Raw genomic sequence first — 57,671 nt, 5'->3', positions numbered from 1 at the left:
GAGTTTCCTACAATGGTTACAGGTCCTGAAATATGACTTTCTATAAACTTGATAATATATTTTGCGATAGTAGTGAGATTCGTATTGAGTACCGGAAGATCATAGATGGGTAATTGAGGCACATATACTTTGAACCCCCTTTCCGAAAAAAAACTTACCATTTTATCGAAATTACTCAAACCACCCATTAACCCGTGCAACAGCACCAATGGATGTCCTTCTCCTGCTTCTACATAGGAATATTTCTTTTCTTTTTTTGTACTAAATATCATAAAACGCCTTAATAAAGCCTTGCAAAAATACAAATTAAACCTCAAAAAAATTTTGATTATCCTAATTTAAGATAAAAATAATATAATATTCCCCTTTTTAACTTTTTTTTTCAAAACCGCTTTATTATGGCTAAAATAACACTTCCAGCAAGTCTCTTCATATCAGTATTTTACATTATTGGAATTCAATCTTTAATAAAACTTATTAACATTGAGTCAAAAAGTGGGAAAAAGTGGGAAATTTTGGAAATTATTATATAAATTTGTCCCAAATGAAAAATTTCATTGGAACATACGAGTGTAAAATTGACGACAAAGGCCGCTTAAAAGTTCCTTCATCTTTAATCAAACAGATGGAAGACTTCGAAGACAACGCATTTGTAGTCAAAAGATCTGTGTTCCAACCTTGTCTGGAGGTATATCCTATGAATGCATGGGACAAACTGATGGGCAAAATTAATAAACTGAACAGGTTCATAAAAAAGAATGCTGATTTCATACGAATGTTTACGGCAGGAGTAAAGACAGTAGAATTGGATAATGCAGGAAGGTTACAGATCTCCAAAGACCTGACGAATTTCGCAAATCTTCAGAAAGATATTGTGATTACCAGCGCGGGAGAGCTCTTCGAAATTTGGGATAAAGATGCCTATGAAAAGGTAATTTCCACCAATGAAACTGATTTTGCAAGCCTTGCAGAAGATGTGATGGGTTCTTTTGATGAAGAATAACTTGAGTAGGTTATTAATTGATTATTATTAAATAAAAAACACAATTAAGCATGTATCATAACCCCGTTTTGTTGAAGCAGAGTGTTGATGATTTGGTGACGAATCCTGACGGAATATATGTGGACTGCACCTTTGGAGGAGGAGGCCATTCAAGAGAGATCTTGAGCAGACTTTCCGATAAAGGGAGATTGTTCAGTTTTGATCAGGACCTGGATGCACTTAAAAATACAATTGATGATCCACGGTTTACATTGGTCAATCAGAATTTCAGATTTCTGGAAAACTCTTTACTGATGTACGGAATTTCTCAGGTAGATGGTGTTTTGGCAGACTTAGGTGTTTCATCTCACCAGTTTGATGAAGCAGACAGAGGATTTTCCACAAGAAGCAATGCTCCTTTGGATATGAGAATGAATGTAATGCAGAATCTTGATGCCAAAAGAGTAATCAATGAATATGAAGAAAGTGAGCTTGCAGATCTTTTCTATCATTATGGAGAGCTAAGAGAAGCAAGAAAGCTGGCAAGAGAAATTGTTCATCATAGAAAGATAAAAACGATAAATACGACAGAGGATCTGAAAAAGCTTTTCAGCTATATTCCGCCTCATAAAGTAAATAAGTTCTATGCTCAGCTTTTCCAGGCGATAAGAATTGAGGTGAACCAGGAACTGGAAGTATTGAAAGAAATGTTGGTTCAGGCTTTCAATGTATTGAAACAGGAAGGAAGATTAGTCGTTATTTCTTACCACTCTCTGGAAGACCGTTTGGTAAAAAGATTCCTGAAAAACGGAATGTTCGAGGGAGAACCGGAAAGAGATATCTACGGAAATTATAAAAAGGCATTCGAATTGATAAAGAGTAAAGCAATCATTCCTGACAATCAGGAGATCGAAGAAAACTCAAGAGCAAGAAGTGCCAAAATGAGAACAGGAATAAAGGTATAAATGATAAATCATAAGTGATAAGCGATATCAATTATCTTTTATCATTAATCAATTATAAAAAAGTTTTGGCAAAAAGAACAACAAATCGCCCCCAGAAAAGACTCACTTTTATAGATATTATAAAAGGAAACTTTCTGAATCGTGATGAGATCAAAATACATTACAGGTATTTTCTCTTGTTGTTTATACTGATGATGTCCATGATTTATACGAATCATCTCGTCAATAAGAAAATTAAAATTGTAAACGCCTTAAAGGAAGAAACAGAAGAATATAAATCGAGAAACGCTTACGCCCAGAGTAAGCTGATCAAAGTGAAAATGGAATCAGAGCTGGGGAAAGAAGTCGCCCGGGATTCATTGATGACCCTGGAAAACCACCCTCACAAATTGCTAATAAAACTGGATAGTACAGATGCAAAAGCAAAATGAATATGACAATAAGCGTAAGAAAACGTTACGATGGGGCTACCTCTTTGCAGTGGTAGCTTTGTGCGTGTTTGTAATGTTCTTGGCAAGGATTGTTATCCTTCAGAATACTAATGTCCAGGAAATTAAAGATGATTACATTAATAAAAATTATCGTGAAGCCACTTTAAAGGCTGCCCGCGGTAATCTTTTTGCTTCCGACGGTTCTATTCTCGCGACAACGGTGATGCGGTATGACATCTATCTTGACTTCAAAACGATGAAAGATACGGTGTACACCAACAACATTGGTGCTCTGACTGATTCTCTGAGCAAAATGTTCGGAAAATCCAGAGGAGAATTCAGACAGAAATTTGACGAGCAGAAGAAAAAGAAAAACCAATACTACACTTTGGTAAAAGGTCTTGATTTTGACCAATACGACAGAATCAGAAAATTCCCAATCTTCAAAAGAGGTAAAAATAAAGGAGGATTTATCGTTGACAGAAACTATAAAAGAGAATTGGCCACGTCAGAAATCGGAGCCGGAACCATTGGTATGGATAACGGAGAACTTAGATCCGGATTGGAAGGAGCTTTCTCAAAATATCTGACAGGAACGGACGGCAAAAGACTGGAGCAGAGAATCAACTCTTCACAATGGAAACCCATCGACTTCTGGAAAGTTCAGGAACCTGTAGATGGAGAAGACGTCTACACGACCTTAGACCTTAGAATTCAAGATATTGCACACTCCGCTCTGGAGAAGCAGTTGATCCATTTTGAAGCAAAACATGGTACCGTAATTGTGATGGAGGTTGAAACCGGAAAAGTACGTGCCCTTGTCAATTTAAGAAGAACAGAATCAGGAGATTATGAAGACTCTTATAACTACGCACTGAAAGATAATATTGAACCCGGATCCACTTTTAAAACCATTTCGCTTTTAGCAGCAATGGATGACGGATTTATTGATGAAAATACAACAGTAAACGTAGGAAACGGAGTCTGGGTATATGCAAAACAGAGAATCTCTGATGGCCACGGAGGAGGAACTTACGATATCAGTGATGTATTGGCGAAGTCCAGCAATGTAGGAACTTCAAAGCTGATCACAAAGTATTACGCAGAAAAGCCACAGATTTTCCTTGACCACCTGAAACGTTGGAAGTTATTCGACAAAATGGATATTGAACTTCCAGGAATTACAAAACCAAAGATCGTTACGCCACAAAACAAGAGATGGAATGCTGCAACACTAGCCTCTATTTCTTACGGATACTCTTCTAATATCAACCTGCTGCAATTAACAACATTCTACAATGGTGTTGCTAATGGAGGGAAAATGCTTAAGCCTTTATTCATCGATAAAATCATGAAAGACGGTAAGGTGATGTACAATGCCAAGCCTGAAGTAATGGTCAACAAAATGGCTTCTGAAAAAGCGATTAAAATGATGACCAACGCCTTAACCAAAGCAGTAGAAAAAGGAACGGGACGAAGCATCTTTACCCCGAATCTTAAAATGGCAGGAAAAACCGGAACCGCCCGATTTGAATATTGGCTTCCCGGTCCTATGAAATACAGAGCATCATTTGCAGGATTTTATCCGGCAGACGCACCCAAATACACCTGTTATGTAATGATAAGCGAGCCCAATACCTCTATAGGATTTTATGGTGGACCCGTTTCAGCACCGGTGTTTAAGGAAATTGCAGGAAAAACATTCCTGAAGACCCCTCAGAATATTGAAAAAGAAATGCTCGTAGACAAAAAGGTAAACCTGAGCAAAATGGTTGAGCCTAATGTAAAAGTAGCAGTGAATGATAAACAAATGCCCAATGTAGTAGGATTAATCGGTAAAAATGTAATCCCGCAATTGGAAAACTTAGGATACCGTGTCGACTATAAAGGGGTGGGAAGAATCAAAGAACAATTCCCGCTGGAAGGCACAACGATCAGTAAGAATCAGAGAATTTATTTGTCTCTGCAAAATTAAAGAAACAGAACTCCAAAAGAGTGATATAAACCAAAATAGAGTAAAGCTCTATTGATAAAGATGATTATAACAGAATTAGTAAACAGAATCCCAGTATTGGAAATCCACGGTGATAACAACCGTGAGGTGACTGAGTTGGTGATTGACAGCAGAAAGGTTACAGAAAATGCTCTGTATGTTGCCATGAGAGGAACAGTGGTGGATGGTCACTCATTTATCGTATCTGCTATTGAAAAAGGAGCTGCAGCAATCGTTTGCGAAGAATTTCCTGAAACATTGGCAGAAAATGTTACTTATGTCAAAGTAAAAGATTCTTCTAAAGCTTTGGGGCATCTTGCTTCCAACTTCTATGGAAACCCTTCTCAGAAACTAAAACTTATTGGCGTTACAGGAACCAATGGGAAAACATCTGTTTCTACCCTACTTTTTGATGTATTCAAAAACTTAGGATATGATTCTGCTTTACTTTCCACTGTTGAAATCAGAATTGGTGAAGAAATTATCCCGGCTACACACACCACCCCTGATGTAATTACAATCAACAGGATTTTAGCTGAAGCGGTAGAAAAAGGATGTGAATTTGCCTTCATGGAAGTAAGCTCACACGGAATTGCTCAGAATAGAATTGAAGGATTACACTTCAAAATAGCAGGTTTCACCAATCTTACTCATGATCATTTAGATTATCATAAAACGTTTGAAGAATATTTAAAAACAAAGAAAAGATTCTTCGATCAATTAGAAGATACAGCCATTGCCATCACTAATTTGGATGACAAGAATGGAAATGTCATGCTTCAGAACACTAAGGCCAAAAAGAAGTCTTATGCTTTGAAAACCATGGCAGATTATCACGGAAAATTATTGGAAGTAGATTTCAACGGAATGCTGTTGAACTTCAACGGAAAAGAATTCTGGACGACACTTACCGGGAAATTCAATGTATACAATTTGCTGCTTGTATTCGGAATTGCTGAAGAACTTGGTTTTGAGCAGGATGAAATTCTTCAGGCGATCAGCAAATTAAAAAGAGTTTCCGGAAGATTTGAAACCTTCAAATCCGATGGTGGAATTTTCTTTATCGTAGATTATGCGCATACTCCGGATGCATTGGAAAACATTCTGGACAGCATCAACGATATCAGAACCAAAAACGAAAGATTAATCACCGTGTTTGGCTGCGGAGGAGACAGAGACCATTCCAAAAGACCTGAAATGGGGAATATTGCCTCTAAAAAATCAACATTGGCAATCATCACTTCAGACAACCCGAGAACAGAAGATCCGGCACAGATTATTAAAGAAATTGAAGCAGGCGTTGAACCCCAAAACTTCAGCAAATACACTTCAATTCCGGACAGAAGAGAAGCCATAAAAATGGCCATAAAGTTTTCAGAACCTAAAGATATCGTTTTGGTTGCCGGAAAAGGCCACGAAACCTATCAGGAGATCAATGGTGTAAAACATCATTTTGATGACAAAGAAGTAATTAATGAGCTTTGGAAATTAATGTCCAAATAAATTGAAAGATTAAACTCATTTAATGATTTAAAAATTTGATAATGACGAAGAATTTTGAAAATTTCCCGGTATATATCAAAAGTTTAGATCTTATTCAGAAAATGTATGAGTTTCTTCAAAATCAAAGCTTTGAAAAAGAATTTGAATTTAACAACCAAATAAAAAGAGCGAGCTTTTCAATTAGCAACAATATTGCGGAAGGCTGAGAACATAATAATAACAGACAATTTATTAGATATTTAAAAATTGCAAAAGGCAGCTGTGCAGAAGTAAGAAGTATGCTGATTGTAAGTAAAAGATTAAAATTAGGTGACGAAAATAAAGCTGGAGAAATCATCACCCTTTCAAGAGAGGTTTCTTCAAACATATCAAACTTTATTAAATATTTAAGTGAAAATATTGATAAACCCAATCTTTAAATCTTTAAATAAATTAAATTTTTAAATAATAAAAAAACAGAAACATGCTATACTATCTATACGAATATCTAACCAACCATGGAATTCACGTTCCCGGATTAGGACTGTTGAAATACATCTCCTTCCGTGCCGGAATGTCTGTCTTATTCTCACTTATTATTGCTCTTGTCTACGGAAAAAGAGTAATCAATTATCTGAGAACAAAACAAATGGGAGAATTGGTACGTGATCTTGGTTTGGATGGTCAAAAACAGAAAGAAGGAACTCCTACCATGGGAGGACTTATCATTATTTTGGCAACCATCATTCCCGTATTGTTGTTTACAAGAATTACCAATGTATATATTGTTCTGTTGCTGGTTTCAATGTTCTGGATGGGTGCCATTGGTTTCCTTGATGATTACTTAAAGAAAATCAAAAAAAATAAAGACGGTCTAAGTGGTAAATTCAAAATTGTAGGACAGGTCGGATTAGGGCTAATTGTCGGAATTACAATGTATTTCCACCCGGACATCACCGTTAAAAGAAAATATGCAGATGCTAAAGTGGTCAACAGAAACAACGTAGAGCAGAACTTTATGCCTACAGAGAAAATTACTGTTTCTACTGTTCCTTTTGCAAAGAATAATGAATTCGATTATAGTGGTATATTGTTTTGGATGAATGATAAAGATGCTCATGAATGGGCATGGATTGTCTTTATTCCTATTGTGATCTTCATTGTAACAGCGGTTTCAAACGGAGCCAATATTACAGACGGAATCGATGGTCTCGCAGCAGGAACCAGTGCCATCATACTGCTCTCGCTGGCTCTCTTCGCTTACCTTTCCGGGAACATCATCTTTGCAGATTATCTGAATATCATGTTCCTTCCGAATATGGGAGAAACCACCATTTTTGCGGTGGCAATGGTAGGTGCCGTGATCGGATTTTTCTGGTACAACACGTATCCTGCCCAGGTTTTTATGGGAGATACCGGAAGTTTAATGCTGGGAGGAGTGATTGCTGTACTAGCCATTATTTTAAGAAAAGAATTGTTGATTCCTGTATTATGCGGAATCTTCCTGATTGAAAATGTGTCTGTCATGTTACAGGTCATTGTTTTCAAATACAGAAAAAGAAAATATGGGTTGGAATATGCCCAAAACAATAGACTATTCAAAATGTCACCATTACACCATCACTATCAGAAAGAAGGATTTCACGAAAGTAAAATCGTGAACAGAATGATCATCATTGGAGTAATACTGGCTATTGTATGTCTGATCACATTAAAAATGAGATAAAAAACCAATTTAAAAATTAAAAGATTGAAACATTGAAGAATTTTTTTAATCATTAAATCTTTTAATCATTAAATCAAAATAATATGAAAATAGTTGTTTTAGGAGGTGGAGAAAGCGGATGCGGCGCTGCTTATTTGGCTAAAAAGAAAGGTCTGGAAGTATTTCTTTCAGATAAAGGAGCCATTAAGGATAACTATAAGCAGTTTCTTACCGATAATGAAATTGAATTTGAAGAAGGAAACCACGATGAAGAAAGGATTTTAAATGCTGACTGGATCGTAAAAAGCCCTGGAATTCCGAAAAAAGCGGAGATCATTTATAAAATTCATGAAAAAGGAATCAGACTTTCCTCTGAAATTGAATTTGCTTCTGAATTTACAGACGCAAAGATCATCGCCATTACCGGAAGCAACGGAAAAACAACAACCACTTCCCTGATCTATTATATCCTGAAAAATGACGGATTGAATGTAGGTTTGGGTGGAAATATCGGATATAGCTTTGCCAAGCAGGTTGCAGATGAAAACCATGAATATTATGTCCTGGAAGTAAGCTCTTTCCAGTTGGATGATATTCAGAATTTCAGACCGTATATCTCTTTATTGTTGAATCTGTCTCAGGATCACCTGGATCAGTACAACTACAACTATGAAGAATATGCCTTGGCAAAATTCAGAATCACTGAAAATCAGGAAAATGATAATTTCTTCATCTACAACAAAGATGATGAAATGAGCAAAAATCTTCTTGAAAAGCTTGAAATAAAGGCTAAAATGATTCCTTTCTCAATAAAAGAGAAGTTACCGGAAGGAGGTTTCATTAATGAAGATGAAATTGTGGTAAAAATGAAAGACGAATTCGCAATGAAGGTTGACGAGTTGTCTTTATTGGGAAATCACAATGTAGCCAACAGCTTGGCAGCATCCATTGCCGGTAAAATATTAAAAATCAACAATGAAAGCATCAGACATTCATTGATGACATTCCAGGCAGTGGAGCACAGATTAGAGTTTGTAACTGAAATTGATCAGGTAAAATACATCAATGACAGCAAAGCAACCAATGTGAATGCTACTTACTATGCTCTGGAAAGTATGAAAACACCAACCGTATGGATTGTTGGTGGATTAGATAAAGGAAATGACTACACTGAAATTGAAGATTTAGTCAAAAGAAAAGTAAAGGCAATTGTTTGCCTGGGAGTTGATAATAAAAAGATCATTGAGTTCTTTAAAGACAAAAAAGAATTCATTTATGATACTTCAAGCATGGAAGAAGCCGTGAAAATTTCAAAATCACTGGCCAAAAAAGGCGATACTGTTTTATTATCTCCGTGCTGTGCAAGCTTTGACTTGTTCAAAAGCTATGAAGACAGAGGACGCCAGTTTAAAGAACAGGTATTAAAGTAAAAATGTAAAATGTCAGATGTAGAAAGTACATTTTACTTTGTACATCATACATCAATACAAAATTATGGACGAACAGAACACAGAAAGCAGATTTGAATTTCTAAAGGGCGATAAAGTACTTTGGATGGTCATCCTTGTGATCTCCATTTTCTCTATTTTCCCTGTATACTCTGCAAGTTCAAATCTCGAATACATTGTCAATAACGGGACCACAACAGGTCACGTTATCAAACATATGTTCTTTGTAGTCTTAGGATTAGGAATTATGAGACTGGCAGGAACCGTAAAATATGAATACATCGGAAAGCTGAGCAGCATCTTGCTCGGTCTGATGGTTGTTTTACTGATCGTTACCATGTTTACCGGGCAGACCATTGATGGGGCCAGTGCTTCCAGATGGCTGAAAATTCCGGGAACCCCGATTTCATTCCAGCCTTCATCGTTTGCCTTTTTAATGTTAATTATTTATCTGTGCAGATATTTAACCAAAAAGATAACAAGAGAAAGACTTCCGATAGAGAATATCATGTATATTTTCGGGCCTATCCTCCTTGTTTTCGTATTGGTAGCAAAAGATAACGGTTCTACAGCATTAATGATTTTAATGGTTTCTGTGATCGTTCTGATCATAGGGCAGCTTCACTGGAAATACATTGCAGGATTTATTTCTGCCTCATTTATAGCCATTGTATTATTTTTATTAATAGCCCTGAATACAAACATGATCGGCGGAAACCGTGTTCACACATGGATGAGCCGTGTAGAAACATTTACCTCAAGCAAAGCAAAATCAGCTGATGTAGATGATGAAAGTATAAAAGCAAAAAACTATCAGGTAATGCAGGCTAAGGCAGCCATTGTACATGGAGGGATCACCGGAATGGGACCCGGAAAAAGTGCATTGAAGCAAATGCTTCCACAGTCTGCTTCCGACTTTATCTTCGCTGTGATTGTAGAAGAATATGGCGTGATAGGCGCTGCCTTTCTGATCTGTTTATACCTGATTATGATGATACGGATCGTAATGATCGCCAGTAAAATGCCTGCGTTTTTTGGATCCTTACTCGTGCTCAGTCTCGGGGTAATGATCTTTATTCAGCTTTCAGTAAACATAGCTGTTGCAGTGAACCTGATCCCGGTAACAGGACAGCCGCTGCCTTTGATAAGTTATGGAGGAACCTCAATGCTGGTAACCTATTTACAATTAGGTATTATTTTAAATATAAGCTCAAGAATACAGATTTATGATGAAGAAGGAATGGGCAAAAAACAAAGTGTAGCAGAAATAAACGATATCGCTTAACATGAACAAAAAATTGAAAATATTATTATCAGGTGGAGGAACAGGAGGACATATCTTCCCTGCCATCGCCATTGCTGATGAAATCAAAAAAAGATTTCCTGATGCAGAATTTTTGTTCATTGGTGCCAACGGAAAAATGGAAATGGAAAAAGTTCCTCAGGCAGGCTATACAATAGAGGGAATTGATATCGCCGGAATCGACAGAGGAAACCTTTTGTCCAATTTGGGACTGCCTTTCAAAATTTTGAAGAGTTTATCAAAATCTAAAAGGGTTATCAAAAACTTCGCACCGGATTTTGCAGTAGGAACAGGAGGATTTGCCAGCGGACCGGCTCTTTATGAAGCAAGCAAAATGGGAATCCCAATTTTCATACAGGAACAGAATGCTCATGCGGGAGTAACCAATAAAATTTTAAGCAAGAAAGCAAAAGCTGTTTTCACCGCCTATCCAAAAGTAGAAGGCTTTCCGGCAGAAAAAATAAAATTCCTGGGAAATCCGATTCGTTCAACCATTATTTCAGGAATGCAGGACACCGCTCAGGCAAAGGAGAAAATGGGGCTGAATAAAGATAAACTTACGATATTGTCTGTTGGAGGTTCTTTAGGATCCAGAACATTGAACAATGCCTGGAAATCTCATTTAAAAGAAATAGTAGACAAAGACTATCAGCTGATCTGGCAGACAGGAAAGCTTGATTATAAAGATATTTTAGACGAAACAAAAGATATAGATACCAGAAATATTCAGATCTTAGAATTTATCAAAGACATGGAGCTGGCATATTCTGCAGCGGATATCATCGTTTCAAGAGCCGGAGCCATTGCCATTTCAGAGCTGGCTGTAGCACAAAAACCGGTCCTTTTGGTTCCTTTCCCTTTTGCAGCGGAAGACCACCAAACCAAAAATGCCATGAATCTGGTTGAAAAAAATGCAGCGAAAATGGTAAAAGACTCTGAAATGCAGGAAAAGTTCTGGAATACATTATCAGAGATCTGCGAAAATGAAAGGGTAAGAAAAGAAATGTCCGACAATCTGAAATATTTTGCCAAGCCTAATGCCGCAAAAGAGATTGTAGACGAGATTTTTAAAGTGATACAATAATTAGGTCAGGCTTCGACAAGCTCAGCCTGACACGGTTAAAGTTTAATTCATTAACGAGTAATGAATATTAGTTGATGAAGGCTTTATAATATAAAATATTGGTAATACAACTCTGAATTTGTTCAAGAGTCATTAAAGATTAAAATATAAATGAATAATTTACAAACATATCAGACTTTTTACTTCGTTGGAATCGGAGGTATCGGAATGAGTGCATTGGCACGCTATTTCAATGCATCCGGGAAAAAAGTATTGGGGTACGACAAAACCAATACAAAATTGACTCAGAATCTGATGAACGAAGGGATTGATATTGTTTTTGAAGATCATATTGACGAAAGGATCACTTCCCTTCAGAAAGAAGATACATTGGTGATCTATACTCCAGCCATCAAAACCCTTGGAATTTTAGATTATTTCAACCAAAATCAGTTTGAAGTGTTGAAACGAGCTAAGGTTTTAGGATTAATTACAGAAAATACAGACTGCATCGCCATTGCAGGAACCCATGGAAAGACAACAACGTCTACCCTTGTGGCTCATTTATGCAAAGAAGCAGATCTTCCCTTCTCATGCTTTTTGGGAGGTATTTCTGAAAACTTTAAATCCAACTTCCTGTACAACGGTTCTACTTATTCTGTAGTGGAAGCTGATGAATATGACAGAAGCTTCCTAAGCCTATCCCCGGATTGGGCTGTAGTAACTTCTACGGATGCTGACCATCTGGATATTTATGGAGATAAGAGCCATATTGAAGAAGGATTCAGACAGTTTGCTGCTTTGGTCCCTCAAGACAAGCAGCTCTTTGTAAGAAAAGGAGTAGAAATTGGCAGAGGACATCAAACCTATGCGGTGAATGAGCCTGCAGACTATTATTCAGACAATCTGCGAATGGATCATGATAAAATCTATTTTGATTTCCATACGCCAACGGAAACGATAAAGGATTTTGTATGGGAAATTCCGGGAATCCATAATGTGGAAAATGCTACTGTAGCCCTGGCTATTCTGCATAATTTAGGCGCAGATTTTGATACGCTGAAAAAAGCAATTGCCAACTTTAAAGGAATTAAAAGAAGATATACCAAACATATTTATCCGAACGGTAAAATTTATATTGATGACTATGCCCATCATCCTACAGAAACCAATGCTGTAATAGGCTCCATCAGAACGTTTTACCCTGATAAAAAACTACTGGTAGTCTTCCAGCCCCACCTTTTCAGCAGAACAAGAGATTTCGCAGACGGGTTTGCAGAGAGTTTAAGCAAAGCTGATGAACTTATTCTGCTTGATATTTACCCTGCAAGAGAACTTCAGGAGAACTTTGAAGGGATTACCTCAAGCTGGCTGCTGGACAAAGTAACATTAGATAAAAAAGAAGTATCGACATTATCCGATGCTTTTGAAAAAATAAAAGAAAAAGATTTTGATATCCTCCTTACAGTAGGCGCAGGAAATATTGATACTCTGTACGACCCTATTTGTGAATGGATAGAAAATTAATAAATAATGTCTGAAAATTACTTGCAAAAAGCATGGGGAGATAGTATCGATAATGTAAAGATAAATGATATTAAAACTGCCATTCATGAAACTCTCAAAATGGATGATGAACATGGAGCATTTTGGGTAAGCATTATTGTAAATGACGAAAATGTTTTGGAGATGAATAAAAATCTTGAAATTATAGGCATTTTTGAAGATGAAAGCGAGTTTCATTATAAAAGAAAATTTAAAAATATAGAGGAAATAATATCTCTTTATGAAGATTTTTTAGCTGAAGATTTTGTTAGTGTAAAATCAAGTCTAAAAAACATTTAGTTTAAAGAAAAATATGAAAAATAAATACAGAATATTAAAAATTGCTGTCACTGTAATCATCCTTGGATTGTTACTGAGTTTCTCGTTGAAGAGATTCAGCCACCAACAGATTACGGACAATAAGATTTCTGTAAAAATGAGTGAGAAAACTCCGGTTTATTTTGTTGATGAAAAGGATATCAGGGAGATTGTAAAAAAAGAAAACCCATCAGGAAACGTTGGAGATCTTAATATCCCTTCTTTAGAAAAAAAGATTAATTCTCTTCCAGCCGTTGACAGTGCCAATGTCTACCTGAATCTGAACGGGAAGCTGAATCTGGATATCAAACAGAGAGTCCCGGTTTTCAGACTTAACAAAGATGGGAAAGACTTTTATGTGGATGAAAAAGGAATTGAATTCCCAATTTCAAGGACCTATTCGCATCCTTGTATGCTGGTAACCGGCAATGTACAGCCGGATGAATATGAAAAACTGGCAGAACTGGTTGAAAAGATAGACAAAGATGATTTTAGCAAGAAATACTTCATTGGGATTTCAAAATATAAAGACAGCTATAATCTTCTGACAAGTGAAGGAAATTACAGAGTAGAGATCGGAGATCTGGATAATATTGATTTTAAAGTAAAAGGATTTAAAACTTTCGTAGAAAAATATCTGGTATACCAGGATTCTCAGAAGTACAGCATGGTTTCTGTAAAATATCAGAACCAGATTGTCACTACTTTAAACCCCTATTTTAAGGAAAACGACAGTATTTTGAAGGCTGGAAAAATGGAACTGGCAAAAGTACCTTCTTCTACAACTTCTGGCAAGAAAACAGAGATCAAGCCAAAAGCAGCAGAAACAAAAAAAACAAGCTCTACACCGGCAAAACCGAAAGAGAATACAAAAACACATACAAAAGAGACGAAAAAAACAGAGAAAAAATCAACCGCTAAGGCCCTGTCCAAACCAAAGCCAAAGGCAAAAATAAAAATAGAATAAGTCATTCAGCACATTTAATACACAAATAGGAGATTCTCCTTAAAGGAAAAAAGTAGAAAAAATCAAATCGATATAAAAATGGAAAATCAAGAGTATTCAGTAGGTCTGGACATCGGGACAACAAAGATAGTCGCGATTGTCGGAAGAAGGAATGCACACGGGAAAATAGAAGTTCTCGGTGTAGGAAAAGCTAAAAGTCTTGGTGTTCATAAAGGTATTGTGAATAATATTTCACAAACCATTAATTCAATCAAGGCTGCAGTATCCGAAGCACAATCCAGTGCTGGAGTTCCTATCCGCAAAGTTACGGTAGGTATTGCAGGAAAACACATTCGTTCTCTGCAGCACTCCGATTATATTATGCGTGAACATCCTGATAAATTTATTACAGACGATGACATCGAAGCATTAAAAGATCAGGTAAAAAAGCTGGTCATGCTTCCTGGAGAAGAAATTATCCATGTACTTCCTCAAGAATATAAAGTGGATTCCGAGGGTGAAATTCAGGAACCCGTTGGGATGCACGGAAAACGTTTAGAAGCAAACTTCCATGTCGTAGTAGGCCAAATGGGCAGCATCAGAAACATTGCAAGATGCGTTCGTGAAGCAGGACTAGAAATGGAAGCCCTTACGTTGGAACCGCTAGCCTCTTCAGAAGCTGTTCTTACAAAGGAAGAAAAAGAAGCCGGTGTAGCCATTGTGGACATTGGTGGTGGTACAACAGATATTGCCATATTTAAAGATAATATCATCCGTCATACCTGTGTTATTCCCTACGGAGGCGGAATTATTACCGAAGATATCAAAGAAGGCTGTTCCATTATAGAGAAACATGCAGAACAGCTGAAAGTAAAGTTTGGTTCGGCTGTTCCCGAATTAGAAAAAGACAGTACTTTTGTAACCATTCCGGGGCTTCATGGAAGACCGGATAAAGAAATTTCTTTAAAAACTCTGGCACAGATTATCAATGCGAGAGTAGAAGAAGTTTTGGAAATGGTCAATACAGAGCTGAAAGCGTACGGAGCTTTTGAACAAAAGAAAAAACTGATTGCCGGAATTGTTCTTACTGGTGGGGGTTCAAACTTGAAACACCTTCGTCAGCTGGCCAATTATACTACAGGTTTTGACAGCAGAATCGGTTTTGCGAATGAATATATCGCCAACGATAAAAATCAATATCTGAAAGGTCCTGAATTTGCTACGTCTATCGGATTACTGATGGAGAGTTTAAAGATCAGAGACAAAAGACAGAATATTGATGAGGAGGTAGAAATTGTCACTGAACAACCAAAGCCGGAAGTCACTGTGGCACAGACAGAAACTGTTCAACCAGCTCAGCAGGCAACACCTGTTCAGGAGCAACAGTCTTTTGAGAGAGAAAAGCAAGAAAACAGAAAAGCGAAACTGACCTTCGGACAGTCGCTTATGGAAAAAGTAAAAAAATTCTTTGAAGAAGTAGAATAAACATAAATGATAAAAGATTTTGATGAATTATACGTAAAATAAATTAATATTTATTAACTTAAAACGAATATCATTCATCAATTATCATTTATCAGTTATCAATTATTAAAAGTATAGTTATGGAAAATATAGGTACACAAGGATTTTCATTTGATTTGCCAAAAGGAAATTCATCCATCATAAAAGTAATCGGTGTAGGGGGCGGTGGAAACAACGCTCTGAAGCACATGTACGAAAAAGGAATCCACGGAGTAGATTTCGTGATCTGTAATACGGATGCTCAAACTTTAGATAATAACCCCGTTGCTAATAAAGTTCAGTTAGGAACAACCATCACAGAAGGTCTTGGTGCTGGTGCTGACCCTGAAGTGGGAGAAAAATCAGCGATCGAAAGTATTGAAGATATCAAAGCTGCTATGGGCCAAAACACCAAAATGGTGTTTATCACTGCCGGAATGGGTGGTGGTACCGGTACCGGAGCAGCCCCTGTCATTGCGAAAGTAGCAAAAGACATGGGTATCTTAACAGTGGGTATTGTCACTGTTCCTTTCAGTTTTGAAGGGAAAAGAAGACTGGACCAGGCTGAAAATGGTCTTGAAAAATTAAAAAATAATGTTGATTCATTAATTGTTATCAACAATGATAAATTAAGACAACAGTTTGGAAATCTTGGATTCAAACAGGGATTCTCCAAAGCTGATGAAGTCTTAGCCAACGCTGCCAAAGGAATGGCAGAGGTGATTACGGGTTATTTTGATGTAAACATTGACTTTAGAGATGCTAAATCTGTACTTCAGAACTCCGGAACGGCTCTTATGTCTACAGGAACAGCTTCAGGAGAGAATAAAGCTGAAGAAGCAGTAAGAAAAGCTCTTGACTCCCCATTATTGAATGACAATAAGATTACAGGAGCTAAGAATGTTCTATTGTTGATCAGAAGTGGTGCAGAAGAAGTAACCATGGATGAGATCGGTATCATTATGGATCATATTCAGAAAGAAGCAGGAAATACCGCAGATATCATCTTCGGGGTGGGTGCTGATGAAGAATTGGGAGATGCGGTAAGCGTTCTTGTTATTGCAACAGGATTCTCTAATGAGAACAAAAAATTTGCAGGCCCTACTGAGAAAATCAGAATCAGTCTTAACGACAGTTTCGAGGCTCCAAAAAATTCTCCTTTCAAAACAAGGGAGGAAAGAGAATCTGCTCCTGAGACAGCATATGACACCAACAGAAGCAATCATTTCAGATTAGATGATGAAGACCACAATACTCCACAGTTCAAGGTGACATCTATTGAAAAAAAAATGATTATTGAGGAGGAAGAAATCAAAACTGATGTAAGATTCTTTGATAAAGAGGAAAACACAGTCAATACCCCTGAACAACACTGGAGAAATGAAGAAGGCGATCAGGAATATAGCTTGTTGTCTATTGATGAAGAAAATGAAGATCCGAACGATCTTGAGATCCAGTCTTTCTCATTTGATTTTGAAAATAAAAAAGATGAGCCGCAGTCCGGAAGTACATTCAGCAACTCTTTTTCAGAGGAAAAATCTGTTGAATTCAGCTTCTTTGTTAATGAGCCTGTCAGAAACGAGCCTAATACGGATTTCGGACAGCCAAAAGCAGAATTTAACACCCCTTCGAATGCTGCAGTAGCTGAACCTGCCCAAAAGATTGAAACGTTCTACCAGAAACAGGAGGAACCAAAGGCAGAAACAAGATCAGCTTTTGAAAATAAAACAGAAATCCAAGCCCCTCAAACTGAAGAATCGGAATTCACGTTTGTGAATAAAACGATGGATCAGGACAGAGTGGTTGAAAGAAGAAATAAATTAAAAGAATTCAATTCACGCTACCAGAATTTTGACAGCAATAGTGAGTTTGAATCTATTCCTGCTTTCAAAAGAAAAAATATTTCGATCGACGGAACCAATGCTTCAGACCAGAATATCAACACGTATCTATCTGACAACAATGGATCTATGCAGATCAGAGAAAACAGATTTTTAAATAAAGACGTAGACTAAAATATAATTTTAAAATGTGGCAATTTGAGAATTTGAAAATTATACATTCTCGATTCTAAGATAATTACATTTTCAAATTGTCTCATTTTTCAAATTATCAAATTAAAACCATGAGTTTAGAAAATATCATCAGCGAAGCTATAAAAACAGCCATGAGAGAAAAAGACAGAGTCGCTCTGGACTCTCTTCGTGCTGTAAAATCACAAATCCTTCTTTTAAAAACAGAAGCTAGAGGCGCTGAAGTTTCTCCTGAACAGGAGATCGCTATTCTGCAAAGAATGATCAAACAGCGTAAAGATTCTTTTGAGCAGTTTTCAGCTCAGGGCAGACAGGATCTGGCAGAAGTAGAAGATGCTCAAATGAAAGTCATTGAGAAATTTTTACCTAAGCAGCTTTCTGCTGAAGAATTAGAAACAGAAATAAAAAATATTATTTCTGAAACCGGAGCTGAATCTCTTAAAGATTTAGGGAAGGTAATGGGAGCTGCCTCAAAAGCATTAGCTGGAAAATCAGACGGAAAAAGTATTTCCGAGATGGTTAAGAAGCTCCTTTCATAATGTGATTCGGGTTCGGGATTTGGATTGATTTCAAATCTCACACAACACGTATCTCATTCCATAACTAAGGATATACAACCTTTGCATATCGATTTGATTAAACAAGCCCGGAACTTTTCAGTTTCGGGCTTCGTTTTCTTTGGATATTAAAGTTTGTTAATCAGTTTTGATTCTAAACTAAAAAAAAAGAATTAAGATACTACCATATTTCAGAAAGTATTTAAGTAATTGATTGCTCGAGGGAAAGCCTTAAATGTTTTTTTCATGGTCGTTTGTTTTTCAGAATCATTTCAAATTTAATACTAATATTTTATTATTCCTAATTTTAATTCATCATTTTTTTAATATTATTACAATATTAATATCTGGTTAATTTTATATGACTAAACCATTGATAGTTTTTATATATTGAACAAACGCAAAGAATTTCTTAACTTTGTAACGATAAAAAACAAAATATATGTATCCAACAGATTTAGTAATGCCAATGAAGGCAGAGCTTACAGATAAAGGTTTCCAGGATTTAACAACTCCGGTTCAGGTAGAAGATGCACTGAAGCAGTCTGGAACTACACTATTGGTAATTAACTCCGTATGTGGATGTGCTGCAGGAGCTGCAAGACCAGGGGTAGTATACTCTTTGACTGGAGATAAAAAACCGGATCACTTAACAACTGTATTTGCAGGATTCGATACAGAAGCTGTGGTAGAAGCAAGAAAACACCTTGCTCCATTCCCACCAAGCTCTCCGTGCGTAGCACTTTTCAAAGATGGTGAATTGGTTCACATGCTGGAAAGACACCACATCGAAGGAAACCCTGCAGGGGCTATCGCAGCCAACCTTCAGGCAGCATACGATGAGTATTGCTAAGAAACAATAATCTAAATATCAAACCGTTACATATTTTGTAACGGTTTTTTTATTTAATTTCTGAAAAAATTTCCTGAAAATTCAAATATCATTATATTTGTTGGAATGGCAACCAAAGCACTTTTCAATACTGTAGTCAATTGGTTTATCCGTCAAAGGATAGATCAGATACAAAATTTCATGGACCATCCCATTGAAACACAGAAAGGTATACTCTTTTCTCAGCTGTTTCATGCAGAAGATACAGAGTATGGTAAATTATACGGATTCAATTCTATATCAAGTTATCAGGATTTTAAAAATAAAGTTCCTATCGTTACGTACGAAGAAATGGAGCCTTATATTGAAAAAGCAAGACAGGGGCAAAAAGACGTAAGCTGGCCCGGTTATATCAAACATTTTGCAAAATCTTCCGGAACAACAAATGCGAAAAGTAAATTCATTCCTATTTCAACGGAAAGTCTGGAGTACTGCCATATGAAAGCCGGAAAAGATATGGTTTCTATTTACGCCAATAATCATCCTGAAAATCAACTTTTTAATTATAAAAACTTGCGTTTAGGCGGAAGTTCTGAATTGTACGCAGACTTTAATACCAAATTTGGCGATTTATCTGCTATTTTGATTGATAATCTCCCTTTTTGGGTAGAAATAACGACAACACCCAGCAAGAAGGTTTCTTTGATGGGAGAATGGGAAAGCAAGCTGAAAGCGATCACCTCTGAAGTAAAAAATGAAGATGTGGGAAGTATCCTTGGCGTACCCAGCTGGATGATGGTTCTTCTTCAAAGAGTACTAAAGGAAACCCATGTAGAAAATGTTTCTGAGCTGTGGCCCAATTTGGAGGTGTTTTTTCACGGTGGAATCAGCTTTAAGCCCTACAGGGAGCAATTCCGACAGATCATCGGAAAAAACATCAATTACTACGAAATTTATAATGCTTCTGAAGGGTTCTTCGGTATACAGGACAGATCTGACAGTGATGAAATGCTTCTGATGCTGGATTATGGGATATTTTACGAATTTATTCCCATGGATCAGTTTCATTTTTCAAATCCAAAAGTCGTAAGTCTGGAAGATGTGGAAGTTGGGAAAAACTATGCTATGGTTATCACAACCAATGGCGGCCTATGGAGATACCTCATAGGTGATACGGTAGTCTTTACTTCGACAAACCCTTTCAGAATAAAAATAACAGGAAGAACCAAGCACTATATCAATGCTTTTGGGGAAGAACTGATGATCACCAATGTAGAATCTGCCCTTGCCAGAGCTTGTGAAGCTACAGGGGCACAAATCACTGATTTTACAGGCGCACCGGTGTTCATGAAAGAGAACGAAGGGGGTGCTCATGAATGGATCTTTGAATTCAGTCAGCATCCGGATAATCTGGACAGCTTCGTTGATGCTTTTGATAAGCATTTAAAAACCATCAATTCTGACTATGAAGCGAAAAGATACAACAATATAACTCTTAAAAGACCTATTGTACATATTGCTAAAAACAACCTTTTCTATCATTGGCTGGAGGCCAAAGGAAAACTGGGCGGACAAAATAAAGTGCCAAGGCTAAGCAATGACAGAGAATATATTGAACCCCTGCTGGAAATGAATAGATAAGAGAAAGAATCTCTCTTTCAAATTATTGAATAAAAAAAGCCGCAATTCAATGAGATTGCGGCTTTTTATTTTACTTGCTTAAGTCTTCTTTTACTTTTTTAGCAGCTTCCTCTACCTTTGAAGCTCCTTTTTTGGCGGCTTCTTTTGCATCTTTTCCTGCTTCCTGCGCTCCGCTTTTAATATCTTTCCCAACTTTGTTCGCTTCAGTTTTTATATCCTGTCCTGCCTTATGAAGATCCTGTTTTGTCTTGTCTGCAGTGGCATCAATTTTATCTTTAGCTTTTTGGGCAGCGTTATCTATCTTATTTCCAGCTTCATCTACTTTATTCTTAACGTCCTCTTTTGTTTTGTTGACTTTTGCACTATCAACAATCTCAGGCGTTTCCGTAACTGTAGTTGTTGTCGTAGTAACTGATCCATCAGAGTTTTCTACTTGTTCTGTTTTTGTAGTTGATTTTGTGCAAGCTACAGTGAATATTGAGATCACTACCGCTGCAAGGATTTGCTTTTTCATATTATATATTTTTAATGATATTGGATTTATTCTGTTTTGGTATTTTGTGCAGATGGTGTTTCTGAAGCTTTATTCTTCTTTTCTGCCTCTGTTTTTTTCTTTTCCTCTTCCTGTTTTGCTTTGTTCTCTTTTTCAAGCTCTGCTTTAAGCTTATTCTCTTCTTCCTGAAGCTTTTTAGCCTGTTTTACAGAGTCGAGATATTGAGGGGAAGACATTCTTATCTTACGGGCAATATCTACTGAAACAGCTCCTGTAGAAAAGGAATCAACAGCAACAGTATCATAATGCATCTTAACATCCTGTTCAGCAGCGAAACCCGGAGATTCTTTCTTAGAGCAGGCAGTGAAGAGAATTATAAAAATAAAAATCGCAGACAGTAAATTTTTCATGGAACTAATTTAGCAGAAATTCTGCAATTACAGGATAATGATCCGATAATTTCACAGACTGATCTACTTTATAGCTTAGTGGAATAATTGATTTCGAACTAAAGATATAATCAATCCTTAAGGGAACTTTATAATCGTGAAAGCTGCTTGCACTTCCCTTCCCTGCCACTAAAAAAGCATCCTGAAGATCTTTACCGAGGTTATAATATTCATAAGAATTGGGAACAGAGTTGAAATCACCGGCTAGAATAACCGGATAAGGTGATAGGTCTACCATCTTTCTGATTCTTTTCACCTGATCTTCATGCGCCTGAAATGTAGGTGTCATATGAGATAGTAAGGTAGAAACATTTCCAAAACCTAGTGCATCAAGCTTTGTAAACATAGATTTATGAAGTCTGAAGGGTTCCAGATAGACATTTATAATTCTGATAATTTTTCCATTGATATCTATATCAGCATAAAACGAATTCCCTCGTGCTTTTTCATCAATCAGTTCTGCCTGTCTTACAATTTTATGCTTTGTTTTAAGAATCACTGAAGGATATTTTATAAGATCCCTCCTCAATGCGCGATTGGTATCTTTTTCCTGCACAAGAATAATGTCAGCATCCTGTGCTTTGATATAATCTTTTACTTTATCCCAGCCATATTCTCCGTATTTTACATTGAAAGTCAATACTTTGATATCCCGAATTGTTTTTAAATTTTCTGTTTTGGGAGAAAAGTTGATCCAGCGTCTAATTGGGTTAACAAAAACAAGAGCCCCTAAAGCAAAGGCGATAGCAATTTTTTGTTTTTTAAAGACCCATACCAGCGTAAGAATAAGATATGTTGTCATTATGTAAGGAAAACCAAGAGAGAGAAGATTAAGAGTCCCCAAAAGATTAGGAGGAATCCATGCATTCCCTAATGTGCATAAGAGCAAAACAGCAACAACGATATGGATAAATAGTAATATCTGATTCGACTTCATAAAAACGGTCTTGGTACGGATGTTTTTAAGCAAAAACCCTACCAAGTAGTGAAACTTTAACTATTTTTATGATTACTTGCCCTCTGTTGAAAACTTTACAATCACCGGATAATGATCTGAAATTCTGACAGAACGATCTACTTCATAGGATAATGCACGTAGTGATTTTGAAGAAAAGACATAATCAATTCTGATTGGGAATTTATAGTCATGAAAACTTGTTGCACTCCCCTTTCCAGCAGTTAAAAATGCATCTTCAAGCCCTTCAGACAGATGGTAATATTCATATGAATTAGGAACAGAATTAAAGTCTCCGGTTAGAATAACAGGATAAGGTGAACTTTCAATGGATTGCCGGATCAGATCTACCTGATCCTGATGTTTTTTAAAGGTAGGTATAAGCCTTTTAATAACATCTTTTGCCTTTTGTTCATTGGCATCAGTATTTCCGTTAAGCTTCACCATCTCTTTTTCGAAATGGAACGGATTAAGATAAACATCAATAAATCTGTAAACCCTTCCTTTTATTTCAATATCAACCTGTAGCCCGGGAATCCTTATATTTTCATCTTGGGGTTCTAATAGTTTGTAACTGATAATTTTATGTTGAGTTAAAACGGTAAGACCCGCAGTAGGATTGGCCTTTTGATAGCCATCAAACTTATACACTACACCGGCATCTTCCTGTAAAAGAAGCACATCCGCATTTTGAGATCTCAGATAGGGTCCTATCTCTTCACCTCCTCGGCCGCCAGCTCTGGTATTGAAGGAAACCACTTTTATCTCAGACTCCCCTTTTTTAGGAGAGGAGTAGTTGATCCATCTTTTTACAGGATTGATCAATGCTAACCCCATAAACATGAATACAAAAGCTCTCTTTTTCCAGCTGAATACCCAGAATATTGTTAGAATGACATATAAGATAATCAGCACCGGGAAACCTAAAGAAAGCAGATTAAACCAAGGAAAAACCTTCGGTGGAACATAGGCATTCAATAAAGTGCCCAGCAGTAAAAATAGAATTCCAAGATGTAGAATAAATAGGATGAGTCGGAAAACCTTCACAATGTTATTTTAATTGAATCTATACAAATGCTTTTTCCAATTCAGTGCCAACAGCCATCCTACCAAAGCTCCTCCTACGTGAGCAAGGTGAGCAATGCCGCCTCCATTCCCGGAAAGACCAAGGTATACAGAAACAACAACAATAATTGGAAGGAGATATTTTACTTTAATCGGAACAGGAATAAACATGATCCCAATTTTAGAATCAGGATACAGTGTTGCAAATGCCGCTACTACTCCGAAAATAGCTCCGGAAGCCCCTACCATTGGTGTTGCTACAATTCCTTTTAAACTTCCCAGTAATTCTTTTTGCTTAAGAATATCTCCTGTATTTCCCGAAAATTCAACACTTGCTCCAGACATATAGGCATTTACATTAAAGCCTAACTGCTGTAGCTCGCCCGATATCTGCTGAACTTCTACAAAGTTCCATAGATTAAAAAGGAAGAACGCCCCCAGACCGCTTGCAAAGTATAAAATCAAATACTTCCTGTCTCCTAATGACTGCTCCAGAATAGGCCCGAAACTAAATAGGGTCAGCATATTAAATAAAATATGCATAATACTTCCATGCATGAACATATGAGTAATCACCTGCCACGAATGAAAAAAAGGAGAGAAGGGATAAAAACCTGCCAGGTAACCAATAATCTGATTTCCCATTAAGGAGGTAACAATAAATACAATAACATTTATTATAATAATATTCCTTGTAATCGGTGGTATATTGTTAAACATATTTTTTAAAATTTGTTTTTAAAATCATTAAACGGAACTTCATAAAAGCATCTCTTGCCGTCCGGTAAAAATTCCGGGAAGCCTAATGCTGTAAAATCTTTGATAAGCTGTTCCGCATCTTTTTTATAAATAAAGTCAAACCTCGACTTCGACTGCATTTTACTCCATTGGCTATGGTAATACTGCATAAATTCATCTTCTGTCTTATATTCCAGAATTTCAAAAAGGTTCTCCAGAAACTTCATTGCCTGTGTTTCTTTCAGTCCTTCAGGAAGTGAATCTATTCGAAGCACACTTTCATGTGCAATTTTCATGTCAAACCCTAATTCCGGAAGATATTTTTTGATCGAATTGTATTTTGTCTTTTCGATCTCATTCATATGATACTCCAGAGAAAAAAGAAGAGCATGACTGTTTGTGCCTGATTTTCTGGTAGATTTGTTACCATCAGAAACCAATAATCTGTGCATTCTCCCCAAATCCAGCATGAGCGTCACATCCCCTTTATTGAAAAGCCAGTATCCGTTGGGAAGTCTCATAAGATCTTCGTCAAAATCTTCATCCTCAAATAAGTTGATCTTTGAAGGCTCTGCCGTAATATTCTGATGGTACATTTCCGTAAGGTTTTGAATTTCCTCAGGATGCACTACAATTTTTTCTTCCAGAAACGGATTATAATCTTTGTCTACAATGATCTCAGGCATTTTTACAAAACCGCCACCGCCACCATTTCCTTTACTTGGAATCGGCTTATTCATCATTTGATCTAATTCCGGATCTCTGTCAAAATCAAGGCTTGGAGAAACATTGTAAATCCCTAAAGATCTTTTAATGGTTGATCGAAGCAAAGCAAAAATAAGGTGCTCATCTTCAAATTTCACCTCTGTTTTCTGCGGGTGGATGTTCACATCTATTTTCTCCGGATCAAGATCCAGGAAAAGGAAAAATGACGGCACATATCCCGGTTGAAGAAGACCTTCAAAAGCTTCCTGGACTGCTTTATTAAAGTATGGGCTTCTGAAATATCTTCCATTCACAAAAAGAAACTGCTCCCCTCTTGCTTTCTTGGCTCCTTCAGGTTTTGCAACAAACCCATGAAGCTTACACCAGATAATATCTTCTTTGATAGGAATCAAAAGCGGCTGAAGCTTTCTTCCAAAAACATCAACAATACGCTGCATCTGACTTCCTTTTCTCAGTCTGAAAACAGCTTCATCATCATGAAAAAGAGAAAACTCCAGATTCTCATGAGCCAGTGCAACACGCTGAAATTCATCAATTACATGTCTGAATTCAATATTATTATTTTTCAAAAACTTCCTTCTTGCAGGAACGTTATAAAAAAGATTTTTTACTAAAAAGTTTGATCCGTCTGCTGTCTGAATAGGGTCCTGAAACTGAAAAATTCCACCTTCGATATAAATATTGGTCCCAATAGAAGTGTCTTTCTGCTTGGATCTAAGTTCCACCTGGGAAACCGCTGCAATAGATGCTAAAGCTTCACCACGGAAGCCTTTTGTTGAAATCTTAAAGATATCTTCTGTCGCTTTGATTTTGGAAGTGGCATGCCTTTCAAACGCCATTCTCGCATCTGTTTCGGACATTCCTTTTCCGTCATCTACCACCTGAATAAGGTTTTTTCCGGCATCCCTGATGATCAATTCAATTTTCGTTGCATCTGCATCTATAGCATTTTCCAAAAGCTCTTTCACAATGGATGCAGGACGCTGCACCACCTCTCCCGCTGCAATTTGGTTGGCTACATGATCCGGTAAAAGCTGAATAATATCTGACATAAAAACGTAAATCAACTTACAAAAATAGTCAATGAAAACGGGAATTAAAACACTAAAATCGTGATTTAATATTTAATTATCAACATTTTTACCTATTTATCCCCAACCATTTTTTTTAATGTTTGTAATGAAGGGCTTTAGCAAGTTTATTTATTTGATCCGGAAATTTTCATTTCTACACCAATGAAAATTGGCAAAAAACAAACAGACTATTGATATATGAGATAATTTTTCAAAAAAACACCCTTATTCTAAAATAAAATAAGGGCATTTACAGCTAGTTTATACAAAAAATTAATAGTGTGTTTTATATTTTAATCCTCAAAGACAAGCTTTCTTTTTTCTTCTCTTTTAGGAATTCCATGGATTTTATCATAAAGGTAAGCCAAGAGGTTGGCTTTTTTATAGATCCTGTTGTATCTGTACTTCGTATTGAAGTGACGTACATGAATTTTATAGGCATCATATCCAATGACAATCAGCAGACATATACTGATCACGTAGAACACCCTGAACTCCAGATAATAATAAGTCAATCCAGAGAAGACGGCTCCCATGACATAAGCAAGCATAATACTCATCAGCAGTTTTGCTCTCCCAATCAACTCTCCGTTTCTTCTGTATTTTTTCTGTGTAAACATAGATACCAGAATTCCTAAGTCGGTGGTTGTTCCGGTAAGGTGGGTGGTCTTTACAGAGAAGTTGGAGATACTTGCCGTTAATCCGTTTTGCAATCCGGTGGCAAAAAGCATCAGGGCTACCAAATATTCTGTCTCTTCTAATGTTTTCTGATAATAGAACTGCCCATATACTCCTACAAAAAGCAGACATATAATTTCCAGCACAATAGGCATAGAATGGGCAAAATATTTACTTTTCTTATTAAAATTGATCACAATAAAGTTGGATAGAAAACTTCCGAAGAAGAATAAAAATATCCATCCGCCTACTACGCCTACCTGAGCCCAGTTTCCTTTACTGATTTCTGCTGCCAAAATAGCATAGTGCCCCGTTACGTTCGATGTAAAAGAGAGAAATATCAATAGGGAAGCAATATTTATAGTACCCGCCGTAAAGGCAGTCAGCGTCCCCAACCTGATATTGTCTCCCAGTGTCCTGCTGTTACTATAATTTCTTAACATTTTTTATCTTTTTAAATAGTGTTTAATTTTTAGACCTCTACAAAGATCTCTGCCAGTCTTCCTCTTTCCGGAAGTCTTTCTCTTACTTCAACCGTAATCTCATGAGACTGCAGCTCTTTGCATTTTTTGATATAAGGAATAAGGTCAAATTTCCCTTTCCCTTTGCTTTTGATAGATGGAGAATAATATGCCTCTTCAATATTTTCTGCCTTTACATACTGGTTGAATGTTCTTTGGAAGCTTCCTGTAAAAACATCACAGATCACTTTATTTACCAGATGAGGGTATTTATTACTGATTATTCCATAGGCATCACAAAACTCCTCCGGTCTGATTTTATTGAAAACCGATGTTTTGGTCGTGAATAAAAGGTCTCTGATAGAATCTCCCGAATCGTATCCGGAAGTCAGAAGGATATTATATTGATTCTGATCTTCCGATGCATCTTTCTCCTTAAGTACTTTTTTTAATATATTCAATGACTCAAGAGAGTAATCTGTCGCAATTAAAATTGTTTTAGCCATGTTCTTTATTATTTTGTATTGTGTTATCTTTTTTGATGATACAAAACTAGAACGACCAAATTAGAAGATCTTTGGAACGGAATTAAAATGTGATTAAAGAGATTAAAATGAGATTAGAAAATTGTTAAGGGGGTGTTAATATGACAAAGATGCAAAATCGCAAAATCGCGAATTGCTTATAGAAATTATTTGTTATAAGATTGTTTTTCAGACTAAATAAAAGAAAAATTGTGTTATAAGCTGAAAATACCTGTAAAGGAAGCCTCTTATTTGCCTATTCCCCTTTCTGCATCATGCTATAGAAATTCGGGAAACGCATTTGTACGGTTGTTCCTTGATTTTCGTGTGAACTTACGATCAGTTCGCCGTGGTGCATTCTTACGATGTTTCTTGCCAATGGCAGCCCGATTCCGTAGCCTTCATAGTTGTTCGTATTGGAGGCTCTGAAGAATGGGTCGTAGATTTTATTCATTTCTACTTCAGGAATTCCGATACCGTTATCTTTTATAATGATGTACACATCTGTATTGGTGGCTCCTAAAGAAACTTTTACCTGCTGGAAGTTAGAATATTTACAGCCATTACTGATGATATTAGCAACAGCAAGATGGAGAAGCTGTTCATTTCCCTGTACCTTTAGTTTCTTCGGATTATCGGGAAGCATACTGATATCAAGGTAAATATTATTTCTGGAATCAATTCTTCTCAGGGTTTCAATAACATCCCAAAGCAGCTGGTCGATTCTTACTTTATCCATTTTCTGGATCTTTCCGTCGAAACCGGTTTGGGCAATCATTAGTAAAGCTTTGATCTTTTTATCCAGCTTTTCAGCTTCATCCAGAATAATTCCTAGGGTTTCTTTATATTCGTCGGCTGTCCTGCTGATAGAAAGCGCAACGTCTGCCTCTCCCATAATTGATGTAAGAGGAGTTCTCAATTCATGAGATACATTTCCGATCAGGTGATTCTGCGTTTCAAAAGAGGTTTCAATACGGTTGAGCATATCATTGAAGGTATCCACCAATTCATTAAGCTCCTTATTGTCCGCCTGAGCCTCTAGCCTTAAGTGAAGATTTTCAGAACTGATTTCCTTTACCTTTCCTGTAATTTTTAAGATCGGCCTGAATAAAGTTTTGGACAGATAAAAAGAAAAGATCATACTGAAGAACAGAGAAAGTACAATACAGGTAAGCAGGGTTCTTTTTAAAAAGCCAAGGTAATAAACGACGTAATGGTTTTTAGCCGAGGCAATCGCAATATAATCTTTATCATCATACCTGAAACTCTGGCCTATATAATAGAACTCCTCATCATTATAATTGGATTCACCTTGTTTGATAATATTTTTAAAGAAATAATCCGGAATATGAACTTCCTGAGAAATCTTCTTGAAATTGGAATCTGTAGGCACCGCGAAAACGTAGTCTTTTTCCATCGGAAGTTCCTCATCATTCAGACTGCTGAGAACATAGTTTTCCGGAAGATCGAGGTGGTCTTTGCTTTTTTCAATCTGAACAATAGTAGCAGTCCTGATCTTTAGCAGTTCATAAAATCTTTGATGTGAAAAATTAACGATTGAAAAGTACACCAAACCACTGAACAGCAAAATGATGGCTGTAAAAACCAACATCAAAAGCACCATCGTTTTGGTCTGATTTGTAATCACTTTATTAAACATCCATTATGTTTTTTTCAGTACATACCCCATTCCTATTACAGTATGAATCAGTTTGTTATCATCCTGGTTATCCAGCTTTTTCCTTAAATAATTGACATAAACATCTACTACATTGGTTCCCAGCTCATAGTTGACTCCCCATACCGCATCCAGAATTTCCGCTCTTGAAATTACTTTTTCAGGGTTATTCAGGAAATACAGCAGCAATTTATATTCTGTTGATGTCAGAGAAATATCTTCTCCTGCACGGCTCACCTTCTTGGTATAGTCATTTACCATCAGGTCTGAAAACTGAAACACATGTTCATTATCCGGCTCCGGTTCAATGGTTTCCTGAGGTCCGTTGTTGTTGCTTCTTCTCAGCAAAGACTTCACACGCGCTACCAGTTCAATGAATTTAAAAGGCTTTACCAGATAATCGTCTCCTCCACTTTCCAGTCCAAGCACAATATTTTCAGATGTTCCCAAAGCGGTAAGGAATAGAATAGGAACGCTTTGATTGGTTTTTCTTATTTCTTTACATACATCCAGACCATTCATTTCCGGAAGCATAATGTCCAAAATTACCAGATCGAAATCATTAGCCTGCACCAACTGTACTCCTGTACGACCGTCAAAAGCCACAGAAATTTCATATCCATTTTCCTGAAGTCCTTTTTTGATAAAAGAAACTACACTGGTTTCGTCTTCGATAAGAATAATTTTTTTCATAGATGAAATAAGGAGTTTTACAAAAATAGGGAAATTTTCTTGGGATGGGCAAACCTGGAACAGAGAAAGGAAAGGAGGCGAGAACATAGGAGTCTATTATGACCTTTTTATAATTCGGTTCAGATGGATTAGATTTAACGCAAAATCCGCAAGGAATTTTCAACATAAAATATAAAATGATCGCAAGGGCGTTTCACTGTGCAATGATCACATTCTTAGCTGAACGAAGTCCCCTTGCGATCGAAAATAAAGCAGTATAATAAACTTGCTAGCTTTGCGTTTTTCATTTTCCCACTTTTGTATCACTTTACCTTTTTGTGAATTCCTCTTTTTACCATACAACCTATATAGAATAATATTACCTTTGCTTTTAATAGAATGACGAAAAAATAATTCAGGTTAAATTACACAGCGTATGAACGACTTTTTAATAGGTATCGGCAAGAGATTAAAGGATATTAGAAAAAAGAATAATTTAACCATCAACGAACTGGCTTTCAAAGCGAATGTGAGTAACGGTCTTGTTTCCAGGATTGAAAATGGAAGAACGATTCCTTCGCTTCCCGTTTTACTGGATCTGATCCAGTCTCTTGAGATTGATGCCAGTTATTTTTTCGAAGGGGTGGAGAAAAAGTCCAATGCCAAGTTCATTTATGTTCCAAAAGAAAGCCAGCAAACCATAGAAAAAGAAGTAGAGGCCGAAGGATTCAAGTATATGCATATCTTCAGCAAAAGCCTCCATTCTTTGGGTTTTGAAGCGGTATTATTGACTCTTGAACCTAATTCTAAAAGAGAAAAGGTAATTACGGATGCCTGGGAATTCAAATATATCCTGAAGGGAGAAGTAAAGTATCTGATTGATAATGAGGAAATCATCTTAAAAGAAGGTGATTCTTTATATTTCAACGGAAAGTTTCCCCACGTTCCGGTGAGCATCAGCGATGAAAGCTGCGTGATGCTTGTTCTTTATTTTTATACTGCTTAAATAATTTTTTTAAAGCAAAGTTTTTATCTAGCAAACCTACAACCTTTAAGAGAGCAAAGAATGGAATCAATTTCATTGATTCTTTCTAAGCGCATACATAATAATTACACTTCATCAACGACAACGTCGCAACCTTTGCTTTCTTAAAATATATCAGCTATCCTATTAAGCTTTGCGTCTAAAAAATAATCACTATTGTTCTTCACTCGTCAAATTTTGATTTCCAGCTTCTTACAAAAGTTTACAAATATGCAACTTTTGTTTTCCCATTTTCTTCCAAGATGAACGAAATATTAACCAAAACAGGTTTGTTTTTGGAAGATTTCTATTCCTTTTATTTTCAATAAATATTTGCGAAAAGTATTGAAATAGTGAATTTAAACTTTGATTCAACTTGTTTTCAAAGGCTGGCATTAATGGGTTTAAAAGTAAAATAGGCGTAACAAACAGCCCTTATTTGTTAAATAATACTTAACACAAAATATTTATATATATTAAAATTATTGGCGTGATTTGCATAAAAAATTTAATATATGTAAAAATGAAAACAAATTTAGAGAAATTACTTACCCTTGTTTTTGTCTGTTTCATAGTCTTTATTTCAGCGCAGAACCAATTAATTATAGGAACGGTTCTTGACGACAGCCAGCCTCTCCCCGGGGCCACAGTCAAAATAAAAGGCTTATCTAAGAATATAGCGACTGATATTGAAGGGAAATTCGCCATTAACGATATCAAAGAAGGTCAATATATTTTACAAATCAGCTATATCGGTTATGAATCTACAGACATCAATATTGATCTGAAATCGGAGCAAACGGTAGATTTGGGAATCATCAAACTTTCTCAGCCGCGAAAAAACATTGATGAAGTGGTTGTTACCGGAACATTGAAAAATACGGAAGCAAGAGCTTTAAACCTTCAGAAAAATGCGATCAATATTACCAATGTAATTGCTTCTGATGGAATTGGGAAACTACCGGATAGAAATGCTGCAGAGACGGTACAGCGTGTACAGGGAGTTTCTATCGAAAGAGACCAGGGAGAGGGAAGATTTGTTTCCCTGAGAGGACTTCCGCCATTCTGGGCCTCTACAACCATTAACGGAAACAGGCTTCCTACTGCTGAGGAAGAAACAACATCCAGGGCAACAGCATTCGACTTCTTTCCTACGGAACTGATCTCTTATGTACATGTAAATAAGTCTTTTACCCCAGACATGGAGGCTGACGGTATAGGAGGCGGTGTGAATTTTATCACCAAAACGCCGCCTATGAAAACAGAATTCAAAGCAACAGTAGGAAGCGGATATAATGCTAAGTCTGACAAAGGGGTTTACAACCTTGGATTTTTATATGGAGGAAGAACGAAGGATAAAAAATTCGGGTATCTATTCAATTTTGCCCATTTCATCAGGAATTGGTCTACGGATAATTTTGAAGCGAGAAGAAGTGGAGATGAAGGTGTTTTCAGACTGGAGCTTCGCGATTATAACGGAGTCAGAAAAACAACAGGGATCAATACAGCTTTTGAATATGTGTTGTCTCCAAAGACCACGTTCTATTTAAAAGGAATGTATGGTACGCTTTCGGATGACGAAACACATTATAAGCACAGAATCCGATTTGACAAATTCAGCAGTGCCAACAATACAGCAAGAGTGGAGCTTCAGAATATCCACAACTTATTGATTACAGAGCTTACTTCTGTGTCTTTGGGAGGTGTTCATAATTTAAATAAAGGAAAGATCGACTGGGACCTGTCTTATTATGATAACAAATTCAAATATGGAAATATTCCTGACAAACAGAACAATTCCTACTATGTTATTAAATATACTCAATCCGGTGTAGGCATCAATCCCGATTATATTTCAAATCACGGAAACGGTCCGAGAGCCTACTGGAAAGCTGATGGCGGGAAGTTAGATTATAAAAACCCGGATGCTCTTTTCGGTTTCTACAGCGATCCGAACTTTAAAATGGATGCTTCTCAGATGAGATTTACAGATCTTGAATTCTATAAGGTTTTTGTAGAGGAAAAAGATAAAATTGTAGCAGCATTTAACCATGAGATCAATGCTTCTGATAAGCTTACCTTAAAATATGGTTTTAAATACAGAGATAAAGAGCGTAATGCCAGATTCTCCGACATTTTCTACAACTGGAGCAGCGGAACGGCTCCCCTTCTGTCTGATTATTCACAATACATCACGACACAAGCTAACGGACCGAAATATTTAAGTGAAATGAATACCCACATCGGTAATACTTTTGGCCCGGTACTTTCTACCACAGGAATGAACCAGTTTTGGTATCAGAATCAGGGAAATTTAAAGATCAATACCGCAGATTCCGAAGCATTGGAATATAATAAAGCATTAGGAAGAAACTTTGATGTGCTTGAAAAACATGCAGATGCCTATGGAATGGCAACGTATAAACTGAATGATAAAATCACCATTTTAGGAGGAATCAGATTATCAAACACCAATACTAAAGTGAGAGGATACAGCGTGAATGATGATGTGCTGACCCCTGTAGAAAATACCAAAAATTACCTGGCAGTGCTTCCGATGATTCATTTGAAATATACGCTGAATGATAAAACCAACCTTCGTTTTGCCGCGACAAGAACTTTCTCAAGACCCAATTTTGGAGATCTGACTCCAGGTGGAACTTATAGCGAAGCGGATAATGAGTTTAAAGGAGGAAATCCTAATCTTAATCCTACGTATTCTTTGAATTTTGACCTGATGGGAGAATATTATTTTTCCAATGTAGGAATTCTGAGTGGCGGCGTTTTCTATAAGTCGATTACAGATCCTATTTTCCAGGATTCTTTTATCGGAAATTATAATGGAATAAATGGAGTACAGTTTACAGCTCCCAACAACGGAAAAGCAGCATGGCTGGGAGGTATTGAGCTGGGAATTAATAAAAGGTTCGACTTCCTTCCAGGATTTTTACAGTATTTCGGAGTTCAATTGAATGCCACATTCATGACTTCTGAAATGGAGAAGCCAAGCGGAAGAAAGGTAGCTCTGCCCTATCAGGCAAAGGAATTGTATAATGCACAGCTTTTCTTTGAGAAAAAAGGATTCAACGCACGACTTGCTTATAACTACAAAGGAAAATATGCTGTAGAATATGCTGAAGAGGACATCAATGATTCTTATTATGGTAAATACAGCAATCTGGATTTCGGAGGGTCTTACCAGTTTACGAAATACCTGACTCTGTATGCAGATGTGAACAATATTCTGAACAAGCCTCTGATCTATCATTTCGGTAAAAATGAAGACCGTCCTGAGCAGGTAGAATATTATGGCGTAAGATTCAATCTTGGAATAAAACTGAACTTCTAAATCATGGCCAGAACCATCAATAAAAAAACATTAGTAACACTGAGGGCAGCTTTTGCCGCTTTCGGTGTTTACTTCTGCATGTACGGCTTTAGAAAACCTTTTACTGTAGCTTCATTTGAAGGGCTTGCCTATTTCGGGGTAGATTATAAGATTCTGATTATTATTGCCCAGGCCGTAGGGTATTTCATCTCGAAATTCATCGGAATCAAATTTATTTCCGAACTAAAACCTAAGAAAAGAATTACCTACCTGTTCACCTTCATTGCTATTGCTGAACTTGCCCTATTCGGATTTGCAGTTGTTCCTGCTCCTTACAATATTCTATTTATGTTTATCAACGGTATTCCACTGGGAATGATCTGGGGAATCGTTTTCTCCTATATTGAAGGACGCAAAACGACAGAAATTATAGGGTTATTTTTATGTTCAAGTTTTGTGGTATCTTCAGGATTTACAAAATCTGTAGGAAAATTTCTGATGGATACTTTCTCCATTTCAGAATTCTGGATGCCCTTTTCTGCCGGACTTATTTTTATCATCCCTTTACTGCTTTTCGGACTGCTTTTAAATAAAATTCCGAAGCCTACAGAAGAAGATATTTTGCTTAAAAACAAAAGACAGCCATTGAATGGAAGAGAAAGAAGAGCACTCATCCAGCAGTTTTTTATTCCAATTGTGTGTATTATATTTCTGTATATCTGTTTAACGGTTTTAAGAGATTTCAGAGATAATTTCAACCGTGAAATCTGGGATGGCCTTCATTTTAGTTTTGGCAGCTCTATTTTCACTTTAACAGAGATCCCTATTGCAGTAATGGTGCTGCTGATCTTAAGCTTTATGGTAAAAGTAAAGAATAATAAAAAGGCATTTTCCTACTATCATTATATTCTTTTTGCGGGAATTATTACGGTAGGACTTTCTACCTATCTGTTTCAGCAGGGTTCACTATCTCCTTTTTTATGGATGACCATTTCAGGTTTTGGAATGTACATCTGTTATATTCCTTTCAACGGAATTTATTTTGACCGGATGATCGCCGCATTTGAAATCAAAGGAAATGTAGGTTTTCTGATCTACATTGTAGACTCATTTGGGTACCTTGGAAGTGTATTGATTCTGCTGTACAAAAACTTCGGATCAGCTCAGACTTCGTGGCTTAATTTCTATATCAATTTAAATTATATTATAACAATCGCTGTTTTAATTCTCTCGGTGATTGCTTTTCTGGCTTTCAGAAATAAATCGAAGCCAAAATCAAACTCAAATTCTAATCAATTCATCAATTTCGATACGTCGAAAATTTTATAAATAATAATACAATGACAACAAAATTTGATTTACTCGTTGTAGGAGGTGGAATTTTAGGAACATTCCACGCTTATCATGCGCTGAAGAAAAATCTTAAGGTCGCCTTACTGGAAAGAAATTCTGTTCCTCAGGGAGCTACGGTAAGAAATTTCGGGCAGGTGGTACCCTCCGGAATGGATCTTAAATGGCAGAATTTCGGAAGAGAAAGTCTGGCAATATATAACGAACTTCACGATCACGCAGATCTTACCATCAGGCAAAACGGATCTGTATATATCGCTTCAAATGATGAAGAGCTTCAGTTGATTGAAGAGCTTTATGAGATCAACAGAAACAATGATTATGAATCTGTTTTACTATCAAAAAACGACTGCATCAAGAAGTTTGACGGTCTTCGTTCGGATTACTGCAAAGGAGGTCTGTTTTTCCCACAGGAACTTTCTGTAGATTCTGCAGATATGATTGTAAAGCTTCATAAGCTGCTTCAGGAAAAAATGGGATTACAGATTTTCTACAATACAACAGTACTGGAAACCCATGAGGATGATCAGAAATGCACGGCAGTAACCGCAGACGGAACGGAGTTTAATGCATCTAAAATCATGATCTGCGGTGGACACGAATTCAAAACTTTATATCCTAAAGTATTCAATGACAGCGACCTGGAAGTAAGCAAACTTCAGATGCTTCAGACCAAACCGCAGGGAATCTATTCACTTCAGGGAAATATTCTTACAGGGCTTTCTGTAAGACGATATGAATCATTCAGCGAATGCCCTTCTTTCCAGAAAATCAAGGTATTAGAAGACCCGAACTCATTTGAAAAGAAATATGGAGTTCATATTTTATTCAAGCAAGCTCTGGACGGTTCTGTCATCATAGGCGATTCTCATGAATATGCTGATGCTAAAAATGCTGATGATCTTGGATATGATCTCAATATGGAGATTGATGAGTTTATGATTCATGAGGCTAAAAAAATTATTGATCTACCCACGTATGAAATCCAGAGAAGATGGTTCGGAATCTACTCCCAGTGCAAAACAAAAGATATTTTTGAGCACAGCCCATCTGCCAACATTCATATTGTAACGGGTATCGGTGGAAAAGGAATGACGGGAAGCGGAGGCTTCTCCAAATTTAATATTGAAAAAATTTACGCATAAAATTGAAATGAAAAATATAGAATTACTGGTTCTGGATATGGCCGGAACAACAATTGATGAGGATAATGTAGTATACAAAACGCTTACGAATGCTGTGAACGATTATGGCTATGTGGTAAGTCTGGAAAAAGTATTATCCAGCTGTGCCGGAATGGAAAAACTGGAAGCCATTACAAGTCTCTTAAAGGAAATCAATGGCAATCAGGAGGATGCCCCTGCTATTTTTGAGAATTTTTCTGACCAGCTAAAGGAGTCCTATAAAAAACTTGAAGTAAAACCGATTAACGGAACTGAGGATTTCCTTCTAATTATGAAATCTCAAAACAAAAAAATCGTTTTGAATACAGGGTATACTTCGGAGATTGCTCATCAGCTTTTGAACAAGCTTAACTGGAAAGAAAGTATCCATTTTGATGCTTTGATTACCGCAGATGATGTTTCAGAAAGCCGTCCCAGCCCTGAAATGATTCTTCTTGCGATGAAGAAATTCAATATTACTGAAGCCAATAAGGTTTTAAAGGCAGGAGATTCTGTGATTGATATCGAAGAAGGTAAAAATGCAGGCTGCGGACTAACGGTTGCTGTGCTTTCGGGGGCTCAAAGCAGAGAAGAGCTGCAAAAAGCGTCGCCTGATTATATTCTGAATACCATTTCGGAGGCTGAGGGTATTCTTTAGCCTCCTCTTTTTCAACCTATTTTTTTAATACTTCTTGGCACAAATGTTTTCATGGATACTTCTATTGAAAATGTTTGTGTTTTTTTAATCACCCCCGTCAAAAATTCTTTGAATTTTCGCCACCCCTCCAAAAGATGGGAATATCGTATGTTCGATTGAATATTTGTCAAAGCCGGCGATTTTAGAATATTTTTGTGAACTTTATATTCATAAAGCCGGTCATCTAAAATAAATAAAGCCATTTTTCTTTTGTGCCTTTTGGGGTTAGCATTCAAGCTTTTCTCGTAAGCTTTTTAATTATTAATAAATTAATTTTCAGTTCACATGTGTTTACAAATAGTAAACTAATTTTACAATATTTAAAAATAAATTACTATTTGTAAACTTTTAAGATTTAAAAACCCTTTTTTCCCATGAAAACAAAACTATTCTCAATGGCTGTTGTAATGAGCTGTTTCCTTGGAGCTCAGACCAAAAAAGTTCTTTTTATTGGTATTGACGGATGCCGTGCAGATGTAATGATGTCTACCCCTACTCCTAACATCCAAAACCTCATCAGTCAGTCGATCTATTCTATTGACGGGCTTTGCGCTTCCACTACCTGGAGCGGCAACGGATGGAGCACGATGCTTACAGGCGTATGGCATACCAAACACAATGTTCAGGACAATAATTTTACCAATCCGAACTATGTCAATTATCCTGACTTTTTAACAAGAGCAGAAACCTTCAACCCCAGTCTGAAAACGATTTCTCTTGCTCACTGGGCACCCATCAATGATAAAATTGTACAGAATGCAGATGTAAAGACGAATCTGGCAACAGATCTTGCCGTGAAAAATGCAGCAGTAACAGCTTTGCAGAATGACAATCCTGATATTCTATTCGTAGATTTTGATGATGTAGACCATGCAGGACATTCTTATGGTTTTGCTTCAAGTGTTCCACAATACGTATCTTCTATTCAGACAACCGATACTTATATAGGAGAAATTGTGGCTGCTATGAAAAACAGACCTTCCTATAATAATGAAGACTGGCTGGTAGTACTGACTACAGATCACGGAGCCATTGAAAGTTCTCACGGGGGAGGAAATCTTTCAGAAAGAAATATTTTTACGGTGTATTCCAATCCGGGATTTACGCCACAGCAGATCAGCAAAACCGTTCTGGAATCTAACAAAACGTTTAATCAGTTGAATTTCCCGGCGGGAACTTATGCAAAACCGGCTAACCAGACTCCTTTTAATTTTGGAACGAATCAGGATTTTACGATCGAATTTTGGGTAAAACCTAATGCAGCCTATTCCAGTGATCCGGTGATGATCGGCAATAAAAACTGGGCAAACGGAAAAAATAAAGGGATTATTTTCTCAGGATATTCCGGGCAGACTTTCAAGATGAATATTGGTGATGGTACCAACAGAATTGATCTTGTTGGCGGAAAAGTGGAAACCAATAAGTGGAAACATATTGCTGCCAGCTTTGACAGAGATGGTCTTGTAACCCTTTACGAAGATGGTGTTCCTGTGACTTTTGCTAAAATGAATACCATTGGAAATATTGATTCCGGGCTTCCTTTCACCTTAAATCAGGATGGAACCAATACCTACGGGATCAATCTTGCCGCGTCTTATAAAGATGTAAGAGTATGGAAATCTGCTCTTCCCAATGATGTCATTGTGAACTGGGCTAGCCAGGATATTACCCCTTCACATCCTTATTATTCTCAGTTATTGGGCAATTGGAAATGTAATGAAACCTCAGGAAATACGTTGACAGATTCAAGTCCAAATGGTAATAACATGACGGTGACAGGTTCTCCAATATATAATGCCAATACAGTCAACAATTTTAAAATTTACGATTATACTTCAACAACAAGAGAAACCGACCACTTCCCTACGGTATTGAACTGGCTTTGTATTCCGGTACCATCTTCATGGAGAATTGACGGAATCAACAGAATTCCTGCTTGTATCAACGAGGTTCTGACAACAAAAGAAACGAAGGCAACAACTGATGAGTTTAAGGTATACCCCAATCCTGTTTCAACATTCATCGGAATCCAGTATAAGTCTGATGATAAAGAAATTAAAGCAGAAATCATTGATAGTAAAGGTGCTCTTGTTTCTACAACCCGTTTACAGTCTTCGAGAGGATATTACGATGAGAAAATTAATATTGGAAATATTCCGGCAGGCGTATATTTCATTAAAATCAACGGAAGCAAAAAGTCACTGACCAAGACTTTTATCAAGAAATAAAACAGTAAAGCAATTAGATTTAAATTTTGATATTAGAACAAGGATATTCTTATCCGAGTTCTAATATTTTTTTTTGTTATCTATTCAGAATCAGTTCCATTTGCACATCTACACGGTCATAGCCGGCATCTACAATAGGCACATGTACAAAACCTAGTTTTTCATAAAGCTTTATGGCCGGAACCAGTACTGAGTTGGTTTCCAGGACTACTTTTTCAGCATTCAGTTTCTTCGCCAGATCGATCAATGTCATTCCCAGTAAATATCCTATTTTTTTACCCTGAGCTTTAGGGCTTACTGCCATCTTGGACAGCTCAAAAGTAAGAGGTTCATCTTTCGCCTTCAATAGTGCACAGGTTCCTACTGCTTCTCCGTTCAGCAAAGCAAAAGAAATATATCCTCCTTTATCTAAAATTTCCTCTTCAGGATGATCCAACAGCTTATAATCACTGGCTTCCATCACAAAGAACGTTTTGATCCATTCTTCATTCAAAACTTTGAAAGCTTCTTTATATTCAGGTTGATACCTTATTATGGTCACTTCATTATTCATATCATTCATCTCTTTAAATGGTATTAAATTCTATTTTTAATCATTTTTCCCAATTTTTCCAGATCACTTTCTACACGGTCGGTCCATTCCAGGGCGTAATTCAACCGCATACAGTTCTGATACTGATTATATTGTGAAAACATTCTTCCAGGGGCAAAATTTACCTTCTGACTGACAGCTTTATCATAAAGATCTTCTGTACAGATTCTCTTATCCAGTTCCAGCCAAAGCATAAAACCTCCTTTGGGTTCTGAAATTTTGGTATTATCCGGAAAATACTGAGTCACCGACTTCTGAATCTGCAGATAATTAGCATACAGCTTTTTCCTGAACATCATCAAATGATGATCATAGCGCCCATGCGCAAGGAAATCTGCAATCACATCTGAAAACAAAGAAGGTCCGCTTACCGTCTGAACCAGTTTCTGGCGGATAATTTTCTCTTTAAACTTTCCGGGAGCCACCCATCCGACTCTAAAACCCGGTGCTAATGTTTTGGAAACAGAGCCTACCCACATTACAATTCCTGCTTCATCATAAAATTTACACGGTTTTGGTCTTCCTGCCCCGAAATAAATATTTCCGTAGACATCATCTTCAACCAAAGGAACATTGTGCTCAGTAAGCATTTTTACCAGCTCTTTTTTGTTGTCATCAGGCATCTGAAATCCCAGTGGATTATTATAGTTCACCACAAAACAACACGCAGAAAGCTTTGGAAGCACCTTTTTCAAGGCATCCAAATCTACTCCTGTAATTGGATGAGTAGGAATTTCCACCGCTTTCAATCCTAATAACTGGATCGCCTGAAGAATTCCGAAATACACGGGACTTTCTACTGCTACTGAGTCTCCGGGCTGCGTGACTGCCATTAAACAGTTATAAACAGCATTCATCGCACCGGAAGTAATGACCAGATCATCTTCTGTAATTTTCCCTTCCATGACCATCGACCATTTGGCAATTTCCCGGCGCAGCACTTCGCTTCCCTGTACGGGTTCGTAATTGGTTCCGCTGTCACTTTTCCTTTTCATCACGTCAATCATACATTTCTTCATCTTGGCAACCGGAAGAAGGCTTTTTCCGGGAATACCTAAGGCAAACTGCGTAACATCTGTTCCTCCGATGCTTCCAAATACCTTATCTATTAAATCCTGCGGTGTGTTCTTACTTTCCGAAACCTTCATCTGGGTAACGGAAGGCAGTGCCAGCTTTCGCTGGGAAGTCTGGCTTACATAATATCCATATTTAGGGCGTGATTCTACCAGGGAACGGCTTTCCAGTTCCATATAAGCCTGCTTTATCGTATTCAGGCTTACGTTATACAATTTCTGGGCACTTCTCAGCGAAGGCAGTCTGTCTCCAAACTGCAGGGTTTCGCTTTTGATCTGCTCTGTGACAGAGTTGGCTATTTTAAGGTATAGAACGTCTTTCGGCATGAATACGGTTTTAAGTAAATGTACAATTTTATACGGGCTTTATTCAAGATTCAGCCAGCTGATCATTTGATTGATACTGCTTTTCAATTGTTCCGGATCTCTGAAATTGGGAGTATTATTCTTTTTACAATATCTTTCAGCACAGGAAAAAAAGTTCTCCATTTCTGCTTCTGTCATTCTGTGTTTATCATAAATTTTAAAAGAGATTTCCCCCTTTTCATTCATGATAAGACTGGCAAAAGCAACTACTTCATTTCCATTTTTAGCCAAAAGAAAAGGAAGTCCGAAATTCTGATCTGCTTTCTTCAAATTCTGTGTCCCCAGAAAAATATTTTTCAGCGCCCACATATCTGATATATAAGCTTCAGCATATTGGAATTGTTTCTGATGTTGAACGATGGTTTCCATATTTTCTTCTTTAGCTAAACAAAATTATGGAGTATTTAATTTTGGATACAGATACAGAAGTATATAATATTATGGATACAGATTGTATAGGTTGATATGCGGGAGAAATAAGAATAAAAAAACAGGTTACCTCTGTTCCAGGCAACCTGTTTGATACTATTTAAAGTTTCATGGTTATTATTCTGTTTTTTTTAAGACTTCTTTGATCCCTTCCAGCCCATCTCCAAACTGGGCCAGCAGTGCCACAACCTGTGACATCCTGTCATTTTCTCCTAAGCCTTTTAAGGTTTTATTTTTTACAAAAGTCTTTTTGATTTCCTCCCAACGCCCCATTTCTTCTTCTGAAATAACACCAATCAGCTCTTTCAATTTCAGCATATTAGATTCTGCTCCTGTCGTCAGAGTCTGAGATTCGTTCTGATAATGATTCAATACAATCTGAATGACTTCATTCGTTTTCAGAATTGGCTGGATCTGTGCAATAAGCTTATTCATATTACGATAAGATCCCTGCAGTTTGAATGGAGGTTCATTTCTATAATCATCTGACATAGCGGCCGATGCAATATATTCTTTATTGATTTTTAAAACCATATTCCTTACCATGATGGTATTGTGCAATACTGCTCTAAAATCAGCGATTTCATTTGAACTGAAGTTTCCTTTCAGGTTATCCGCCGGATTATTGGTCATCACACAGTCATACAATTCATAAAGATTCTCTATTCCCGGGTGGGTCAATCGGGTCAGATATTCATTAGACATCAGGGCATTTTCAATAAGGCTCAGATCAAAAAGAGTTGTTTTTGATCCTGATATTTCTCCCAGGTTGTACGTATCTGAACGGTTGGCAAGCATATCCGGGATTTTAAATTTCTCTCCATTCTCGGTATATGGATTTCCTGCCATTACCAGACAGAATCGCTTGGATCGAAGGTCGTATGTTTTACTTTCCCCATTATAGATCCCTTCAATTTTTCTCTGCCCATCAGCAAGGGAGATGAATTTCTGTAAAAACTCAGGGTTACAGTGCTGGATATCATCAAGGTATAACATGACATTATCACCCATTTCCAGCGCAAGGTTCAGCTTTTCAAGCTCCTGTCTTGCTCCTGCATTTTTGGCTTCTGCAGGATCTGTGGATACAATATCATATCCCAAAGACGGTCCATTTATTTTCATAAATACCAACCCCATGCGCTCCGCCATATATTCCATCAGGGTTGTTTTTCCATATCCCGGTGGAGATACAAGAAGAAGCATTCCCATTCTGTCTGTTCTTTTGTCTGAACCTGCTGTTCCTAATTGCTTGGCCAGATTCGCTCCAATCAAAGGAAAATAGACATCATTGATCAGTTTGTTTCTCACGAATGAGCTTAATACCTGAGTCTTAAAAGTATCTATTTTGAGTGCTTTTTTCTTTTCGCTTACCCAGTTGTATTTTAATTCCTGTAATTTTTTATACTTTGGAACCGTAACTGTATTAAAATGGTTCAGGCGGGATACAAACTCAAAATAGTTAAGATGATATTCTGTATCCTTTTCAAGAGATCTCAGTTCTTTTATGGCTACTTCAAAAGAGATATTTTTGATATTTTTGGGATCAAACTTTTGAGTAATAATAAATGCCGCAGCCTCCTTTATGATATTTTGATCCGCTTCGGAATCAAAGGCCTGTAATGCGCTTTCAGCAATATAATAACATGCTGAAGGATACTGATGCATAGCCTGTAACTGCGCAATAAACTCAAGATCTCTGCCTTTTTCTTTCAGCTCCTTCAAGAATAATTCATATAAAGCACCTGCTTTTTCTGAGATCAGGAAGTTGTTTTTGTCTTCTTGTTTCAGATATTCGGCAGCGTTGATATAATCTGTATCTGCAAAAATGTTATGAGATGATGCAAAAGCAATCATTTCCTGTGACAATTCTCTGCTTAAGTACTCAAATCCCTGTTTTACAGTAAATGATTGGGCAATAATGGATGCCGCTTCAAACTGTTTAGCATAATATTCTTTTCTTTCATTTTCCAGAAAAAACCAGAAAAGCTGTGCCAATGCCCTCTCCTGTGCCGTGAACCTCATCAGTCCCAGCTCATTGTGTATCTGCTGAAGCTTCATCACAATGCTTTGCGCATCTTTATCATGAATTCCTTTTACCAAACCTTCTCCGAAATGTACAGCAGTAAATTGTTGTACAGCCTGTTCGTTTTCCTGCTCCAAAGCCACTTCTTTATGGGCAGAAAATACATTCCAGGCAAGATATTCAAATCTTTTTACCTTATTATTTTCAGAAACAAATTCCTGATTCCAAACGTCTTTGAATTCCTCTGTTGTAAAGCTCAGGGGTTCATAAAAGCTTGTTCCGGTAAGGTGGTAGTAATATTGAGCATTTCTCAAAACCAGGGTAAGATCCAGTTTCTGCTGATTAACCGCAAATTTATAGTCTCCTAATGTGATGATGCTTTCACCATCTGTATAGATCTCTTTTTTATCTTTAAGCTTTCTTACAGCTTCCTGCTGAGAAGTTTTCAAAAGGGTCTGAATCTCTTCCGATTTTGCCGAATCTTCCAATTCTGCGAGCTGTCTTGAAAGATCTCTTACCTTTTCAACCATCAGATCTGCAGCAAAATAACCATTGATCTCATTTTCAGAGTCTAAAGATTCTGCTTTGGTCTGTACTGATTTCAGAATTCTCTGTGCAGCATCGAACAGGTTCTGAGTCCTTTTATTTCTTGATTCGGTAAGCTGTACTCTTTTGTTCTGGAAATGTCCGTAGACTTCTTCTCTTTTGTTTTCTATCTGCCGGATAAATTCTTCAAAGTCGATAAATTTCGTCTCCATCTCTTCCAGCTGAATAGAAAGTTTGGTAAGATGATCATCACATTTCTCAGGTGTTTGGGAAAGCTCGAGAAAATTGATCACAGACTGGTCAAATAAGGTAATCTGAGCCTGGAAATCTGAAGCCAGTTCTTTTCCTGAAATCTCTCTTTTTCTTTTGCTGAGTTCCAGCCTTTCCTGATTCAGTCTTGCAAAGATCAGCGATATGTTTTCTATGATCTGAGTAGATTGAGAGGTGTCTTCTATTTTAAGATTATTGACAATATCTACCAGTAATTCAAGCTGGCTGGAAAGTAGATTGATATTTTCTTCAATTGTTTTTGCATCAATTGCTTTCTGCAGTGCAATGATATCTTCTGAGATCTTTTGAGCTTTTTCTTCATAAGGCAGCAATGCGCCTTCCTGCAAAAGAAAATCCACACAGGCATTTGAAAGTTCCGTATAACGGTCTGCAAGGGATTTATCCAGTGAATCCAGCAAAGCGGTATCCGCATATTTAAGTTCTCCTGCTCCTGCAACATCTCCTCTTAACGCTCTGATCTGCGAAAGAGCATCAATGTATTCTGTCAGCTGTGAATAGTGAAGCCTTTTAGTATCGTCCAGGATTTTTTCACAGGCGTGTTTTATTTTTTCTAAAGCTTCTTCTGTGTTCTTCTTCTGCTCTACTACTTTTTCGTATTCATTGATTGCGGAATGGGCAATCCCTCTGATCTCTTTCAATGGGACGTCCAGTTTCTGAACTTCATCTTCATTCAGGAAATAATACGTATCCAGAATAAAAGTGGAAAGTTTCACAATATCATCATAAAGACCGCTGTATGAATCTTTTTTATTGAGAAGCGTGATCAGCTCCTGGCTTTCTGCCATTACCCGGACTATATCTTTATTTCCGATTTTGTATAATAAGCTGTCTGCTTTTTCAATATTGGGAGCCAGTTCTTTGGAAAATGGGGTCTGCCAGATCTGAGCCAGATGGTGCTTGGTTGTTTCAATACTTTCTCTGAGATAGATCAGCTTTCCGTCATTAAGAAAGGTAAACCCACTGCATCTAATGGGTGTTTCTATAGTCTGGGTGATGATATTATAGGAAATCAGCTGATAATTGTTGGTTTTATCATCATAGAAAACATATAAAAAATTCTCACCGTTGGGCTCTATAACGGTTTTCAGATAGTAAAGCCTGTTCTCGTCCTGAGAAATAACTTTTAATCCTCCGGTCTGAAGGGCATATCCGTTGGAAAATAATACCCCTTGATTTTCCGGAAGCAAAAGTCCTGAATATCTCAGAGCATCTGCTCTGGAAACCTTTTTTTCTTTGTGGTTATAAATGAAGTAACGTTCTGTTTCCTGATAAGGCTTTATTTTAAACAAAACAAGATTATCCAGATCGCAGAAATGGATCTCCGCATCATCCAGGTTCTGGTCTTTATGGAGTACATCCTCGGAATAAATGCCTTTTCCCGTATCTGTATTGTCTTCTACTTTGATGGTAATATCACCACCTATACTTTCTACGAAAACTTTATCTGCTAATGAAATATGCGGATATTTTCCCGACCGCTGCATATCTCTTGTTGCCTTTGTCCATACAAAACCGTGCTGAAGAGGATAGGATGTTTCTGAAGCACTCCTGGAGTTGATGTAAATAAGCTTATTTTCTTTGATAAGCCATTTAAAAGCTTTGATATCCGTCGTACTTTCTGACAGTTGAAAAACCATATACAGATAATTTTCTGTAAAGGCGAATCTGGCAAAGAATGTATTTCTATAATATTTGTAAAGGTTTTTGAACTCGTCAATAAACACCTCATCATTGATTAAGGTATAGTCCTGAGGTTCAAAACGATTGTTATTAATTTTATAGATTGAAAAAACATCCGAAATGTTGATTTCTGTCTGAAGCCCAAGGTGTGCATTGGAACCAAATATCAACTGATCGCCCAAAGAATAGATATCTTTTGCAATACAGGTGTGATCTGTCGAAATTCTCTCGTTGGCAATAAGAGAAAAATCTACGCCTCCAAATATATTTTTACGGTTCTCGTTGAGCTTCTGAAGCCGATGAATCAGGTTATTTTTCTGCTCATTCAGACGGTTTTGAATGATTTCGTAAGTTCCGGAATTAAGTTGTTCTGACATCGTTTGTATTTAGGTTGTCATGACTGCTGATGGACAGCAGATCCTTGTAAAAACTTATGATACTGTGGAAATTTCATCTTATTGAAACCTTATAGGTTTTGAAAACCTATAAGGTTTAAGTATTCCTAAAGTATTGTTGAATTAGACATGGTTATTATTCACCGGTTTGTTTTCCACACCCAGGTGTTTAGCCATATCAAGAGCTCTTTCCAGAATTCCTTTTTCCTGTTGGCTGGCAACTCCGTTCAGCTTAAAGATCAGAGAAGCGATGCTCATGTTTTTGATATCTTCTGAAGAAATCTTGTATTTATCTACCATTCCCATCACTTTTGCAATGATGTTTTCTCCATCACCCAGAAGACTTTCTTTTACAATCTGTGCATTTTCGCTGTGGCTGATAAACTTGTCCAGTCCTTTTCCTGCTGAAACCTGACGGATCACGTTATCAAAGAAGGTATTGTCTCCTCCTACAATATCAATTTTTGCAGATTTGAAGGCCTCCGCAAGTACCATAGACTGAGCTTCTGCAATATCTTTCTGGATCGCAATTTGTGCCAATTCCACATCTTTTTCTTTTGCCAGCTGAAGACGGAATTCTTCGTGGTCTTTTCCGGCATCGTTCAGTTTCTTCATCGCTTCTGCTTTTTCAGTGATTCCTGCTGCTTCTGCCAATGCTTTTTCTTTGATCACTTCTGCCTGTGCAATTCCTTCTTTTTTATTAGCATCTGCTTTTTTCTCAATAACAATTGCTTCCACAATCCCTTGTCTTTCTGCAGCATCAGCTTTAGCATGCAGTACCTGAGCTTCTGACAACCCTACTGTCGCTTCTTCTTTTGCTTTGGCATCTGCGATGATTTTACGAGCTTCCGCTTCTTTTTCTGCAGCATCTCTTTTTGCCTGCGCTTCGATGACGTATTTCTGTGCATCTTTTTCTGCTGCCAATCTACGGGATTCTGCAGCTCTGGTTTCTTCAATCAGCTTTTTCTCGGCTTCCTGAGTGGCAATGGTAATTTCTACCTGCTTATTTCTTTCTGCCGTTTTGAAAGCTTCAAGATCTTTGATTCCCTGCTGCTCTTCAACTACCGTTTTTTCCATTGTCAAACGCTCACGGATGGCATCCTGAATGCTTTTCTTCTCCAGTTCTATCGCTTTCTCTTTTTCAATCTGAGCAAGAGAAACAACCCTCTCTCTTTCGGTCGCTTCAAGCGCTTTGTCTTTTAATACTCTTTCTGTTTCTACAAGGTCTGCGCGTTCTTTATTTTTAGCAGCAATAACTACCTGGCGAAGTTTATTTTCTTCTGCAATCTGCAGTTTTTCTTCAGTTGCAATGCGTACGGTTTCATATCTCAGACGTTCTTCTTCTCCTACTTTTAAGATTTCCGCATTTTCACGGGATTTGATATTGGCTACTTCTCTTTTTTGAGATTCTTCTTTTTCTGCCAATTGTTTTTCCAGTTCCAAAATCGCTTCACGGGCTTCTACATTCTGCTTGGTAATGGTTTTTTCCTCATCACGGCGAACCTGATTGGCTTTGATATTCTGGGTTGCTGTAAGTTCTGTTATTTTCTTTATCCCTTCAGAATCAAGGATATTATCTTTATCCAGCTTATCAATAGAAGTCTGTTCAAGGTAGTCTATAGCACAGTCGTCCAGTACATATCCGTTAAGATCTGTTCCTATGATATCAAGAATTTCCTGACGGAATTCGCTTCTGGCTTCGTATAATTCGGTAAAATCAAATTTCTTTCCTACGGTTTTAAGGGCTTCTGAAAATTTTGCTTCAAAAAGCTCTCTCAGGGTCTGGGCATCTGAAGCACGCTGACAACCAATTGTTTGACCAACATTCACAATATCATCTACAGATTTGTTGACCCGGATAAAGAAAGCCACCTGAATGTCTGCTCTCATATTGTCCTTACAGATCAGTCCCGCTCTTCCTTCTCTTGATATCTCCAGTTTTTTTACTGAAATATCAATAGATTCCATACGGTGAATGATGGGGATGACAATACCGGCATTAAAGAAGACTTTTGTACCTCCATAGCCAGTTCTTAAAATAACGATTCCCTGAACGGTTTTTTTATACATCGATAAAATCCAGAAAATCAATCCGACTGTTGCTACGACAGCAACAATAATTCCAGCAATTAAAGGTAAGTTCATAGTTTTATAAGTTTATAGTTTATATATAGATGTGTTTTTTGTTTTAGATATACTGGAAAAGGATTTCCAGAATATAGTTCAGCATGATCAAAAAAATAGTTAACATGGTTATTAGTCTTTATATTTTAATATCTCATTGATCGCTGTACATAGTAGAGCCTTTTTTCCGGTTCCTCATCTACAATCATGACGCGGGTACCATGCTCCAGCCTGCTTCCGTCTTTACTTCTCACCATCAGCGTCATGGGGTCGCTTCCGATAAAGACTTCCATCATTCCAATTTTATCATCCTGAATGCTTGATTTTAGTCGTCCCTCTCTTCCTAAAAAGGCATATGATAGTTCGCCTTTATGATTGATTTCTTTAAAAAAGGGATTCAGGGGCTTTAGAATTATTTTGGTCAGCAGCATTCCTCCAATCATCAATGGAAAAAGGATCAGTATCCCGGCCCATGTAGGAAGTGGAATAAAATAATTCAGATAAAATGACCCCAGCCAGGTGATCAGCAGTGACAGGGTAAGAAAATACGTCACCGGAACGATATCCAGATTAAGAAATTTCAGGAAATGCATCCATGCCGAAGGATCATGATCCGGAGCGTGAAGATGCCCATGCGGAACGTCTATATCTGCATCAGCATCCAGATCGGAATGAATTCCTACATCGATATCCAGCCCTGTAAGAATGGTGAAGAGCCAATAGACCACTGAAAGTCCAAGAAGGACGGTCAGCACCGTATTCACCGGAGAAAATGCTACATTTAAAAATTCCTGAAAGGTCATATATTAGCCTTTTTTAAGTGTTTCTTTTAATCTGTTTAAAGCTTCTTCTGCTTTTGTATCGTGATTGTTTACAATGGCATCTATTTCTTCATCAATGCTTTTTCCTGATTTTGAAAGATCTGAATAGGCTTCTGCCAGAGCTTCCTGCTGTACAACACGATCCTTTAGTTTTTCCAGCATGCTTACCGTACTTCCGGTATCCATCTGAGTCATTTTCTGATTGATATCTTTTGTAGCTTCACTTACCTGAACTCTTGCTTTCAGGGTTTTCAATTCATTTTCCCACTTGGCAATGCTCGATTTCAGATGATTGATATTTCCCTGCATCTTTTCGCATTCGTTATACAATTTCTCATGTTCTTTCTGAAGCGTATTTGCGTTTTCCTGTGAAGAAGTCTGCTTTTTTAAAGCTTCTTTGGCAAGACGGTCTGCTTCTGCAGTTTCCACTTCTCCTTTTTCTGCTTTCTGAACGATTACGATGGCTTTATTGTAATAATCTTTAGCGATCTGTTCTTCTGTTTCTGCTTCATTTTTTTTTCGTATGGCAAGGGCTTTCAACTGGGCAAGGGCTTCAATGCTTTTTCCAAGCTGTTCTTTCATTTCACGGATACCCTCTTCCGTTAAATTGATGGGGTCTTCAAAGCTCTCGATCACAGAATGAATCTCTGCTTTTCCTATTGTTAACAATCTTTTAAAAATGTTCATTTTAAATATCTTTTGTGAATTACTTACTCATTTCAAGCATTTCGGTTGTAAATTCTCCTACAAGGATTCCCAGTGAATTGATAGAGGCCATTACTTCGTTCTGAGCCATATTATCGGTAGGAAGTGTATCTCTGAAAATGACCCGTCTTCCGGTTCCGTCCAGTACAAATGCTCCGTGAACGATATCTCTGTTCTTCTGAAGCAGTCTCAGGAATATTTTCTCGGATGGGTTTTTGATTTCAAAAAGAAACTGTTCCATAATCAGAATAGAGTCTGATATTATAAGGATCATGTTTTTTATCCCGTTGGATTCTTTTTCAATGATTAAGATTCTCTGAGCTTCATCCTCCAGCGTGATGTTAAACTCATAATCTAACAACCACTCTTTGACCGTACTGAATATTTGATTTCTCATGATGGCTGGTTTAGTGTTTTATTTTCGTCTACACAAATATAAAATAAAATTCTCAAAATGCAAATATTATTAGCAATTATTTATTTCAGATTCTCTATCTTTGCAAAAAAGATTAGACAAAGATGAGCTTCTTCGGAACTAATATTAAGAAAATAAGACAAGTGAAAGGACTTAGCCAAAAGGCCTTTGCAGACATGTTTGATCTAAACAGAGGAGTCATAAGCTCTTATGAGGAAGGGCGTGCCGAACCCAAGATCGAAACGATATTAAAGGTAGCCCATCATTTTAACCTTAATCTTGATAAATTACTGACGGAGCCTTTACAGGTAAATCAGCTGGTAAGTGTGTCTGACATAGATCAGCTTATGCTTTTCCCGGAATTGGCTATTCAGAACAGCAAAGAAGTACAGGCAAAAACAGACAATAATCCCAACGCTCCAATATTGCAAAAAATATTAGCATCTGTTGACCTGGTCTACGAGTTTACCCCTGAAAAACAATTGCTTCCTGAATACCATTATGGAGATATTTTATTTTTAAATAAGACAGATCTTAAAAACAATCCTCTATCCAATCTATTAGTATATAAAGACGGCAGCCTGCAATATGGATCTGAAATAAAAATAAAAAACACTGATAATCAGCAATATTACAAGATTGTAGGATACATTTCTACTGCTGATAAAAATATTTTCACGGGTATTTTTGAAAGGCTGGAAAATCTTGAAAATAAGTTCAAAAATTAAATCATCAATTCAATAGTGTTTGGATGGTAAAATAACTGAGATGGCTTCTACCATTAAATTAATCACCAATTATTGAATAATTAAATATTGCGATTGTGTCAAAACCCATATTTAATGTATGTTTTGCACACTTTTATTTTGATTTTCAGAACTAAAACTAAACTGTTGTGTAGTCGAAATTAAGACGTTTAAACCTATTTTTGTTTCAAAATAGAAGCAATGGAAACAAAATATTCTCGAAACAGGTTATACGTACAGGAAGAAGAGCAAGCCGCAATAAAAAACTTCTCTATTTTACTGGCAGGAAGTGGTATAGGCAGCAATATTGCCGAATGTGCCTTACGCTTTGGTTTTGAAAATATCACCATTGTGGATGGCGACACCATCGAACAGTCCAATCTGAACCGGCAAAACTATACCCATCAGGATATTTCTTCCTATAAAGCAGAAACATTGTACCATCGTCTGAAAAGCATTAATCCTGATGCCAACATTCAATACCGGAGCGAATTTATCACCCAGGATAATGTTCATGAAATTATAGGCAACCATGATATTGCGATCAATGCACTGGATTTTTCAAGCAATATCCCTGTGGTCTTCGACAGAATATGTCAGGAAAAGGACATGCATGTATTGCATCCCTATAATCTTGGCTGGGGAGGTTTGGTGGCTGTTCTGGAGCCTAATGGTCTTCCTTTGGACATTCTTTCTGATGATAATTTTAATGAACTCAAAATGGTAGAATACATTGCGGGTTATCTTCGCTTTTGGAGAACTCCCAATGAGTGGCTTGAAAATATTATTGACGATTATAAGAACGAAAAAGAAAATCTTCCTCCTCCTCAATTAGCCATCGCTTCATGGATTGTCGCCGGAATGTGTACTCACGTAATGTTCAAAATAGCCACAGGAAAGCCTTATAAAACCTTTCCTCAGTTTTATATGAACGCTATTTCCGAATAAGTAACAGGAATTTAAATCAGCTTATAATTGGTTGCATAGGATAATGCTTCTGTGATATTACTTACGCCCATTTTATCAAATAATTTTCTTCGGTGAAACTTCACCGTATCTCCTGTTACATAGATCTTATCGGCAATTTCATTGATGGTAAGTCCCTGGGCATACAACCTCAGTATCTCAGCTTCTCTTTCTGAGAGCTTTACTTTCTCTTCTTTGATCCATCTGTTATCTTTCAGATCATAATTCCAGATCTCATCTGTTCCCTGTTTTACAATAGAAATATTTCCGGATGCATGATTATGGGATAGTGATACTATACACATCGCCTTCCACATTTTGCCTTCTGAAGATAAGAAAAGCGGGGTGAGCTTGTGATTGATAAGAATGGTATTTTTACTTTCATTGACTAAATGAAAATCATAGGAAATTGTATATAATTTTCGCTCATTCACGGGCAGATTCTCATAGAATTCAAACCCTACTTCATTGATTTTAAACAACAGATCCAGGTCTTCTTTTTTCACATGCCGAAAATAGAAAGCATACCCCATTGTTTCTACCTCTTTGGGAGTATGATCACAAAGAAATAAAGGATTATCTGAGACATACTCAAAATTTTGTTTCTGATAATCGATGACATACAAACTCATATAAGTGATCCTGGCAAAGGCTTTAATCACCTCAAGGTAATCAGATGTCTGATGATTCTCTGACTCTGAGATCGCATCAATGCTGTTTTTTTTCGAAAAGAATTTACCAATCTCTTCCATAGTTAAGTTTTTAAGGTACAGTTTTTAGGTTACTACACTTTAGTGTAGACTTTAAGGAATCTACACTAAAGTGTAGCATATCCCACTATTCAGTGTAATAATTTTACTATAAAGATAAAAAAAATATGGAACATCTTAACTTTTATTCTTTAAGTAATAAAAACTTATACGAATTAGCAGAATTTGTTGTTACCGAAAACTTTAATCATCATGAAAGTTATTCTGATACGGATCAGTTTAAGGCTGAAGTAGAGGATATATACCATGAGGAAAAGAATTTTAAAAAGTCTAAAGTTTTTGTCTCCAGAGATCACGAAGGTAAGATTAATGGTTCTATAAGAGTTTTTAAATGGAATCATAAGGATGTCCTTCCGTTGGAAAAACTTTTCCAGATCAATCCATCTTCTTTTATCAAAAATAAAACAACCAATATTTGGCACATTGGAAGATTTGCTATCAAAAAAGGAATTGATAAAACAGGTTTTGGAATTTTCAAAACGTTAATGGCATATGCGCTTAATGAAGTTTGCCAGAATGAAAATTCTGTTGCCATTGCTGAATGTGATGCCAAGCTTCTGAAAGTTCTTAAGCTTATGGGAATAGAAGCAGTTATACTGGCTGAACCTATTCATTATCTGGGATCTGAAACGATTCCCGTAATGCTTACCTATAATGGGCTGAAAAACTTCTTTGATAAGAACTGTCATTTGATGTCAACACAGCAGGTGAGCGCCCTACACCAAAGTGTAGTATTGAAACAAACCGCCTAAAACTACACTTCCGTGTAGCAACATTCAAAACGCAACATTCTACATTTGAAACATAAAATAAAAGACATGACAAAGAAATACTTAATACCGTTATTATCCTTTTTAGGAATGGGCATTCATCTTAATGCTCAGAGTATTTCCGGTAAAGTATCTGATGAAAAGGCAAAAAATATTTCTTATGTAGAAGTGATCCTGTTGGCAGGAAATGATAAATTCTCAACAATCACTGATGAAAACGGGGTCTTCTCTATTAAACTTCCGAAAGCTGACTCTTATAAAATGGAATTTTTCCTGAACGGAAGCAAAGTTTATGAAGGAAATGAAAATATAGAAGGTGAAATTACAAGAAGCTATACGATAAAAGACAGTCAGCAAGAAAGCCAGGAAATTCAGGCGATCAGTCTGACAAAAAAGAAAAAACTGATTGAAAGAAAAATAGACCGTCTGGTTTTCAATGTAGAAAATTCGGTTGCGGCAACAGGAGGAACGGCATTGGATGCTTTGAAAACGACTCCTCTGGTTCGCATTCAGGATGAAAAGGTTTCTATCGTTGGAAAGGGTGAAGTTCTGGTCATGATTGATGATCGTATTCAGAGAATGTCCCCGGATGATTTGTCAAGCTTACTAAAATCTATTCCTTCAGACAATATCCAGTCTATTGAAGTGATCACTACCCCACCGGCTAAGTATGATGCAGAAGGCGACAGTGGGCTGATCAATATCAAATTGAAAAAAGGAATGTCCAATTCCTGGAATGCCAATATCGGAGGCAACTATACCCAGAAAACCTATGCAGGAGGCGGCCTTCAGGGAGCATTTAATTACAACCGCAACAGGCTGTCATTACAAATAACTGCCAATACCAATTCCCAAAGGCTTCGTACCACATCTGACAGTAAGATTTACTACCCGGATGAACTATGGATCCTGAATGTCAAAAATAAATCTGAAGAGAACAATCTCGGACTGGGGTTTGGCATTGATTACAAAATATCTGATAAATGGACAACGGGTGCAAAATATCTGGGCAGTTTTACCAGAAATACCTCATCAAACAGTCCTTTCACCTCAAGGTTTAATCCTTCAGGAGCTGTGAACTCCTACATTACATCTGATGTGGATGCCAACAATAAGCCCAATATGAATTCTATTAACTGGTACAACACCTTTAAAGTAGATTCTGCAGGGACAAAAATCACCACTGATTTTGACTATTTCCACTACAGAAAAAGTGATTACAACTTTTATGCAGGAAATGAGCTGGATCCTCAAAGAAATATTCTTCCTGGAAAGTTTTTCTCAGCCACGAATACCAACGTGAACCGTATTGAAAACTATTCTGGAAAAGTGGATGTGGAAATGCCGTTGAAGTGGGCTTCTTTAACCTTCGGGGGAAAGTACACGTATACGAATACCAATAATGACCTTGTCGTTTTGGATCATAAAACCGGAGCACCTGTTTTAAACACAGATCAGTCTAATATTTTTAATTATAAAGAGCATAATGAAGCGTTGTACGTTTCTGCAAGCAAAAAACTGGGTGAAAAATGGGAAACTCAGGCTGGTTTGAGGATGGAGGCTACACAAACGACCGGATATTCACACAATCTTAATCAAACCAACAAAAATGATTATGTCAAATTGTTCCCGACAGCGTATGTGACCTATAATCCTAATGATAAAAATTCTTTCTCGCTGAATTATAGCAGAAGAATCCGCAGACCGAATTTCGATTATCTGAATCCGTTTGTGGTACGCACCAGTCCTTATTATTATTCGGAAGGGAACCCGTTCCTGAAGCCGTCAATAATAGACAATATTGAGTTTTCATATGTAAGAAATCAAAAATGGGTATCCTCAGTATATTATTCTCAGGTATCAGACTTCAGCCAGGATCTTGCCATTCTGGATCAGAATACCAATATCACAAGAAGCACGCCTCTGAATTATGCCAACACCTATCAGATCGGGGTTTCAACGTATTACAATTTTAATAAATGGTCGTGGTGGAACAGCTTTACAGGGTTTAATGTCAATTATCAAAAAGTAAAGTCCAAAACAGATTTCATCAGCTCGATAGACGGGTATAATGCCTATTTCTATTCGAATAATGACTTCACTCTGAATAAGTCTAAAACAATATTCGTCAGTGCCAATTATGGGCTGCAGCTTCCGGGACGCTATCAGATCTTTCATATCTCAACAATGAATATTCTGGATGTTTCTATGAAATTCCTGCTACTGGACAAGAAACTGACACTTACCGTTACCGGTATGGATCTTTTGAACGGCCAGCGTCCTGTGATCACTTATGAATCGAATGGTGTAAAAACAGACTTCAGCAGTTATGGTGACACAAGAGGGGTAAGAGTCTCTTTAAGCTACAGATTCGGAAATAAGAATCTAAAATCTGAACAACAGAGAAACTTCGGAAACGAGGACGAAAGAAACAGAATTAATTAATCAAATATATACTTGCAAGTAGGGTCCAATAAAGGTTTTATGACTTGAAAAGATAACCAGAACTAACCATACTAAAATTTTAAAATCATGCACAAAATTAAATTAACAAAAGGATTACAAATCAACAAAGAGCAAATCAGCAAATTACAGGAAGAGCAAATGAACAGCCTTAAAGGAGGGGTTAACAGCCTTCAGGCAGCAGCACAATCTTGCGGACAGTGTTCTTGCGGTGGAAACACAATCGTAAAAACGAGAGCAGCTCAATAATAAGCTTCCCCAATCACATTTAGAATAAACAATAACAATTTAAAAATCAAACATCATGCACAAAATTAAATTAACAAAAGGATTACAAATCAACAAAGAACAAATCAGCAAATTACAAGAAGAGCAAATGAACAGCCTTAAAGGAGGGGTTAACAGCCTTCAGGCAGCAGCACAATCTTGCGGACAGTGTTCTTGCGG

General features: G+C 37.1%; 49 protein-coding genes and 1 pseudogene (1 of these 50 running past the window's edge). 30 read left to right on the top strand and 20 right to left on the bottom strand.

Annotated elements, in window-relative coordinates; all coding sequences use genetic code 11:
* Positions 1 to 272: the 5' end (the start) of an alpha/beta fold hydrolase gene (locus AC07UM_RS13210; RefSeq protein WP_494683098.1), read on the bottom strand. 490 nt of this gene lie to the left of the window's left edge; 272 of the gene's 762 nt are visible here — the first part of the coding sequence; its start codon is at positions 270 to 272; the stop codon falls past the left edge of the window.
* A gap of 272 nt (positions 273 to 544) precedes the next feature.
* On the opposite strand from AC07UM_RS13210, the gene mraZ reads away from it, so the two are divergent.
* From mraZ to AC07UM_RS13120, 18 genes and pseudogenes are all read left to right on the top strand, one after another.
* Positions 545 to 1,003 carry a division/cell wall cluster transcriptional repressor MraZ gene (gene mraZ / locus AC07UM_RS13205; protein WP_103232132.1) on the top strand — a complete coding sequence of 153 codons (459 nt, stop codon included), beginning with the start codon at positions 545 to 547 and terminating at the stop codon, positions 1,001 to 1,003.
* A 50-nt stretch (positions 1,004 to 1,053) separates the two neighbouring features.
* Positions 1,054 to 1,947, top strand: coding sequence for a 16S rRNA (cytosine(1402)-N(4))-methyltransferase RsmH (rsmH, locus tag AC07UM_RS13200; RefSeq protein ID WP_124533119.1), 894 nt, complete (start codon positions 1,054 to 1,056; stop codon positions 1,945 to 1,947).
* Between the two features lie 65 nt (positions 1,948 to 2,012).
* Positions 2,013 to 2,378, top strand: coding sequence for an FtsL-like putative cell division protein (locus AC07UM_RS13195; RefSeq protein ID WP_103232134.1), 366 nt, complete (start codon positions 2,013 to 2,015; stop codon positions 2,376 to 2,378).
* Complete coding sequence (locus AC07UM_RS13190) at positions 2,362 to 4,353, top strand: penicillin-binding transpeptidase domain-containing protein (protein WP_494683099.1); 1,992 nt, start codon at positions 2,362 to 2,364, stop codon at positions 4,351 to 4,353. The genes AC07UM_RS13195 and AC07UM_RS13190 overlap by 17 nt, the downstream gene beginning before the upstream one ends.
* A gap of 60 nt (positions 4,354 to 4,413) precedes the next feature.
* Positions 4,414 to 5,874 carry a UDP-N-acetylmuramoyl-L-alanyl-D-glutamate--2,6-diaminopimelate ligase gene (locus AC07UM_RS13185; RefSeq protein ID WP_494683100.1) on the top strand — a complete coding sequence of 487 codons (1,461 nt, stop codon included), beginning with the start codon at positions 4,414 to 4,416 and terminating at the stop codon, positions 5,872 to 5,874.
* Between the two features lie 41 nt (positions 5,875 to 5,915).
* A pseudogene (locus AC07UM_RS13180) lies at positions 5,916 to 6,293 on the top strand (four helix bundle protein).
* 44 nt (positions 6,294 to 6,337) lie between these two features.
* Positions 6,338 to 7,579: a phospho-N-acetylmuramoyl-pentapeptide-transferase gene (mraY, locus tag AC07UM_RS13175; RefSeq protein WP_494683101.1), complete on the top strand. Its 1,242-nt coding sequence runs from the start codon at positions 6,338 to 6,340 to the stop codon at positions 7,577 to 7,579.
* An 83-nt stretch (positions 7,580 to 7,662) separates the two neighbouring features.
* Entirely contained in the window at positions 7,663 to 8,988 is a 1,326-nt protein-coding gene (gene murD, locus AC07UM_RS13170) for a UDP-N-acetylmuramoyl-L-alanine--D-glutamate ligase (RefSeq protein WP_494683102.1), read from the top strand.
* Between the two features lie 64 nt (positions 8,989 to 9,052).
* Entirely contained in the window at positions 9,053 to 10,291 is a 1,239-nt protein-coding gene (locus AC07UM_RS13165; protein ID WP_124533111.1) for an FtsW/RodA/SpoVE family cell cycle protein, read from the top strand.
* 1 nt (position 10,292) lies between these two features.
* Entirely contained in the window at positions 10,293 to 11,393 is a 1,101-nt protein-coding gene (murG, locus tag AC07UM_RS13160; RefSeq protein ID WP_494683103.1) for an undecaprenyldiphospho-muramoylpentapeptide beta-N-acetylglucosaminyltransferase, read from the top strand.
* Between the two features lie 150 nt (positions 11,394 to 11,543).
* Positions 11,544 to 12,899, top strand: a complete 1,356-nt coding sequence (gene murC / locus AC07UM_RS13155) for a UDP-N-acetylmuramate--L-alanine ligase (protein ID WP_494683104.1) — start codon at positions 11,544 to 11,546, stop codon at positions 12,897 to 12,899.
* Between the two features lie 6 nt (positions 12,900 to 12,905).
* Positions 12,906 to 13,217 (top strand): hypothetical protein, encoded by a 312-nt coding sequence (locus AC07UM_RS13150; protein WP_494683105.1) that lies wholly within the window; start codon positions 12,906 to 12,908, stop codon positions 13,215 to 13,217.
* A 13-nt stretch (positions 13,218 to 13,230) separates the two neighbouring features.
* Positions 13,231 to 14,202, top strand: coding sequence for a cell division protein FtsQ/DivIB (locus AC07UM_RS13145; RefSeq protein WP_494683106.1), 972 nt, complete (start codon positions 13,231 to 13,233; stop codon positions 14,200 to 14,202).
* A gap of 78 nt (positions 14,203 to 14,280) precedes the next feature.
* Complete coding sequence (gene ftsA, locus AC07UM_RS13140; protein ID WP_494683107.1) at positions 14,281 to 15,666, top strand: cell division protein FtsA; 1,386 nt, start codon at positions 14,281 to 14,283, stop codon at positions 15,664 to 15,666.
* Positions 15,667 to 15,785: 119 nt separating this feature from the next.
* The gene (gene ftsZ, locus AC07UM_RS13135; RefSeq protein ID WP_494683108.1) at positions 15,786 to 17,699 is read left to right on the top strand and encodes a cell division protein FtsZ; all 1,914 of its coding nucleotides are present in this window, start codon (positions 15,786 to 15,788) and stop codon (positions 17,697 to 17,699) included.
* A gap of 110 nt (positions 17,700 to 17,809) precedes the next feature.
* The gene (locus AC07UM_RS13130) at positions 17,810 to 18,256 is read left to right on the top strand and encodes a GatB/YqeY domain-containing protein (RefSeq protein ID WP_494683109.1); all 447 of its coding nucleotides are present in this window, start codon (positions 17,810 to 17,812) and stop codon (positions 18,254 to 18,256) included.
* 460 nt (positions 18,257 to 18,716) lie between these two features.
* The gene (locus AC07UM_RS13125) at positions 18,717 to 19,127 is read left to right on the top strand and encodes a BrxA/BrxB family bacilliredoxin (protein ID WP_103235094.1); all 411 of its coding nucleotides are present in this window, start codon (positions 18,717 to 18,719) and stop codon (positions 19,125 to 19,127) included.
* A 105-nt stretch (positions 19,128 to 19,232) separates the two neighbouring features.
* A complete protein-coding gene (locus AC07UM_RS13120; protein ID WP_494683110.1) occupies positions 19,233 to 20,747 on the top strand; it encodes a GH3 auxin-responsive promoter family protein in 1,515 nt (504 codons plus the stop codon).
* A gap of 70 nt (positions 20,748 to 20,817) precedes the next feature.
* Here the strand turns inward: AC07UM_RS13120 and AC07UM_RS13115 are convergent, their stop codons facing one another.
* The 10 genes from AC07UM_RS13115 to AC07UM_RS13070 all read right to left on the bottom strand — a co-directional run bounded on the left by AC07UM_RS13115 (position 20,818) and on the right by AC07UM_RS13070 (position 30,280).
* Complete coding sequence (locus AC07UM_RS13115) at positions 20,818 to 21,261, bottom strand: hypothetical protein (protein ID WP_494683111.1); 444 nt, start codon at positions 21,259 to 21,261, stop codon at positions 20,818 to 20,820.
* A 26-nt stretch (positions 21,262 to 21,287) separates the two neighbouring features.
* Positions 21,288 to 21,650, bottom strand: coding sequence for a hypothetical protein (locus AC07UM_RS13110; RefSeq protein ID WP_494683112.1), 363 nt, complete (start codon positions 21,648 to 21,650; stop codon positions 21,288 to 21,290).
* Positions 21,651 to 21,654: 4 nt separating this feature from the next.
* Positions 21,655 to 22,626 (bottom strand): endonuclease/exonuclease/phosphatase family protein, encoded by a 972-nt coding sequence (locus AC07UM_RS13105; RefSeq protein ID WP_494683113.1) that lies wholly within the window; start codon positions 22,624 to 22,626, stop codon positions 21,655 to 21,657.
* Between the two features lie 72 nt (positions 22,627 to 22,698).
* The gene (locus AC07UM_RS13100) at positions 22,699 to 23,691 is read right to left on the bottom strand and encodes an endonuclease/exonuclease/phosphatase family protein (RefSeq protein ID WP_494683114.1); all 993 of its coding nucleotides are present in this window, start codon (positions 23,689 to 23,691) and stop codon (positions 22,699 to 22,701) included.
* Positions 23,692 to 23,700: 9 nt separating this feature from the next.
* Entirely contained in the window at positions 23,701 to 24,429 is a 729-nt protein-coding gene (locus AC07UM_RS13095) for a rhomboid family intramembrane serine protease (protein WP_494683115.1), read from the bottom strand.
* A gap of 5 nt (positions 24,430 to 24,434) precedes the next feature.
* Positions 24,435 to 26,225, bottom strand: a complete 1,791-nt coding sequence (gene mutL / locus AC07UM_RS13090; protein ID WP_494683116.1) for a DNA mismatch repair endonuclease MutL — start codon at positions 26,223 to 26,225, stop codon at positions 24,435 to 24,437.
* 314 nt (positions 26,226 to 26,539) lie between these two features.
* Positions 26,540 to 27,367: a YoaK family protein gene (locus tag AC07UM_RS13085; protein ID WP_494683117.1), complete on the bottom strand. Its 828-nt coding sequence runs from the start codon at positions 27,365 to 27,367 to the stop codon at positions 26,540 to 26,542.
* A 29-nt stretch (positions 27,368 to 27,396) separates the two neighbouring features.
* Positions 27,397 to 27,891: a hypothetical protein gene (locus AC07UM_RS13080; protein ID WP_494683118.1), complete on the bottom strand. Its 495-nt coding sequence runs from the start codon at positions 27,889 to 27,891 to the stop codon at positions 27,397 to 27,399.
* A 274-nt stretch (positions 27,892 to 28,165) separates the two neighbouring features.
* Positions 28,166 to 29,569, bottom strand: a complete 1,404-nt coding sequence (locus tag AC07UM_RS13075) for a sensor histidine kinase (RefSeq protein WP_124533086.1) — start codon at positions 29,567 to 29,569, stop codon at positions 28,166 to 28,168.
* A 3-nt stretch (positions 29,570 to 29,572) separates the two neighbouring features.
* Positions 29,573 to 30,280 carry a response regulator transcription factor gene (locus AC07UM_RS13070; RefSeq protein ID WP_494683119.1) on the bottom strand — a complete coding sequence of 236 codons (708 nt, stop codon included), beginning with the start codon at positions 30,278 to 30,280 and terminating at the stop codon, positions 29,573 to 29,575.
* A gap of 415 nt (positions 30,281 to 30,695) precedes the next feature.
* On the opposite strand from AC07UM_RS13070, the gene AC07UM_RS13065 reads away from it, so the two are divergent.
* From AC07UM_RS13065 to AC07UM_RS13040, 6 genes are all read left to right on the top strand, one after another.
* On the top strand, positions 30,696 to 31,265 hold the full coding sequence (locus AC07UM_RS13065) for a helix-turn-helix domain-containing protein (protein ID WP_103234392.1): 570 nt from the start codon (positions 30,696 to 30,698) through the stop codon (positions 31,263 to 31,265).
* Between the two features lie 541 nt (positions 31,266 to 31,806).
* Positions 31,807 to 34,632 (top strand): TonB-dependent receptor, encoded by a 2,826-nt coding sequence (locus AC07UM_RS13060; protein ID WP_494683120.1) that lies wholly within the window; start codon positions 31,807 to 31,809, stop codon positions 34,630 to 34,632.
* Positions 34,633 to 34,635: 3 nt separating this feature from the next.
* Entirely contained in the window at positions 34,636 to 35,940 is a 1,305-nt protein-coding gene (locus AC07UM_RS13055) for a DUF5690 family protein (RefSeq protein ID WP_494683121.1), read from the top strand.
* Positions 35,941 to 35,951: 11 nt separating this feature from the next.
* The gene (locus AC07UM_RS13050) at positions 35,952 to 37,106 is read left to right on the top strand and encodes a TIGR03364 family FAD-dependent oxidoreductase (protein WP_494683122.1); all 1,155 of its coding nucleotides are present in this window, start codon (positions 35,952 to 35,954) and stop codon (positions 37,104 to 37,106) included.
* A 7-nt stretch (positions 37,107 to 37,113) separates the two neighbouring features.
* Entirely contained in the window at positions 37,114 to 37,782 is a 669-nt protein-coding gene (locus tag AC07UM_RS13045) for an HAD-IA family hydrolase (RefSeq protein WP_494683123.1), read from the top strand.
* Positions 37,783 to 38,195: 413 nt separating this feature from the next.
* On the top strand, positions 38,196 to 40,049 hold the full coding sequence (locus tag AC07UM_RS13040; protein ID WP_494683124.1) for an alkaline phosphatase family protein: 1,854 nt from the start codon (positions 38,196 to 38,198) through the stop codon (positions 40,047 to 40,049).
* Positions 40,050 to 40,125: 76 nt separating this feature from the next.
* On the opposite strand, the gene AC07UM_RS13035 is transcribed toward AC07UM_RS13040, so the two are convergent.
* The 8 genes from AC07UM_RS13035 to AC07UM_RS13000 form a co-directional block, all read right to left on the bottom strand.
* Positions 40,126 to 40,611, bottom strand: coding sequence for a GNAT family N-acetyltransferase (locus AC07UM_RS13035; protein WP_494683125.1), 486 nt, complete (start codon positions 40,609 to 40,611; stop codon positions 40,126 to 40,128).
* 14 nt (positions 40,612 to 40,625) lie between these two features.
* Entirely contained in the window at positions 40,626 to 42,041 is a 1,416-nt protein-coding gene (locus AC07UM_RS13030; protein WP_494683126.1) for an aminotransferase-like domain-containing protein, read from the bottom strand.
* 39 nt (positions 42,042 to 42,080) lie between these two features.
* The gene (locus tag AC07UM_RS13025; RefSeq protein WP_494683127.1) at positions 42,081 to 42,449 is read right to left on the bottom strand and encodes a hypothetical protein; all 369 of its coding nucleotides are present in this window, start codon (positions 42,447 to 42,449) and stop codon (positions 42,081 to 42,083) included.
* A 177-nt stretch (positions 42,450 to 42,626) separates the two neighbouring features.
* The gene (locus AC07UM_RS13020; protein WP_494683128.1) at positions 42,627 to 47,426 is read right to left on the bottom strand and encodes a DNA repair ATPase; all 4,800 of its coding nucleotides are present in this window, start codon (positions 47,424 to 47,426) and stop codon (positions 42,627 to 42,629) included.
* A 141-nt stretch (positions 47,427 to 47,567) separates the two neighbouring features.
* Complete coding sequence (locus tag AC07UM_RS13015) at positions 47,568 to 49,589, bottom strand: flotillin family protein (RefSeq protein ID WP_494683129.1); 2,022 nt, start codon at positions 49,587 to 49,589, stop codon at positions 47,568 to 47,570.
* A gap of 125 nt (positions 49,590 to 49,714) precedes the next feature.
* Positions 49,715 to 50,371 carry a hypothetical protein gene (locus AC07UM_RS13010; RefSeq protein WP_494683130.1) on the bottom strand — a complete coding sequence of 219 codons (657 nt, stop codon included), beginning with the start codon at positions 50,369 to 50,371 and terminating at the stop codon, positions 49,715 to 49,717.
* Positions 50,372 to 50,374: 3 nt separating this feature from the next.
* The gene (locus AC07UM_RS13005; protein ID WP_494683131.1) at positions 50,375 to 51,076 is read right to left on the bottom strand and encodes a PspA/IM30 family protein; all 702 of its coding nucleotides are present in this window, start codon (positions 51,074 to 51,076) and stop codon (positions 50,375 to 50,377) included.
* A gap of 19 nt (positions 51,077 to 51,095) precedes the next feature.
* Positions 51,096 to 51,491 carry a type III secretion system chaperone family protein gene (locus tag AC07UM_RS13000; RefSeq protein WP_103234624.1) on the bottom strand — a complete coding sequence of 132 codons (396 nt, stop codon included), beginning with the start codon at positions 51,489 to 51,491 and terminating at the stop codon, positions 51,096 to 51,098.
* Positions 51,492 to 51,613: 122 nt separating this feature from the next.
* Here AC07UM_RS13000 and AC07UM_RS12995 point away from each other — a divergent pair, with 122 nt between their 5' ends.
* The gene (locus tag AC07UM_RS12995; RefSeq protein ID WP_494683132.1) at positions 51,614 to 52,237 is read left to right on the top strand and encodes a helix-turn-helix domain-containing protein; all 624 of its coding nucleotides are present in this window, start codon (positions 51,614 to 51,616) and stop codon (positions 52,235 to 52,237) included.
* 219 nt (positions 52,238 to 52,456) lie between these two features.
* Complete coding sequence (locus AC07UM_RS12990; RefSeq protein ID WP_152291196.1) at positions 52,457 to 53,203, top strand: ThiF family adenylyltransferase; 747 nt, start codon at positions 52,457 to 52,459, stop codon at positions 53,201 to 53,203.
* A gap of 11 nt (positions 53,204 to 53,214) precedes the next feature.
* On the opposite strand, the gene AC07UM_RS12985 is transcribed toward AC07UM_RS12990, so the two are convergent.
* Complete coding sequence (locus AC07UM_RS12985; protein ID WP_103234627.1) at positions 53,215 to 53,973, bottom strand: response regulator transcription factor; 759 nt, start codon at positions 53,971 to 53,973, stop codon at positions 53,215 to 53,217.
* Between the two features lie 125 nt (positions 53,974 to 54,098).
* Here AC07UM_RS12985 and AC07UM_RS12980 point away from each other — a divergent pair, with 125 nt between their 5' ends.
* From AC07UM_RS12980 to AC07UM_RS12965, 4 genes are all read left to right on the top strand, one after another.
* A complete protein-coding gene (locus AC07UM_RS12980) occupies positions 54,099 to 54,743 on the top strand; it encodes a hypothetical protein (protein WP_494683133.1) in 645 nt (214 codons plus the stop codon).
* 66 nt (positions 54,744 to 54,809) lie between these two features.
* Positions 54,810 to 57,206, top strand: a complete 2,397-nt coding sequence (locus tag AC07UM_RS12975) for a TonB-dependent receptor (protein ID WP_494683134.1) — start codon at positions 54,810 to 54,812, stop codon at positions 57,204 to 57,206.
* Positions 57,207 to 57,293: 87 nt separating this feature from the next.
* Positions 57,294 to 57,473: a class I lanthipeptide gene (locus tag AC07UM_RS12970; RefSeq protein WP_076595230.1), complete on the top strand. Its 180-nt coding sequence runs from the start codon at positions 57,294 to 57,296 to the stop codon at positions 57,471 to 57,473.
* 55 nt (positions 57,474 to 57,528) lie between these two features.
* Positions 57,529 to 57,671: class I lanthipeptide (locus tag AC07UM_RS12965; RefSeq protein ID WP_494685235.1), on the top strand; the 143-nt coding region annotated here is incomplete at its 3' end.

Source organism: Chryseobacterium sp. GW821-FHT04C04, from assembly GCF_059420365.1.
The sequence above is the reverse complement of the archived record's forward strand: the minus strand, read 5'-3'. Positions and strand labels throughout refer to the sequence as shown.

What these genes read in the sequence shown, in the direction of transcription:
- AC07UM_RS13065 (WP_103234392.1), top strand. Translation starts at nt 30,696, where the DNA reads ATGAACGACTTTTTAATAGGTATCGGCAAGAGATTAAAGGATATTAGA.
- AC07UM_RS13010 (WP_494683130.1), bottom strand. Translation starts at nt 50,371, where the DNA reads ATGACCTTTCAGGAATTTTTAAATGTAGCATTTTCTCCGGTGAATACG.
- AC07UM_RS13055 (WP_494683121.1), top strand. Translation starts at nt 34,636, where the DNA reads ATGGCCAGAACCATCAATAAAAAAACATTAGTAACACTGAGGGCAGCT.
- ftsZ (WP_494683108.1), top strand. Translation starts at nt 15,786, where the DNA reads ATGGAAAATATAGGTACACAAGGATTTTCATTTGATTTGCCAAAAGGA.
- AC07UM_RS13025 (WP_494683127.1), bottom strand. Translation starts at nt 42,449, where the DNA reads ATGGAAACCATCGTTCAACATCAGAAACAATTCCAATATGCTGAAGCT.
- AC07UM_RS13015 (WP_494683129.1), bottom strand. Translation starts at nt 49,589, where the DNA reads ATGAACTTACCTTTAATTGCTGGAATTATTGTTGCTGTCGTAGCAACA.
- AC07UM_RS13075 (WP_124533086.1), bottom strand. Translation starts at nt 29,569, where the DNA reads ATGTTTAATAAAGTGATTACAAATCAGACCAAAACGATGGTGCTTTTG.
- AC07UM_RS13190 (WP_494683099.1), top strand. Translation starts at nt 2,362, where the DNA reads ATGCAAAAGCAAAATGAATATGACAATAAGCGTAAGAAAACGTTACGA.
- AC07UM_RS13030 (WP_494683126.1), bottom strand. Translation starts at nt 42,041, where the DNA reads ATGCCGAAAGACGTTCTATACCTTAAAATAGCCAACTCTGTCACAGAG.
- AC07UM_RS13060 (WP_494683120.1), top strand. Translation starts at nt 31,807, where the DNA reads ATGAAAACAAATTTAGAGAAATTACTTACCCTTGTTTTTGTCTGTTTC.
- AC07UM_RS13145 (WP_494683106.1), top strand. Translation starts at nt 13,231, where the DNA reads ATGAAAAATAAATACAGAATATTAAAAATTGCTGTCACTGTAATCATC.
- AC07UM_RS13085 (WP_494683117.1), bottom strand. Translation starts at nt 27,367, where the DNA reads ATGTTAAGAAATTATAGTAACAGCAGGACACTGGGAGACAATATCAGG.
- mutL (WP_494683116.1), bottom strand. Translation starts at nt 26,225, where the DNA reads ATGTCAGATATTATTCAGCTTTTACCGGATCATGTAGCCAACCAAATT.
- murC (WP_494683104.1), top strand. Translation starts at nt 11,544, where the DNA reads ATGAATAATTTACAAACATATCAGACTTTTTACTTCGTTGGAATCGGA.
- rsmH (WP_124533119.1), top strand. Translation starts at nt 1,054, where the DNA reads ATGTATCATAACCCCGTTTTGTTGAAGCAGAGTGTTGATGATTTGGTG.
- AC07UM_RS13115 (WP_494683111.1), bottom strand. Translation starts at nt 21,261, where the DNA reads ATGAAAAAGCAAATCCTTGCAGCGGTAGTGATCTCAATATTCACTGTA.
- AC07UM_RS13080 (WP_494683118.1), bottom strand. Translation starts at nt 27,891, where the DNA reads ATGGCTAAAACAATTTTAATTGCGACAGATTACTCTCTTGAGTCATTG.
- AC07UM_RS13045 (WP_494683123.1), top strand. Translation starts at nt 37,114, where the DNA reads ATGAAAAATATAGAATTACTGGTTCTGGATATGGCCGGAACAACAATT.
- AC07UM_RS13150 (WP_494683105.1), top strand. Translation starts at nt 12,906, where the DNA reads ATGTCTGAAAATTACTTGCAAAAAGCATGGGGAGATAGTATCGATAAT.
- AC07UM_RS13000 (WP_103234624.1), bottom strand. Translation starts at nt 51,491, where the DNA reads ATGAGAAATCAAATATTCAGTACGGTCAAAGAGTGGTTGTTAGATTAT.
- AC07UM_RS13185 (WP_494683100.1), top strand. Translation starts at nt 4,414, where the DNA reads ATGATTATAACAGAATTAGTAAACAGAATCCCAGTATTGGAAATCCAC.
- AC07UM_RS13005 (WP_494683131.1), bottom strand. Translation starts at nt 51,076, where the DNA reads ATGAACATTTTTAAAAGATTGTTAACAATAGGAAAAGCAGAGATTCAT.
- AC07UM_RS12970 (WP_076595230.1), top strand. Translation starts at nt 57,294, where the DNA reads ATGCACAAAATTAAATTAACAAAAGGATTACAAATCAACAAAGAGCAA.
- AC07UM_RS13110 (WP_494683112.1), bottom strand. Translation starts at nt 21,650, where the DNA reads ATGAAAAATTTACTGTCTGCGATTTTTATTTTTATAATTCTCTTCACT.
- mraZ (WP_103232132.1), top strand. Translation starts at nt 545, where the DNA reads ATGAAAAATTTCATTGGAACATACGAGTGTAAAATTGACGACAAAGGC.
- AC07UM_RS12995 (WP_494683132.1), top strand. Translation starts at nt 51,614, where the DNA reads ATGAGCTTCTTCGGAACTAATATTAAGAAAATAAGACAAGTGAAAGGA.
- AC07UM_RS12980 (WP_494683133.1), top strand. Translation starts at nt 54,099, where the DNA reads ATGGAACATCTTAACTTTTATTCTTTAAGTAATAAAAACTTATACGAA.
- mraY (WP_494683101.1), top strand. Translation starts at nt 6,338, where the DNA reads ATGCTATACTATCTATACGAATATCTAACCAACCATGGAATTCACGTT.
- AC07UM_RS13020 (WP_494683128.1), bottom strand. Translation starts at nt 47,426, where the DNA reads ATGTCAGAACAACTTAATTCCGGAACTTACGAAATCATTCAAAACCGT.
- murD (WP_494683102.1), top strand. Translation starts at nt 7,663, where the DNA reads ATGAAAATAGTTGTTTTAGGAGGTGGAGAAAGCGGATGCGGCGCTGCT.
- AC07UM_RS13035 (WP_494683125.1), bottom strand. Translation starts at nt 40,611, where the DNA reads ATGAATGATATGAATAATGAAGTGACCATAATAAGGTATCAACCTGAA.
- AC07UM_RS12975 (WP_494683134.1), top strand. Translation starts at nt 54,810, where the DNA reads ATGACAAAGAAATACTTAATACCGTTATTATCCTTTTTAGGAATGGGC.
- murG (WP_494683103.1), top strand. Translation starts at nt 10,293, where the DNA reads ATGAACAAAAAATTGAAAATATTATTATCAGGTGGAGGAACAGGAGGA.
- AC07UM_RS13050 (WP_494683122.1), top strand. Translation starts at nt 35,952, where the DNA reads ATGACAACAAAATTTGATTTACTCGTTGTAGGAGGTGGAATTTTAGGA.
- AC07UM_RS13070 (WP_494683119.1), bottom strand. Translation starts at nt 30,280, where the DNA reads ATGAAAAAAATTATTCTTATCGAAGACGAAACCAGTGTAGTTTCTTTT.
- AC07UM_RS13125 (WP_103235094.1), top strand. Translation starts at nt 18,717, where the DNA reads ATGTATCCAACAGATTTAGTAATGCCAATGAAGGCAGAGCTTACAGAT.
- AC07UM_RS13165 (WP_124533111.1), top strand. Translation starts at nt 9,053, where the DNA reads ATGGACGAACAGAACACAGAAAGCAGATTTGAATTTCTAAAGGGCGAT.
- AC07UM_RS13120 (WP_494683110.1), top strand. Translation starts at nt 19,233, where the DNA reads ATGGCAACCAAAGCACTTTTCAATACTGTAGTCAATTGGTTTATCCGT.
- AC07UM_RS13105 (WP_494683113.1), bottom strand. Translation starts at nt 22,626, where the DNA reads ATGAAGTCGAATCAGATATTACTATTTATCCATATCGTTGTTGCTGTT.
- AC07UM_RS13130 (WP_494683109.1), top strand. Translation starts at nt 17,810, where the DNA reads ATGAGTTTAGAAAATATCATCAGCGAAGCTATAAAAACAGCCATGAGA.
- AC07UM_RS12985 (WP_103234627.1), bottom strand. Translation starts at nt 53,973, where the DNA reads ATGGAAGAGATTGGTAAATTCTTTTCGAAAAAAAACAGCATTGATGCG.
- ftsA (WP_494683107.1), top strand. Translation starts at nt 14,281, where the DNA reads ATGGAAAATCAAGAGTATTCAGTAGGTCTGGACATCGGGACAACAAAG.
- AC07UM_RS13095 (WP_494683115.1), bottom strand. Translation starts at nt 24,429, where the DNA reads ATGTTTAACAATATACCACCGATTACAAGGAATATTATTATAATAAAT.
- AC07UM_RS12990 (WP_152291196.1), top strand. Translation starts at nt 52,457, where the DNA reads ATGGAAACAAAATATTCTCGAAACAGGTTATACGTACAGGAAGAAGAG.
- AC07UM_RS13040 (WP_494683124.1), top strand. Translation starts at nt 38,196, where the DNA reads ATGAAAACAAAACTATTCTCAATGGCTGTTGTAATGAGCTGTTTCCTT.